This is a genomic window from Peloplasma aerotolerans, from assembly GCF_030012175.1.
GTDB classification, from domain to species: Bacteria; Bacillota_I; Bacilli_A; order Acholeplasmatales; family Acholeplasmataceae; genus Peloplasma; species Peloplasma aerotolerans.
The window spans coordinates 1-51,518 of record NZ_JASCXW010000012.1 but is presented as its reverse complement, the minus strand read 5'-3'; the positions used below and the strand labels follow the sequence as shown (position 1 = coordinate 51,518).

The window sequence follows — 51,518 nt, the reverse complement described above, 5'->3', positions numbered from 1 at the left end:
TATCGTTTTTTTTTATTTTACCACACTTCATCGTATCAAATCAATCACACAAATCAATTACCTTATATTGATCATATCACTTAACTGTAAGTACGCTAGTCACAGATGGTATAAAGACTATGATTTACTATTTGAGTTTAAGAATGTAATAAGGTCATTATTTTACCATTATATGGTTTTTTGCAATGACTAAAAAAAGGAAGCTTCTGCTTCCTTATAAAGGTTGAGTCTCAATGATTGCATAATCTCCATCATCTCTTCTATAAACTACACTTATTTTTATTATCTCAAAACAAACTTTATTCTATTATTAAGTGTTACCTTTGTTATTCTTCAAAGTACTTATAAAAATCTTATGGAATAAAAATTATTTCTATTTCTTTAGATATATGATCTTCTGCAAACTCCATAGAATCTAGTATAGCTTGTCTAAGTCTAGAGGCTTGTTCTTCATTTTCTGGAAGGTAAATCGTTAATGTGTCAATCAATGTATCTCTATAATTATCAAAAATAAAATATGAAGAAAATTGTTCGTGAGCATCGCCTTGTAATATATAACTATTAAATGTTAACGTATGTATATCATTATAATTAGGAAAGGCATTATTGCTGTTGTCAAAAACATATCTTCCGATCTTTTCAATTGTTGAAGGAAATACGACAGATGTTAATGCATTTTCATAGAAAGCAAGTGCACCAACTTCACTTAATCCTTCTGGTAGAACTAGATTTCCTGTGAATCTACATTTAACAAATGCAGCGACTCCGATGACTTCTAAATAACTAGGTAAATGAATGATAGTATCACTATTAAAGGAAAAAGCTGCATATTTTATTTCTATAAGGCTTTCTGGAAGAAAAATCTCCTTAAAATCAGTTTTAGACATTGCTCTAGGTCCAATATACTCGAAATTATCTGGCAAAACAAATATAGAGTCAGCTTCCTTTGCAATCTCAACATAAAGAAGTTCTTTTTCATCTTTTGTTACAATAGTTTTGTGTCCAGATATTTCCATTTGTTTTAGGTAATTATGGTTTTCCTTTAACACGACTTGAACTTCGTTTATTTCTAGAGCTTGTCCAAAGTATTTCAGGTTGACTGGAACAGTAAAATATTTAATATTTGTACCTATAAAAGCATCTTTACCAATAGATGTGATGGTATCTGGAAGTGCAACACTTTCAATATTGTCTAAATTTAAGAATGCCTCATCAGCTATCGAAATTACAGGTAAATCGTTATGTATACTTGATATAACGATATCCTTTGAATCTCCTGTGTATCCTGTTACTATGTAAGCAATTTCGGTATCATTGAGTTCAAAAACAGTGCCTGGAGTTGATATTAACTCCGATTTAGGCTTGCAAGCATACACTGAAAATACTAAAAGCACTAATAGGAAAATAGATATACCACTTCTTTTCATACATTTTCACCACTTTCCTTAAAAGGTAACAGCAATGTATATTGTTTCGCTGTCATATTGATCGAATATTTTACCTTCGTCATCGATAAGCATTTTCCACACAACTTCATCAGGTGTATATGCTGATGAGCAAAATAATTCTGAAGGATTTTTGGAAGGTTTATGTACCCATCTTCCATTTGAATGTTTTACAACAAAATGATAATCTTTCAATGATGGAATTTCAGAATTAATTCCTAACCTCATTGCGATTATCACCTCATTACTACTAGTGTTATCATTTGGGCTAGACAATAATCTATAACCAATACCTAAAAAATTCAAGTCTGCTGTCACATTAGAATATAATTGCTCTAGTGTCGTTATTTGTTGCTGAGTTGAAAAGTGATCAGGACTAACAAATAAATCAAGTCTAAATGCATAACCATAACAATTAACTGATTTTCTTGTATCAGACACAAACCAATCACCAAAATAAACTTCTATTGATGGTTGATAAGTACTACTGGAATAATTACTCGCATAAAATCTTGTAGAATATCTGACTAGAGGTTGCGTGGGATATAATCTCATAGTGAGATCTTTTTTTAATGTATTATATTTGTAGATTTCATTATCAATGTTAAACTCATAGTGCAAACCAGAACCTGATAAAACATCTATATTTTCAAGTTTATTGATGATGTTTCCCCCATCGAATCAATCTTTATTTACATTATATATGATTTTTTTTTTTTTACAACCTATGATAACAACTTTTAAAAAAAGGAAGCTTTCGCTTCCTTATAAAGGTTGAGTTTCAATGATCGCATAATCCCCATCATCTCTTCTATAAACTACATTTGTTTTAGATGATTCTTTATCTAAAAACACATAGAAATCATGTCCTGATAATTCCATTGCTGCGATAGCTTCTTCTGATGACATTGGTTTCAAATCAACTTTTTTACTTTTAACTAGCTGACTTGCTAGAATATCTTTTTCTAATGATTCTGCGTCAAATTCATGGCTATAAGCTTGTTTGATGCCTTCCTTTTCAAGGTTTTTCTTTAACTTATCCTTGTGTTTCCTTATTTGAGCAACGAGTTTATCATTTGCTTTATCGATTGCTGCATACATATCCATATCTGAGACTTCAGCTCTTAAGACTTGTCCTTTTGCAGGAATCGTTACTTCGATCTTGTGGTGGTCCTTATACACCTTGCATACCACCCGTACTTCTGAAATCACCTCTGGGCCGAAAAAGGATACGACCTTGCTAAATCTTTTTTCTGCATAATCTTTGATTGCCTTTGTTGGAACAAAACCATTTTTACCTAGTACTTCGAATTTCATAGTTTTTCTCCTTTTTTTTTATATTATCATAAAGCGTGACTAAATAGATATCGCCAAGCCTTAGAGAATCCAATATTTCGTATAATTGATCGCTTAAGATATCAAAGTAGAGAATAATCTGATGTTTATGATGTTTTAAATAATGGATGTAATAAATCTTTAAAAATGACATGTAAGATATCGGAGATACATCTCTATTTTTTGATATCAAATAATAGTGATTCATCATCCCATGGTCAATTGGAATCGTTTGATATCCAGATAACAGGGGATACTTTTGAAAACATCTTTCACAAATGTGATGCTTTTCAGTTTGAAAGATATTGAAAATATTTAATTGTGTTCTTATTTTTTTCTTACACACCTCACAAAGCATAACAAGCCCTCCTAATTGATATTAGAGGGGCTTGTGTCAGTTTACTTTTTATAAGCTTCTACGATTTTATCAATTAAGTTGTTCGGAACTTCTTCATATCTTAAGAATTCACGTGTGAACACACCACTACCTTGAGTCATAGCTTTTAGGTCAATCGCATATTTAACAATCTCTGCTTCTGGAACTTCAGCAATCACGACTTGATATCCTTCGGTTTGATTCATACCAAGAACGCGTCCGCGTCTTTTATTCATGTCACCCATAACATCTCCAACGAATTGATCTTTAACAGTGACTTCAACTTTAACGATAGGCTCTAAGATTGTTGGTTGACAAGTTTTTACAGCATCTTTAAATGCTAATGAAGCAGCAAGTTTAAATGAAATTTCATTTGAATCAACAGGATGGTATGAACCATCATATAACGTAGCTTTAACATTAATTACAGGGAATCCTGCTAGAGGACCTGCTTCAAATGTTTCTATTAAGCCTTTTTCAACTGCAGGGAAGTAGTTTCTAGGAACTGCTCCACCAAATACATCTTCTGAAAATTCAAATAGTTCTTTGGTTGGTTCAAATTTAATCCATACATGTCCGAATTGTCCAGCTCCACCAGATTGTTTCTTATGTTTACCTTCTGCTTGAACAGACTTTTTGATTGTTTCACGGTAGACGATTTTTTGTTCTTCAACATCAACGTCTACTTTAAACATATTTTTCATTCTTTCTAAAACGTAGTTTAAGTGTGTCATCCCTTGCCCACCTAAAAGGAGTTGAGATGTTTCTTTATTACGTTTAATTTCGAATGTTGGATCTTCTTGATTAATACGATGAAGTGCCATCGAGATTTTATCTTCATCATTTTTGTTTTTTGGATGAACTGCTATATAGATTACTGATGTTGGAATTGGAACTGGTTCATAGACAATTGGACTCTTAGGGTCTGCAAGTGTATCTCCTGTTTCAATACCATCTAATTTAGCAACAGCTGCCATATCGCCAGCATGGAATGTTGTACATTCTATTTGTGTTCTACCACGAGGTGCAAATATATTGGTTATTTTTTTATTGTCGCCTTTATTAGAAATAACAACTTCTTGTCCAAGTTTTAAAATACCTGAGTTAATTTTTAATATATTAACTGCACCCAAGAAAGGGTCAACTGTTGTCTTGAAGACATATGCTGAAAATGGTTCATCATCAGTCGTACGTCTGATGATTTCTGCACCAGTTTTTGCATCTTTACCTTTGAGTGGTGTTAATTCGTTTGGTGCTGGTAAATAATCAATTAACATATTGAGTAAAGTTCTAACACCAATTGTTTTTGTTGCACTACCTACGAGGACTGGTGTTAATTCCCCATCAATAATTCCTAGGCGAAGTGCATCTTTAACTTTTTGTTCAGGAATTTCTTCTCCTGATAAATATAAATCTAATAATTCTTCTGATGTTTCAGCAACACTTTCTAAAATCATGTTGTGAAGCTCATCAACTTTAGGTTTCTTCTCGTCCCATATTTCAGCATCGTGACTTTCAACACCATCGAAGATTCTTGCTTTCATTTCGATGACATTAACGAAACCTTCAAAGTTTTCATCATGTCCGATTGGCCAACAGAATGGAACTGCTTTTTTACCTAGTTTTTCACGGATATCATCAAGTACTTTTTCGAACTTGACATTTTCTTTATCCATTTTGTTTACAAAAATCATTGCAGGAATATGACGTTTTCTTATTTCTTGCCAAATACGTTCAGTTCCTACTTCCACACCTTTAGTTGCATCTATTAAGATGATTGCACCTTTTACAACTTCTAATGCTTGTGTAATATCTCCTACAAATTCATCACTACCAGGAACATCTATAAAGTTTAATTTATAGTTCTCCCATTCAACTGGTAAAACGCTGAGTGAAAGACTTGATTGTTTAATTTGTTCCTCAACTAGATAGTCGGAAACAGTATTTTTTCTTTCAACTTCTCCCTTTTTATCAATTGCTTTACTTGCGAAGAGCAATGCTTCAGAAATACTGGTTTTGCCTGATCCTTGGTGTCCTAAAACAGCAATGTTGCGTATCTCCTTGGTGGTATACTCTTTCATGCTTAACCTCCTGTAATCGTTTTCACATTCTATATAAATATTATAGCACATTTTTATGTGCAACAAATCGTTTTAATTAGAAAATATGAAATTTAACATAAGTCTTAAAAAATGCTATAATAAAGACGGTGAAAAGATGAAAAAATTAGCAATTCGATTGATCGAATGGTATCAAAGAGAGATTTCTCCAAATAGTAATCATAAGTGCAGATATACACCAACATGTTCTGCATATGCAAAAGAATGTTATGTGAGGTTTAACTTTTTTAAAGCTTCTTTTTTAACAATGAAAAGAATTTTGAAATGTAATCCTTTGTTTAAACCTAAATATGACCCAGTTCCAGAAAAGAAAACTAAGAAACTAAAATAAGCAGTAGAATATAAAGTAATAAAATAATTTTAGCTATGATAACTGTATGTCACTCTGGAAGTCAGGGTGATTTTTTTCGTATTGTTAAAGTTTTTAAGTATTCATTTCAAGTTAATTACATTGATGAAAATACGCATAAATCACTTCTAAATAATATGCAATTTCCTTCATGGATAGATATAATCAATCAATTGATGGTATTAGATAAATGAAAGACGAGTTGTAGGAACTAATAAAATGACCCCATATTAACATAAAATGGGGTTTACGATATTAAGATGTCCTCCAGACATTCTCGTTTTTTTAGTGACTATCAGTCTAGACTGATATGAATATCTTTATTTCATATATAGTTTTAGTGAGACTATATCAACTTTATATACTTTTTTATATACCTTTGATTTCTACTCATTGGTTTTTCGGGAATGGTCATTTCAATCATACTTGATTGTAACAGTGGATCTAAATAATTCTTTTTAAAAGATGCTCTAGATTTTATACCTACCCTATCCATAAGCTCTATAGTAGTATATGGAATACCTTCCTCTAAAACAGTAAGCAACTTCTTCGCTTGAATGGATAAACTGCCTGTTTCTATATTTGATTGCTTTAGGGTATCATTCATCGTTTCTATAATAGCATCCAACATAAACTCAATAAATACTGTGGATGCACCTTCTTTATTCGATTTCGATATTGCATCATAATATGCTTTTTGTTTTTGTTTAATGATGGATTCAACAGGCAAATAGTAAAAGAGTTCTTCTTCATTAGCAAGCAAGCACGTTTGAAAAAGTCTGCCCATTCTACCATTACCATCACTAAAAGGATGTATAAATTCAAACTCATAATGAAATACACATGACTTGATGAGTATATTCTCGTCATAATGATTCAAGTAATCATAGAGATTATTCATTAAAGCTGGTACTCTATCTGCAGATGGTGCCATAAAGATTACTTTTTCATCATTAAACACACCAACTTGTCCTTTTCGATATGAACCTGCATCAAAGACGAGGGAGGTCATAAGTATTTTATGGTACTTAAGTAGGTCTTTTTGAGCGTATGGATTAATATCCTGTAAGTTTTCATAAACATTGATTGCGTTTTGAACTTCTAATATATCTTTTTGTGGTCCGATGACAAGCTTACCATTAATCAAATCTTTGACTTGAGACTCTGATAATTGATTATTTTCAATGGCAAGAGATGAATGAATAGATTTTATTTGGTTTTTTCTTCTTAATAAGGGCTGGCTACTCAAATTATTCATACTAGAAAACTTACCAATCATTTTCATGATGGCAGCAACTCTATTAAGTATCGATGAATTTATTTCATAAGGTGGTTTATAGGACATATATCATCAACTCCTCTTATGTATATTATACCATGAAGTAGTTTATCTTGTATGTTTTCTTATATGTTTTCTTGTATGTTATGTCCATACATAAAAAAACTTCTTTATCACTTATAAACATCTCTTCGATGACCAGCATCAACGACCAATATAATTAATCGATTATCAAAAATATGTACCAGTAATCTGTAATCTCCAATCCTGTATCTCCAGATTCCTTTTTTGTCAGCAGTTAATCCTTTCCCATGGACTCTTGGGTTTTCACAGTTCTCCAAATGCTTAGATATCCATGCAAAGATCATCGTTGTTATTTGCTTATCCATTTTTTTAAAGGTCTTTAGTGCGTACTCACTTATCTCAACGCGATACATCATTTGATACCTAATAAAGTTTTTGCTTCTTCAATCGTATATGTTTTAGGGTTTTGCTCGTATGATTTAAATGCTTTTTCATACAAGAAAATATCGAACTCGTCTTCGATTTTTTCTAATATAGCTTTTCGCATAACCTCTGAAACAGATGAGCCATTCAGTTCAGCATATTTTTTTATAAGTTCTAACTCTTTTTCGTTCATTCTAATTGATATAGACATATAATCATCTCCTCTGTATTACATTGTACTACAAAAAAAGAAATAATGCAATACATTGTATTACATTTGAGTTGTGGTGTAAACTTTCATTTCTTCTTGTTAGTTAAGTTGCAATGAGGGAAATAATAACTTTTTCAAAGCGGTTTATTTCTTATTTTAAAAACAATAAAAAATGAAAAGCACTACTCCACATATATGTGGAAATAGTGCTTAGATTCTTTTAATAAGCTCTCGCAAACCAAACGGTTTGAGTGGCTTTTTTATTCGTTACTGGACATATGTCCGTAATCAATGTTTGATCAAAAGGTAGAACTCTAGCTGAAGCTGTCGTATCTTGCTTGATGATTACTTCTGCTTCATCACCAAAAATACTCATCGCAACATAACCACCTTTTTGAATATAATCTTTAAACTCATCATATGTTTTTGCTTGATATGTATTTGCTTGAACAAATGTTACTGCACGTTCATATAATGTATTGTGCATATCTTTTAAGATTTTAGGCATATCTTTAACGATTTTATCAATTGGATATGCTTGTTTTTCTCTATTGTATCTAGTTACCATGGTGACTTCATTTTTTTCTAAGTCACGTGGACCAATTTCAATACGAATTGGAACACCTTTCATTTCGTATTCGCTAAACTTCCAACCTGGAGACTTATTCGTATCATCGACTAAAACTCTAAAACCTGCATCTTTTAGTTCTTGATATAAGGTTTTGGTTGCTGTTTGAACAATTTCTTTATTGCCTTGGATCGGAATAATCACGATTTGTATTGGTGCGATGTAAGGTGGCAAAACTAGTCCTTCATCATCACCATGTACCATAATAACTGCACCGATTAAACGTGTTGATACACCCCATGATGTTTGATGTACATATTGAAGTTTATTGTTTTCATCTTGGAACTTAATATCAAAAGCTTTCGCAAAGTCTTGACCAAAATAATGTGTCGTTCCTGATTGAAGTGCTTGCCCATCATGCATGAGTGCTTCAATACTATAAGTATCAATAGCTCCGGCAAACTTTTCTCTTTCTGTTTTCTTACCTGTGATAAAAGGAATAGCTAGTAATTCTTCACCTAATTTTCGATATATTTCTAAAATATCAAGTGTTTCTTTTCTAGCCTCTGCTTCATTAGCATGTGCAGTATGGCCTTCTTGCCATAAGAACTCTTTACCTCTTAAGAAAGGTCTAGTTGTTTTTTCCCATCGAACGACACTACACCATTGATTATAAAGTTTAGGTAGATCGCGGTAAGAATTAATAATTTTATTATAGTGTGTACAAAACAATGTTTCAGATGTTGGTCTGATAATTAATCTTTCAGTAAGCTCTTCAACACCAGTTGTTGTAATCATAGCAGTTTCAGGAGCGAAGCCTTCCACATGATCTTTTTCTTTCTGGAATAAAGATTCAGGAATGACTAAAGGCATATAAACATTTTGATGTCCTGTTTCTTTTAATCTGCGATTTAGATCATCTTGGATACCTTCCCAAATGGCATAACCATATGGACGGTAGATGATAAATCCTTTGACATCACTATAATCCATTAATTCAGCTTTTAAACATAGATCTGTATACCATTGTGCAAAATCAGCATCTCTTGATGTGATTGCATCAACCATTTTTTTATTTTGACTCATAAATACTCACCTTTTTGTTGAATTTTTATAATATGAATAGCTGACAAATGAAAATATAACAAATGGAATGATGAAACTTGAAATTTTAATATCATCAATCATAATAATTCGAATAATAACAAAACCTAGAAAAATTAAACCAAATGATTTAAATGCTCTTGCTTTATCATCGTTTTGTTTTTGTTTTGATTCATTTGCATCTCTTATGATATTTTGTTTTGTTTTTTTGTTTAATGTGTATCTTGAATTGTTTTGTTTCTGATACTTCTTTTCTTGCTCTTCAAACAAATGATCATATTTATCGAACGGATCATTCTCGTACTTGTCTGTTGCCATCTTATTGCTTTACCAAAACTGTTTTGTCATCGACAAAATCAATTTTTCTTTCTCTATAGAGATTTCCTATAGCGCGTTTGAACGCCTTCTTACTCATATTGAATACTTCTAATATTTCTTCTGGAGTACTGTTAGCTGTTAACTTCATTTCTCCCTGATTTCTAATTAAGTATGACAAGATGATATTTGCATCATCAAATCGAGCAACTTCTTTTTGTGGAGCTAGTGATCCTGTATAACCTTTATCAGAATGATAAACGACTTTAACTGAGACTTCTTGTCCATAACGTAGTGTCTCTCTATATAATGAATGATGAACAAAAATCCAGTGACCATCAGGTGTCAACAAATTGACGCCTTCTTTTCCAATTCTTTGAACTCTAGCTAAAACTTTATCTTTAAGATTTAACGGTTCTTCAGGTTTTAGATTGACTTCCTCTTTTGAAGCTATTTTAGCGACAAATTTGGATTTTACTTTTATTGAGACGAATAAGATATCACCGACACGCGGCCATTCTTCTTTATTAAAAGGCAAATCGTCTGCTGACAGTAATAATTCTTTAGCTATTCCCATATCTAAGAAAACACCTAAAGATTCATGAACATCGGATATGGTTAAGAATCCTGGTTGACTGACAGTTATATATGGTTTCTTTAAGGTTGCTGCTAATCTTGCTTTTTGATCAAAGTATAAGAATGCTTCAACTGCTTGACCAGGCTTTAAATCTTCGTGAAGACTTTCGTTGTTATGCAAAAAAACTTCACCCTCATCGGAGTCAAGCATATACCCAATATCTGTTTTTCTGTTTACAACTAAATTATTGACTTCGCCAATATTTAAACTCATAGTATCACCTTCATTTATTTTAACACAAAACAGTCAAATCTACTAAAAAAAAGAGTGCGATTGCACTCTTATAAGTCTAATTCTTTTAATTCTTCTTCGTATCTCTTGATTAATAAAGCTTTGAAAAAATTAACAAGTGGTTTCAAATCTTTTTCTGATTTAAAAGCTTCTAATTTTTCGATATATGTTTCTCTTGATTCAAGCGGTACTGTTATAGGTAAGTAATCGCCTTTCATCAAGAAGTAATTGAGCACCAGTTTTGCTAAACGACCATTCGCATCAACAAAAGGATGAATCTTCGCAATACTTGCGTGTGCGTACGTCGCTTTTTCTAATATATTACCTTCAAAATGATTTAAATTGTTAAAAAATTTATTCATACGATCGTATACTTTAATATAATCTGGAGGTTGATGAGATGCTCCAAATATATTGATGTTAACATTTCTATAGACGCCACCTTGGAAGATGCCTTCTACTAGCATTTCATGAATATCTTTTAATTTTTCTTCGTTAAATTCATGTGTAGCTTTCGCTTCTTTAACAACAAATTCAAAAGCTTTTAAGTGATTGAGAATTTCTTTTTGTTCTCTTTCGCTATACTCGAGTAGAGCTTTAGCTTGGCTTAGTCTTTTTACATCTTCATAAGGAATTCGGTTATGACCTTCCATACCAACAGCATCATACGTGTACAATAAGGCGAATCTTTTTTCAACTTCTTCAAGCTGTTTAGGATCGCAATCCTTAACGACATTTCTGAGGTGTTGGCGCTCTACCTCTAATAGATCTTTCTCCATTTTATCAACGCTCCTATCTTTGAGGTTATTATATCATAGTAAAGGTTTCATAAACAATAGATATAATAAAATCACACATTATCATTTTTTTTGAAGATAGGTGTTATCTATTCATGTTCATAAACCTTTATAACGGTTTTTCCTTTTGCATGACCTTGTCTAAGATATTGCATTGCTTGTGGTGCATCTTTAAGAGGAACAACTTGTTCTATAATAGGTTTAATAAGTTTCTGGCTACAAAGTTCTGCAACATATTTTAAATCCTCTTGATTAGGCTTTGCAGCAAGTACTCTCATTTTTTTATTTGTTAAAGACAATATTGGTCCAAAGATCATCGTTTTAAAAAGTTGCGAAAGTGCACCACCAACGACAACGAATGTTCCATTTTTACTTAGCATGCGTCGATATAAAGACAGTTTGTTTTTTCCATTAATTGCTAGAATTAAATCAAACTTACCTTTTAGTTCTTTAAAATTGATGTCTTGATAATTATAAATATGAGTTGCTCCTAAAGTTTTCATTAATTCGATATTATTAGGACCACAAACAACCGATACTTCTGCCATAAAGTGCTTTGCAAGTTGAACTGCAAATGTACCAACTCCACCACCAGAACCATAAATTAATACTTTTTGATTTATTTCTATGTTCCCTTTGTTTTTTAATGCTTGAAGTGCAGTCACTCCAGACATGGGAATTGCAGATGCATCATCAAAACTTAAATGTTTTGGTTTTAAGATCAAAGCTGATTCTTTAGCGGTAGTATACTCAGCAAGACCACCAAAGCCCATTGCTGACAGGTCACCTATGACCTCATCACCAACTTTAAATTGATGACATGAACTTCCAACTTCTTCTATAACACCAGAAATATCTGATCCAAATATTTTGTTTTTTGGAATGATTCCCATGCTCATCGATCGATAATCAGCAGCATTCAAGGATACTGAGTAAACTTTAACTAATACTTCATCATCTTTAGGTATTGGTTTTTCTATGGATTGATAAATTAATGGATTAGGTTTTGTTTTTTTATAATAGATTACAGCATTCATTTTGTTGATCCTTTCAAAGCGTATTCAAACACTTCAGTTATTTTAACATCAAATGCTAATGCGATTTTAAATGCTAATTCTAAAGATGGGGAATATTTACCTGCTTCAATAGCAATAATGGTTTGTCTAGATGCACCCACTTTTTCAGCAAGTTCTTGTTGGGTCATTTCATTAGCAAAAAATCTTAATGTTCTTATATGATTTGTTACTTGATATAAATTAGCCATGCTTAATCCCTCTTTTATAATAATATAACTGAGTGACGCCTTCAAAGATTGACCCTAAATGAAATGATATGAAAATAATATTAATCATTATGACTGGACTATAGTTTAATAAGATTGCAATAAGCGCAAACATAAATCCAATACCTGCAGAAATAAATCCTATACGCATTGATTTAAGTTCAACGAGTTTATCCATTTCGTCAGTAACCATTTGCGATTTGATCATTCTTTCAATATCTTTATCATCGATATCTGGATTTGCTGCTTTTTCTTTAATAGCAACAAGTATTGAATATCCAATATGGAATAGAATTTGTAAAAGTATAGCAGCAACAATACCAATACCAATAAAAATAAGTATTAATCTTGTCCAATAGCTAAGATCGTTTGTGATATTGATTTGATTTCGATATGTAGTAATAGCAAATGTAGCATATATAGTAAATAAGGTTAGGCTTGTAAAGATGGTTAACATGGTTCTTTTTTCTTGATATGACATAGTTTTTCTCCTTTAATATTTGATAATTTAACTATATATCAAAAAATTATCAATGTCAAGTATTTTTTACATTTAGTATATTATTTTATACATTGATTCTAAACATATCTTTAGATATGATTTCAATATAAAAAAGCACTTCAATCTTAAAATAAGATCAAAATGCTTTATAATTGAATATGAGTATTAACTAATAATCCCATAAAAATAGAAGGGGGACTCTTGCGAGTCCCCATTACCTTTTTAAATTATACTTTAATTACGTTAGCCGCTTGTTGTCCGCGGTCGCCGTCTTTAACATCAAATTCTACTTGGTCGCCTTCTGCTAATGTTTTGTATCCTTCAGTTTGAATTGCACTAAAGTGTACAAAAATGTCTTTCCCGTCAGCTGATGAGATAAATCCATATCCCTTGTCAGCGTCAAACCATTTTACTACGCCTTTCATTTTGAATCTCCTTTTAATATAACTTAGCAACTTAATGCCTATTTACATTATACACAACCGATGTATGAATTACAAGGAAATAAGACAAATAAGTGAAGTTTACGCAAATTGACTTTGATATAACTCATTATAAAAGCCTTTTTTAGCAATCAACTCATCATGTGTGCCTTGTTCGATGATATTTCCCTCATGAACGACTAAAATTAGATCAGCTTTTTGGATTGTTGATAAGCGATGAGCAATCACAAAGCTTGTCTTATTTTCCATTAAAGCAAGCATTGCTTTCTGAATTTGTACCTCGGTATGTGTATCCACATTTGAGGTTGCTTCATCTAGGATCAGCATCTTAGTTCTTGATAGCATAGCTCTAGCGATAACAAGTAATTGTTTTTGACCTTTTGATATGCTTAAGCCTTCATCAGTTAAGATTGTATCGTACCCTTTAGGTAGATGTGATATAAACGTATGAATTCTAGCTTTCTTAGCTGCTTCTTCAACTTCAAGCCTGCTGACATCACCATTACCATAAGCAATGTTTTCATAAACGGTCCCGTGGAAGATCCAAGTGTCTTGCAAGACCATTGAAAATGCCTTTCTAAGACTCTTTCTTGTTAAGTGTCTAATATCAATACCATCTAAGTAAATATGGCCTTGATCGACATCATAGAAACGCATTAATAGATTCACAAGTGTGGTTTTACCACCACCTGTAGGTCCAACGATTGCGATGACATTACCTTTTGGTGCTTTTAAGCTCACGTTATTTAAGATGATTTGATTTTCTAAGTATCCAAAGGATACATCCTTAAATTCAATATCTCCTTTGATATCTTTAACTTCTAATGCATCTTCAATATCTTTAGGCTCTTCTTCATGGTCTAAGACAAGGAAGACTCTTTCAGCAGCTGCGAGTGCACTTTGAATTTCTGCAATAATATTAGACATTTGGTTAATCGGTCCAGAAAATCTTCTTGAATAAAGGGTAAAGGCTGTTAAGTTACCTAAAGTCATACTACCCATGAAATATAAGATACCTCCAAAGACACCTACTAAAGCAACCGATAAGTTAGAAACAAAGTTAACAGCGGGTCCTACCGATGTCGCGTAATACCCGGATTCGTATGAAGCAGTGGTTGCTGCTTCATTGATTTCATCAAACTTCGCTAAAACCGCTTCTTCTTGAACATACGATTGAATCGTGCGTTGACCGGTAATCATCTCTTCTGCAAAACCGTTCATTTCTCCAAGTTTTTGATTACGGATACGATATTTTCTTTTAACAATCTTAGATAAGACTTTGGTAATAATAATTGAAATAGGAATCGTTAATACAAAGACTAAAACTAAGATTGGTGACATAATGACCATCATGACAAACGAAATCGTTACTGTAATAACTGATGTTAAGATATTAAAAACATCATGAGCTAGTGAAGTATTAATCGTATCAATATCATAACTCATTTTACTGATGATATCTCCAGTTTGATTTTTATCGAAATACGAAATAGAGACTCGATTAAGTTTATCGAATAAGTCTTGTCTCATTTTTTTAACAACACTTTGTGAAATCTTAACCATTGATATGGATAAAAGGTAATTAAGAATTGCACTAATTAAATAGAACCCAACCATAAGTCCAGCAAAGAAAAATACGCGTTCAAAATCAACACCATCTTCCATCGCACCAATCGTACGACCTGTCAAGTAAGGTCCAATTAATGATAAGACATTAGCAACTATCGTTAAAATTAAGGCTAGAGCTAACTTTGTTTTATAAAAATATAAGTAACTCCATAGTCTTTTTAAAACATAGGCTTTATTTTTAGCTTTTTGTGAACCGTCATTTCTACCTCTGCCTTGTTTACCTGCATACATCATGAGTGCTCACCTCCTAATTGGTAGTAAGCAATTTCTTGATACATGACTGATGATTGCATTAACTCATCATGGGTACCGCTTGCTAGAATTTTACCTTCATCAACTAAAAGTATCAAATCTGAGTTTCTTAAACTACTAATGCGTTGTGCAATAATAATCATTGTTGTTTTCTTTAATTCTTTTTTAAGTGATAAACGCATTCTCATATCGGTTTGATAATCAAGTGCAGATGATGCATCATCTAATACCATAATATCTGGCTTACCTGCAACTGCTCTAGCAATTAAAACTCTTTGTTTTTGGCCACCAGATAAGTTCATCCCTCTTTGTGCCATTTGCAGATTCATATCATCTTCTTTATCATAAATAAATTCAGCTTGAGCAACACGTGTTGCAAGCTCAATATCATCATTGGTAATCACATTTCGATTAAACTGGATGTTTCCATATATACTATCAGCAAAAATCAAGTCATTTTGGAAAACAACACCAATTCTCTTTCTTAAATCGTTTTGTTTGATGTCTTTAATGTTTTGTCCATAGATTAAGATTTCACCTGAATCAACATCATAAAAACGCATTAGAAGATTAATGATTGTCGTTTTACCAGAACCAGTTGCTCCAATAATACCTAACGTTTGTCCTTTATAAAGTTTAAATGAAACATTAGTTAAATTACTTTCTTTTTGTGTATAAGAAAATGAAACATTTCTAAATTCAATATGGGGAACTTCTTCTCTTACTTCAACTGATTTTGTTCCATCTTTCATGTCAACTGGTAAGTTTAAGACTTCATCGATACGCTCACCTGATGCAGTAGCTCTTGATGACATCACAAAAATTCTTGTAATACTCATCATCGCGTTAAGTATAATCGTAAAATAAGTTACAAACGCCATAATCTGACCAATTTCAACCAAACCAGCACTTAACCTGTAAGCACCAACAATTAAGACAAGTATTAAACCGATATTCATAACGGTTTGCATCAAAGGGTTTATTTTAGCCATCGTAATCGTTGCTGTTAGTTCTGCATCCACTGTATCTTGATTGGCGTTATTAAACATTTCTTTTTCGTGTTCATTCATGGATAATGCACGAACAACTCTAGCTCCTGAAATGTATTCTCTTAGTTTACGAATCATTAAATCAATATACTTTTGAGTTTTTTTATATAAAGGAATCCCTTTTCTTGAATAAAAATATACAATGATAATAATTAATGGTAGCATAGCAACCATAATTAATGTCATCATCGGATCCATAAGTAAAGACATTAAAATACCACCAATCAATAAGACTGGTGCTCGAACACCTAAACGCTGCATCACAGCTGTTGCATGATATATATTATAAGTATCTGTCGTCATTCTTGATATTAATGAAGGTCTTGTTAATGCATCAACTTGATATGCTGATAACCCTTCTATTTTAGAAAATAAGTCATGGCGTAGTTGTTTTACTGCAAGTGCAGCAATCATTTCAGCTTTTCTGTTTGCTGCTACATTTAAGTATAAACCAAGAAAAGCGATGACAACCATCGCGCCACCTAACATATAAAGTGAATTTAGATTTGAAGTAGAATCAGCCTGAAGTCTTGGAATCTCTTTATCAATCATATAGGCAATCATCCAAGGTAAAAATAAATCGGCTAGCGCACCAACTGACTTAAAAGTCAGTGAAATGGTTAGCATTCGCCAATATGGTTTTACCAATCTTAAAATCATTTTCATAGTAGTTACACATCCTCTTCATTAAAAAATATATCATATTTTTGCCAAAAAATGATATATTTTACTAAAGTTTTTGATTGTTTTAGATATTTGTAATCACTTGATATCCTGACTCAAAATAAATATTAAAGTCATCAACAGTTACTTTTTCTTGTTCTTTGATATCGATGTAATGACAACCTTTGCTGTTTGTTCTATCGATAAATCTAGAATCATTTTCCAATTGACTGACTTCTACAATACATATAAGTCCAGTATCTGTACCTATGTCATTAAACATCCCATCTCCAGATTTTGTTCTAGTGATATAAAAATCAATACCATCAATGGTTAGTTTTTGGAATGCATTCATGTCTTTATAAAAGATATCATACAATTGATTACTAAGTATATCTCCTGTCTTATCCTTATTAATGATTAAACCTGGATCCCCTATAAAATATAAACCTTTAGGTAATAGGTATGATTTAGACATTGTATTGTTCCTTTCTTTCAATAATCATCATCGTTATGGTATATGAAAATACTGAAATTTCAGGTTCTACTTCTGGTTCGGGTTCAATTAACTCTTCAATAGTTAAACCTTCCCAGATAAGATGTACATATTCAGGTTTATCAATAAAAGGATTTCTATTGCCTTGAGCTTCATAAATCACTTGATTTCTATTTCTTTCAAAGTCATCGACAGGATCTTCCTTGTGCCATTCTAGCAATAAAGAAAGTTTTCCCATTTTAGTGCCTTCCATCGTGTAATGGTTCGAAGTGTCATTTAAATCATCATCAGTTAGTATTAAGAAATCGTACATGACTGCCATATATAGTAAAATTCTAGCAACATCGCCTTTATGCGCATCACCTGGATAATATCCACCATCATCGGTCGTATGATTTTCTCCTGAGCCATTCGAAAAGAATCTATCTCCACGACTACTATTAACCGCTGGAGTAATCGCTCTTAAGTTATGAAGGTCACTACCTTGGTTTCTACCGGATTGTGTGACACGCTCCATTCCAAGTCTTGAATTAGGCCAAACGTGTTCTCTATGCCATGATTGTGCATCCCACTCAGCATCAACAAGGACTCCATTATAAATATTCCATACTTTAGTAGGGTCTGTTAAACTTTGATCAGCTAGGGCTAGATGAACTCTTGCATCATCATAAGTTGTTGGTTCAAAGTTCTGATGAATGATATCTCTTAATTCATTAAGCAGTAAAACATTACCTTCTAATCCATTTGCAGTGTAATAATAATCTCCACTATCTACATAGGTATAATAATAAAAGCCATCTTCATTTTGATGTGCACTATACTCAACTAGTGGTGCTGGATCGTTGGTTGCATACCAATACCCAAAAATAGCAATCCCAATAATAACTAGAATTGATATTAATTGAGAAGATTTACTTTTTCTTTTGACTTTAGATCTTCTTTTTATTGATTTTTTAATGTTCTTTTTAATTTGCTTAGCCATCTTTCCAACTCCCTAATGTATATGATTGATTATAGCATAGAACTCATTTCATAATGGTTTCCTAAATAATCATAATAAGAATTGACTTTGAATCATATTTAAGTTAAAATCGATATTGCATTGAAGAAAAATTAAAGCCTCCATAGTTTAATGGTAAAACGCAGCAATGGTAATGCTGAAATACAAGTTCGATTCTCGTTGGAGGCACCATTTAAACATGAACTTTCATATTAGAAGTAAGGTAAATCCTTACGATATATTGAGAGTTTTTTTATTTGTAAATGATTATAATTAAATCATAAAATGTTTTATACTATGTTATATAATATTTTAAAGGATAAGAATAATAATGGATAACATATCAAAAGTTAAATGGTCAACTTTTCTAAAAGATGTTTTAATTTGTTCATTAGGTGCTTATGGAGGACCAGAAGCTCATTATGGTGTCTTTACAGATCAAATGGTCACCAAGAAAAAATATTTGAATGAAGATGAACTTGTAGAACTTATTGCTTTAACGGGTATATTACCTGGACCAAGCAGTACACAAACTATTACTTCAATAGGATACAAAGTAGGAGGTCCTCTTCTAGCTTTTTTAACTTTATTGGTATGGGCGATGCCTGCGATTGTTGTTATGACTTTATTATCATTTATGTACTTCTTTTTAAGTAGAAATCAAGTAGATACTGATATTTTAAGATATATAGGACCGATGGCCGTAGGTTTTATTGCAGTTGCTGCATACCGTATAGGTAGAAAAGTTGTTAAAAGCAAATTAACACTATTTTTATTTATCCTAGGGATGGTAATACCTTACTTTTGGACCATGGCATTTATCTATCCCCTCATTTTACTTACAGGTGGAGTCGTCTATTTATTGGTATCAAATGAAAAAAATTTATGGCACAAAGTAGAAATGCGACCACCATGGAAATATTTTATCGCTTTTGTAAGCCTTGCAGTTATAGGTGTCATATTAACTACAATATTTGATTATCGACTGTTTTTCTTATTTGAAAGATTTTATCGTTTTGGTTATTTAGTCATTGGTGGTGGACAAGTTGTTGTTCCTTATATGGTAACTGATCTGGTCGATGTCCACCAATTCATGACCCTTCAAGAGTTTTTAACAGGTTTTGGTATTGTCCAAGGTATTCCAGGACCCATGTTTAGCTTTAGTGCATATGCAGGTGGTATGTCCTCAAGGGACTTAAGTAGTTTTCAACAAGTCTTAGGTGCTATAACTAGTGGTATTGCTATCTTTTTACCTGGCACTTTACTCATCTTCTTTGTTTATCCAATATGGGCGAGTCTAAGGACGATGAAGGGGATTAAAGTCGCCTTAATAGGGATTAGTGCCGTTGCTGGTGGTTTAATCGCGATTGCAGCATTTAAGTTGATGCAAGATAGTGGATTTTATTTTGATAATATTTTAGTGTTGATGGTAACGATTATTTTATTACTCACTAAAAAAATACCCGCACCATTTATAGTGCTAGTATCTATAATATTAGGATTTCTTATTTAAACAACTATCTACTTCTTTTTATATTCTATATATCTTGGTATAATGAAACAAAACCAATCAGGTGATAAAATGGCGATAAAAAAGAATCAATTGCTTGAAGACTTAAGTGAACTCAGAGAGACCTTAAGAACAAAATTAAAATCAGAAGGTGAAAAAAAGCCTATTTGTAGTGATGAAGCGCTTGTTGAGATGTCTAAAAGAAGACCGTCTCGATTAAGTGACTTTTTAGCGATTCCTGGACTTGATCGTGACTTTCTAGATTTATATGCGCATTTATTCTTAGACCTTATTCTAGCATATAGTAACATAGACATTCGTTCAGTGAAGGTTTCTTCTCATGCTCATGGTGTTCTAGACCGCTATAAAGATCGCTTAACCGATATTTCTAAGTCAAATCCTAATTTATATATGGGTAAGATTCAAAAGATGCTTAGTTACGATTTATATGATGAAGAAAAAGGTTTCGAGTTAGAACTCTTCTTATCAAGAAAAAAGAATATTTATACATTTGATGTATCTGATGAATCTATTTTTTCTCATTTAACGACATTATATCGCTTTGTAAATAAAGATTATAAAGATTATGGTACCTATCATTTGTATCTAGCCTATCCTTATGTAGAAGGTATTTTTAGAAAAGATGCATTTCCTATTAAAGCACCTCTTGCTTATATGCCTGTAACTTTAGAAAGAAATAGAAAATCATATAGCATGAAGTTTGATTCAGATAAAGATTTAGTTTTAAATCGTGATTTAGTCCTTACATTATCTAAAATGGAAAAAGCATCACTAGATATCGTGATGCCAGATATATCAGATTTATCTTTTAAGACGATCAATGATGTTATCCTACCTTATTATAATACTTTAGGATTATCTTTATCGATTTCTAAGAAAACATCTTTTATACCTTATGTTAATGAACGTAAAGATATGTTTCTAAGAAATCGTGCATCTAAGTTTATCCTTAAGCCTTATATAACCATGGGTAGATATCAACTCTATTCTTCGATGATACAAAAAGATATGTCTAAAATCATTGAAACAAAAACTTATAATGAGTTATTAGAAGGATTGATTGATGAATCGCATTTATACGATAAAGAAAAACCACTTAATGTTACTTTATCAAATAAAAATACTGATGAGTCTAAGTTAATCTATATTAACGATATAAACTTCTCACAAGAAAAAGTTATAGAAATGGTTGAAGAAGAAAAAAAGGTTGTTATATGGGGACCTCCAGGGACAGGGAAAAGTCAAACTATTACTTCTTTGATTGCCAATCAAGTCTTAAGAGGAGAAAATGTTTTAGTCGTTAGTGAAAAGAAAGTCGCTTTAGATGTTATTTATGCAAGACTTGGAACATCATCAAAGTATGCTTTAATGATTGATGATGCATCTGCTAAACAAAAGTTTTATGATCAACTTTCAAATTTCATTGATCAAAAACCTACAGCACGTACCCATAATAATGATGTCTATAGACTTGAAGAGTCTATTAAGGAGCTAGATGATACGTTTAATCAAGCTATTAAATTGCTTTATCAAAATAAAAAACAAGGTCGACCAATCGCTTATTTCTATAATAGATATCTTAAAGATAGAGACGTGATTGAAAAACTTACACCTAAATATATTTATAATACAATGAATCAAGAAATTGATAATATTGATTTTGATGCTATTGATTTATTATCTACAGTTTTTGACAAGGATGCAAAATTAAAGACATTTCTTGATTATCATGAAGTTCTTAATAAGTATCCTTGGTTTGGTAAACTTGAAACTAAGATTACGAGAAGCAGTTTAATTGAATTTAACCGTTTTATGGTTGAATTAAAAAGTTATCATGAACAATCTGATAAAGCATGGATATTCAAACGTAGAAGATTAAAGAAAGCTTTCTATGAAAAGCATGCTATGCGTCTATCTTTTATGAGTCAAAGAAAAGCAATTGATAAGAAATTAATAAAGACATTGATTTCAGACCAAAGGTTTGCTGATTATTTAGCGACTTCTGTGAAATCTTTAAATAAAACAAAGACGAATTATTTAAAACTTCCAGCAATTGCCATATCTTTTATTATTCTACTGCTTCGTGATTCATTATTTAAATCTATTGAGCAAATAGAAAAGCATAGAACTTATATTCTAGATGCTTATATCACTGGCTTTTTAGAAGACTTTAAAGCAAGACATCAAAAGTATCTTTTCATTATCGATGATTATGAAAGGAAAATGAATGAACTAAAATCTTTAATTCGTGAAAAACAAGAAGTCACAAGAGAATCGTTTGACATGAAGTTATTTAAACATGCTTATGATTTTTCTAATACAAAACGCATTATGGATATTAAAAGATTGCTTGAAAGTGATAAAAAACCTAGCATTAAAGCGTTTTTTGATTTATTTTATATTGAACTATTCTCTCATGTGCGTGTTTGGTTATTAACACCAGAAGCAATCAGTTCAATCTTACCTTTGAAATTTAATTTGTTCGACTTAGTCATTTTTGATGAAGCATCACAAATGTATGTTGAAAAAGGTATACCTGCGATTTATCGAGCTAAAAAAGTTGTGATCGCTGGTGACCCTAAACAATTAAGACCTTCTTCTCTAGGCTTTGGTAGACTAGATGAAAATGATTTATTTGAAGAAGATGAAATTATTACGAATGTAGCTTATGATGCTAAAAGTTTACTTGACTTAGCACGTTATAAATATAAAGAAGCTTTACTTAACTACCATTATCGAAGTCAGTATCAAGAATTAATCGAATTTTCCAATCATGCATTTTATGAAGGAAAATTGATTATTTCTCCAAATGTTTCAACACCTACAAAACCTCCAATTTCTTATGTTTATGTCAAAGACGGTACGTTTATTAACAAAAGAAATGTTGCTGAAGGACATGCTGTTGTTGAACTGTTAAAGAAAGTGCTAAAAGAAAAAGATGAAAAAGAATCTGTTGGGATTATTACATTTAATAGTACACAACGAGATTTAATTATGAACTTAATTGATGAAGAGTTATTTAGGCGTGGTGTTCATCAAAAGAGATTAGAAGCTGAAGTCTTTAGAACTGATCAACATGAAGATCAAAGTCTATTTGTTAAAAATATTGAAAATGTTCAAGGTGATGAACGTGATATTATTATTTTTTCTATGGGATATGCTAAAGATGAAACAGGTGTTGTTAAACGCCGCTTTGGTTGGTTAAACCATGAAGGTGGTCAAAATCGATTGAATGTTGCGATTACTAGAGCAAAGAAAAAGATATATTTCGTCTCTTCTCTTCATCCTGAAGGATTAAAGGTAGATGACTTATCTGGTAAGGGTCCTAAGTTGTTAAAAGATTTTATGAGATATTGTTTTTACATATCGAATAAAAACAAAGAACTTGCTGAACAAGTTCTAATGGGTTTATATCAAAAAGAATCTGATGTGCAAAAACTAACCTTATCTTTAATGGCTAATGATTTAAAAGAAAGACTAACCAGATTAGGTTATCATGTTGACCAAGGTATTGGCATTGGACAGTTTAAATTGGATTTAGCAGTTTATGATGCTGAATCAAAAACATATCTATTAGGTATTATTTGTGATTTAGTCGAACATCAAGATATTGTAGCAAGAAAAGAATTGTTACATCAAGAAAAGTTTTTAGAAGCAAGAGGTTGGCAGATGATGAGGGTATTCCATATGAGTTATTATGAGAATCCTAATGCAGTGATAAAAGAGATTAAAGACCATTTAAAGATCAGAAAAACAAAATAACGGATAATTGACAAACGAACCCCATTTAGTGGACACTAATGAATGGAGTTCGTTTGTTTTTAATTTTATTGAACTAGATTGATTTAATCCTGAAATACACTATTGCTGGTAAAGTCAATTTCCTTTGATTTTTTAAATTCTTTTTGTAGTAATGAAATTGATTCATCTGGTTTAGGCAATCTAAAGATATACTCTTTTTTATCTTTTAGTGTGATATAACATGCTTTTTTGGAAACACCATGTTTCTTCTTCAAATTTAACAGGTAAACTATACTCTATAAAAGGTAATTTCTCATGATATTCTTTTAAAGTTTCATATGGATCCATCAAAGATTCAAATATCCAACTGTTACCAACATAGTAATTATCTATTTGTTCTAAAAACTCATCTTGATATTCAATATGCATAATGTGCATACTTTTTTTCTTATAATAAGTTGTTAGTTTAGGATCTAACTTTTTTGAAACCCTTCTTTGGATTTCATCAAATAATTGATATGCTTTTGCTACATTTTTTTGTTTATAGTGATAATAGCATAAATCATAAGCCAACATCAGTCCTTGCTCGTTTCGCATATAATGAGATATTGATAAGTGTTGGATTTTCTTATCAATTTGAAGATCAATCTCTTGATCAGAACGAATAATGCCATCTAGGTAATTTGTTAATAACATGATGTGAAAGATGCTATTCTTTAAAGGAATTGTTTTTAAAGTATCCCTTGTTTTCTCCCATAAGTAAGTATTGGTTTCATCAGAGTCTTCGAGTGAAAACATGGTGTATTGTGAAATCTGAGCAAGTTGAAAGACTGGATCTTCTTTCATCTTCTTATAGGCAACAAAATCGCCATAAAACATTGGATTCGATAATGTGAATGAATAGATATATAAACTGCTTAGTAAGATTGTATAGATGGTAAAGATGCTGATAAATCCTATCCAGTTATCACTTCGACTGTAGATCAGTGATAGTATAAACGTTAAGATAACAATGAATAAGAATACACAAGTTACAATTGGTGCAACAACTAAGGAGTTAGCAAATTTCTTATGTACCTTTTCTAAATCTTCATCAGATTTGATTTCACCTAAATCAGGAACAACCAAACCGCCTAGTAAAACCCACAACTTAGGCTTTATGGTAAATCTCCACCCTTTGTTTGTCTTATGAAAAACAAATACAGTAATATATAAAGCTCTTAATTTAATCCCTTGAAATAAGAAAGCAAAGAAATGACCTAACTCATGAAGGGTTAATGATAAAAAGAAAGCAACAAAGAACCATACGAAGTAAAGTAAAAAATGAATTGTTTTCAAACCATCAGTAAATTTAAACCAAATGCCATTATAAACCAAGGCTGTATAAGTATAGCCCAAAATAAAAGCAAAGATTAAAAAGTATAACCAACCTCTTTTTTTCATTTCATCACCTGGTCTTATTATAACACGAAATATGTAGACAACTATTCAATGAAATACTTTCATAACCTTAAAAAAAGTAATAAAAATCATCTTCTGATGCTTGACAACTAATCAAATATTTGCTATCATAAATAAGCACGAACAAGTGGGCGTCGTATAATGGTTATTACACGTGCTTGCCAAGCATGAAATGGGGGTCCGATTCCCCTCGCCCGCTCCATCTAAGTATGAACTGACTCCAACTAGGAGTTTTTTTTATTTTTCTAGCAGAATCTTCACCTAGTAAGTGATATAATCTAATTAACTGTGTAAAAGATAGATTAACAGTTTATAAAGATACAGGTAATAAAAATAATAAAAAATGTTAATTTGGAGGTTTTTTTATCATGATTAATAAAAACAAATTGCGGTTAACCATTAGTGTTTTAGGGGTTATTGCCATCGTTAGTTACTTAACACATGTTGTTGTTGGAAGATTCATGAATAGTGACTACCATTGGTTATCACAAGCAATCAGTGATTTAACTGCTGATCAAGCAAATGGTGTTATGTATACAAGATTCTTTAGTTATGTCTATGGATTTTTAAGTTTCATCACATTATGGTGTATTGTTTATTTATACAAAGCTAAAACACATAAATTGCTTTATATAGGGCTTATATTATTTGCTAGCATGTTAACTGTATCAGCCATTGGGTATGCGTTGTTCCCATTATCAGAATCTGGTTATATAGGTAATTTTCAAAATGTGATGCATATGATTGTTACTGGATTAGTTGTCTTATCTACAATTGCTTCACTAATATTTATGATTTTAGGATATAAAAAAATTGGCGACAGAAAAGGATTATATATAAGCATTTTAACTTTATTCACTTTAATCGTCTCAGGTGGTCTAATGGGGTTGATTAATCCAGCATACTTTGGTCTTATTGAACGTTTTAGTGTGTATAGTGTTATTTTTTATTTTGGATACATACTTTATGATTTTATAATTAGAGGTAAAGAATCTGTTTTTTAAAAAAAATAGCTACCAGAGTTTAGAAATAGGTATTGTTGATATACCGATTCTAGTAACAGGTAGCTTTTTTTATTGCCATTTAAGATGAATTTAACTCACTTTTATATTTGTAATTGTAATAACTTCTCTGTTTTTTTAACATTAGAAACAACTACAACTTCAAAAGCAATCAGTGCAAATAAAGTAACTAAGATTGCAAGATCAGAATCATTGCTAAGTATTCCATACAATAGAAAGAATAATGATTGGTATGCAAATCTAAATATTTGATTGAATTGCTTATCTTTAAACCATAAAACCCAAAAGACTAAAATCATAAGTAGTGTTGCTATAGATGCTATTTGCAGCAACCAAATACGTCCCTCATATACATAAGCTGAGTTGAAACTATAAATAAATATCATCGATGTCCATACTCTGAATAAGAACACGATAATTTTATCTTGTCTTCTCATTAGATAATATATACCCATTCCTATATATAATATTAGACCTGGTACCCCTACAAATAGGATCTGTTGATGAATAATCATATTTGTTATGATCACTCCAGCAGCAAGACCTAAATAAATAAAGATTGTATTTGCTGTTTGCTTATGGTGTTTTAAGTTTTTACCGTTTTGATAAAAGTACACAAAATAGCATAAAACAATAAAGAATCCAACTAATCCAAAGATAGATGCTGCTAATAAATAATAGTCAAAAGTAATAACAGATGTAACAATATCACTTGATATAGATTGTAAGATTTGTGGTACTGTCATAAAAAATCCAATAACAAATGCTGATACATTTATAAAAAGTGACTTAAAAAGTAACTGTTGGTCTTTATCATCATATGTGCATGCTACCATAAAGCGATTACGTTCTATCAGTATGAATAAAAGTCCTAGAGTTGCTAATACAATATATCCTATAAAACCTATCCAAGCTCTATACGTTGCATAAGTAAGAGCTACAAATAAAACAAAAGAAAGGATGATTAACGTCATCGAAACCAATGAAGCATTTTTTAGCTTCACATGATGAAGTTTTTGCTTATTGGTTTCTTTAGTTATACGCTCACCTTTTAAAATTTCATCAACTGAAGCACCTAATATTTCACTAATTTTTGGTAAGATAACAACATCAGGAAAGCCATCACCTGTTTCCCACCTTGAAACAGCTTTATTGGTAATCATAAGCATTTCAGCTAATTCTGTTTGTGTTAATTTTCGTTCTTTTCTTAATTCCTGGATAAATTGTCCTGTTTTTGTTGGATTCATGTCTTCCACCTCATGTTTATCTTACTTGAATGTTTTAAATTGCACAACCCATGCTTAAAAGACTTTGTCCACGAAACGTGGACTCAATAAGAAACAGTGTATATTGTGTATACTTATACTATATAAATATTATACCTTACTAATGAAATCATCGAGCCATCTTTTTAAATAATTTTTATACTTTCTTCGCGATCATATATAAGTGCATAAATAAAACTAATGATCGTTCCATAGATAAATACAGGGAAGATCAACCAAACAACTGGCCAATAAAATAAAGCACCAGTTACAGGATGAATAGTAAATACTTTAGGAACAAACAGAGCTATAAACACACCCAATCCAGATAATCCATCTTTTAATCCAAAGATTAATGAGGGGTTTCTTTTTAATGGGTTTAAAAAGTCAGTTGAAGAAACCCAACCTATTTGAGTAATTGCCCATTCATTGATAAACAATATAGTCAGGATAACCATTAAAATGACTGGCATATATAAAATTCTTTTTACCGATATTCGATGCATTTTATAATGCATCATAACGATGGGTACTAGCAGTAATACCAAATGTGCAAAATAGAACCTGATGACTTCAAGACTTAAAGCATGCTTAATTGGAAGATAGTTTCCATCAAACATTGGAATCATAGCATCAATAGGAAACAAAAATGGCAAAATTCCGCTAGAAATTCCACCAATAACCAAATAATCCTTTAATACTTTATTTTTTGACAAATATATCCATGGAAAAAATACTGTAGAAACAGCACTAACATTTTCTAAAGTCATTTTGTGATAAACAATATTTAAAGTATTATATGGATAGATAAATACTTTTAGAAAATGAATAACAAATGCCACTAGATAAATTGAGAATAAAAAATAATGCTTATATCGATTTGGTTTGTTCTTCAAAAATCTAATGGTTAAAAGAACCAAAAGAAACGCGATTATAATATAAGCAAAATAATAAAAATTTCCAAATTTGATGATTCGCATATATCTACCTAAACTCTTTCCAGTAAAAAATTATAAAATAAATGTTTAAATAATTCCGATAGTTTATTCTAAATTTGAAAAATATAGGAATGGATAAGTTAATATATTTGGGACAAAACAACATATTAGTCCAACGTATAGACAAAAAACACTAATTGATAAATCTATAGATTATGATTAATCAACTTTAATTCGACCGATTTTGATTTATAAAGACACTAATCATTTGATGGATATGACTCTATTAAATAAATAACAGCATCTTCTTTTGCTTGAGCAATGTTTACAATAATGTCATCAACTGATAGTTCATCGTAATTGACCGATTGTAATAACTCTACATACTTTTGTTCTAGTAAATCTTTATCCGCTCCATAAGTGTGAACATAATACCATTCGTATGAGCTATCAAATGGTTCAGAATTTCCACAGTGTGAATCTCTAAGATTATAGTTTTGCATCATTGAACCGTATGATTGAAAAGTATAATTGTTATTGTTTTCTAAAATATTCCTTTTTATGTTATCTAATAACTCAATAGCCTCTTCTAATGTAACTTCACCAATATTTGATGCAATTAATTCTTGAGCAAATATTTCATCAAAGACAACTCGATCTTCTTCTGAAAGATGCATATATTCTCTTTCATACGAGATAGAATCGTAATTATTATTCATCATACCTCTCCAATAGTTGTTATCCTCACTTAAAGAATTTTGATTCAGAAATTCTACAGCGTTAGCTTTAGAGAGAAATAATCCACTAAATAGTAACAATACTGATAAAAAACCTAGAACAAATATGATTTTTTTCATTCTGCTATCCTCCTATATGTATCTTTTATTTTATATTCAAACATGATTAAGCATTGTATTTAACAATTAACTGAAATTTATTTTATTAGTATTTCTCTTTTGTTATTTTAATCTTATCATTTAAATGTGAAGATATAATGAATGCAAATAAAGTTGATATTAATAACTGCTTGTGATATAATTGATTTGTACCCCTCCCATAGGGGGGTATCATTGTTGTTTATCGACTAACTTTTAATGAAATAATCAATAATGATTTCAAAAATCGATTTAAGATAAGGAGAAAGAAACAGCTATGAAAAATAATAAATCTAGGGGATCAAGTAAAACTGAACAATCCAATCATCAAATGAGTAATCATCAACATCATCACATGAATCATGAGAAACATGAGCATGAGACAATGAATCATGAAGACAATAATCATCATGATCACAGTAATCATCATGAAATGATGGTTCATGATTTTAAAAAACGTTTTGTTTTATCTTTGTTTTTAGTTGTTCCAATTTTATTATTGTCACCAATGATTCAAACATTTTTAGGTATTAATCTAAGATTTACTGGAGATACATACGTATTACTTGTTCTGTCATCCATTCTATTCGTTTATGGTGGTAAACCGTTTTTTATAGGTGCAATTGAAGAGGTCAAATCTAAGATTCCAGCAATGATGACACTTATCACATTAGCTATTGTTGTTGCATACATTTACAGTACAATTACAGTCTTTACCGGTCTTGGCTCTGACTTTTTTTGGGAACTGTCAACACTAATATCAGTTATGCTTCTAGGGCATTGGATTGAAATGAAATCCATACTTGGTGCATCACGTGCTCTTGAAGAACTTCTAAAACTGATGCCTGAAACAGCCCATCAAATTAAAACTAACGGTGACATAGTTGATATCGCTTTAAATCAGGTTACTGAAGGTATGAACTTATTGGTAAAACCAGGTGAAAAAATTCCGACAGATGGTTCTATTTATGAAGGAAAATCTGCAATAAACGAATCAATGTTAACAGGTGAGTCTGTACCTGTTGAAAAATCAGAAGGTGATGAAGTTATTGGTGGTTCGATTAATTCAGATGGGTCAATAAAGATGACCGTAACTAGAGTTGGAGAAGCAACATTCCTTTCGCAAGTTATTAAGTTAGTCAAAGATGCTCAATCAACAAGATCTAAAACACAACGACTAGCAGATGTCGCTGCTAAGTATTTATTTTACATCGCTGTAATTGGCGGGGTTGGAACATTTGTTGTTTGGATGTCTCTTGGTGCAGAACTTTCATTTGCGATGGAAAGAGCAGTTACAGTTATCATTATTTCTTGTCCTCATGCTCTAGGTTTGGCTACACCATTGGTTACAGCAGTTTCATCAAGTATTGGAGCTCGTCATGGCTTACTCATCAGAAATCGAGCAAACTTTGAAAATGCGAGAAAAATAGATACTGTCGTATTTGACAAAACAGGAACATTGACTTATGGTCAATTTGGCGTTAATCATGTAATTGCTTTTAAAGATGATGAAAATAAGATATTATCACTTGCATATGCACTTGAAAACCATTCAGAACATCCAATTGCTGTTGGCATTATAAATGAGAGTAAAAAAAGAGATATCAGTTTACTCGATGTGAGTAACTTTACTGCAATTCCGGGTAAAGGACTCAGTGGTACAGTTGATGGCAAGAGTATTACTATTGCAAGTCCTGGATACATACAAGAATTAGATTTATCTTACAATCTAAAAACATACGAAAAACTAGCTGATGAAGGCAATACTGTCATATTTGTTATTGAGAATAATATACTCATTGGTTTGATTGCTCTTTCTGACATTGTTAGAGAATCAGCAAAAACTGCAGTTGAAGAGTTAAAATCATTGGGCATTCAATCCATAATGCTTACAGGAGACAATAATAAAGTGGCTCAAAAGGTAGCAGCTGAAATCGGAATTGACAGTGTGATTTCCGAGGTTCTTCCTCATCAAAAAGCTGACAAAATCCAGCAGTTAGTTGATGATAAACGTACAGTGGCAATGACTGGTGATGGAATCAATGATGCACCAGCATTGGCTAAATCTCATCTAGGAATAGCAATTGGTGCAGGTACAGATGTAGCAATTGAGACTGCAGACGTTATATTGGTCAAAAGTAATCCTAATGATGTTGTAAATATTGTCAAATTATCAAAAGCTACATATAAAAAGATGACACAAAATCTTATATGGGCAACCGGTTACAACCTCTTAGCAATTCCTTTAGCTGCAGGTGTATTGGTTAGTGCAGGCATTCTCTTAAGTCCAGCAATTGGTGCAGTTTTGATGTCATTAAGTACAGTTATTGTTTCTATTAATGCAAAACTATTAAAAATGAAGTAAAAGTAATCTAACAAATATCTTTTTATTGTTTTGGTTATATGATAAGGAAATCTTTTTAGGGTTTCCTTTTTTTTATTTATTTGTATCAAAAATAAAAGACTAAGCAATTACTCTTAGTCCTAGTTTATTACATTGTTTTTGTAGAAAGAAAGGTATAGATGGTATTAATTTTCAGTTCTTTCTTGATTTTCTATGTACGTATCTACTTGAAAAGGTAATGCATGACGGTGTCTGTGCTTGATCAACATATAACCTATACCTATCAATATAAAAACAAATGACATCGCTATATTAATGGGGACATTCATAAACATTAAGGCATCTCCATATGCTCCATTAACCCTCATGGGTTCAATGATAAGACCTCTTCCTAGTCCATACCATATTAAATATAGACCCAAATAATCGCCTATTTTGAATACTCGTTTTTGTCTCATCGTAATCAAAAATATGAGAAACACTAGATTCCATAAACCTTCATATAGAAAGGTCGGATGATGAATGACATCACCTAATCTCATTTGATTTAATATAAAATTAGGTAAGATTCTGATAATCCATTCTGACTGTATCGCTGGACCATATGCCTCATGATTCATAAAGTTACCAAATCGACCTACAATTTGTCCGATTAAAAATCCCATAACCAAGATATCAACAATAGGCATAACATTTACTTTTTTTAGTTTGCTATAGATCGGTAGAAAAATAAAAGTTGCTATCAGTGCTCCATGAATAGCTAATCCACCTTTGCTAATATTAATGATATCGAAAAAACTATTATAATGTGGTATTGGATCGAACATGACATAATATAATCTTGCTCCAAGTAATGCAATGGGGACTCCCCATAGTAAACCGTCATATAAAAAATCTTTGGAATAACCCATTTTGACTAGTTCTGTTTGACTAAAAAAAGCAGCTAACAATAATCCTGTCAATATAAAAACAGCATACCAGTATATCTTTGCAAATCCAAAATCGATTGCAACACGATTATAGGGAACTTCTGTTTGAGTGAATATGGCAAGTGTCAAGACCATAATAAAAACATGAATCATTATCATATAACGATGATGTGTTGAATGTGTATGAGTATTGTGCATTTCTAAAATCTCTCCTATTTTTCTTATTTTTGTTGATTTACATCTTATTCATTTGAGTCTGCTAGGTAATATATGTGTCTTATACCATCCTTGTTTTCAACATATACAGATATATATGTATCTTTTGATAGTATTAAATCATTCACTGTCGTTACAAAACCATTATCATTGAGTGTTTTGGGGAATGTTTCATCTTTTTCTGTGTGATTTATTGCATGTCTATAGGAACGGCTAATAAAGTCTGTGCAATAAAATTTGTTTTTCATGTCAAAAAAGAATAAGAAATTGTATAATGATCTATTCTCATAATGCATATTTGCATAATCTAAGGTCAAATCTAGCTGACCCTCATCTATATTTTTTACGCGCAACACGGTGAATTGTTTTCGATAATAATTACCATAGTAAGGGTAATCTTTGTGAGATTCATTTCTAAAGTTTGGTAGCATCCAATAATTTGTATTGCTTTTTCTTACTCCAACTGAAAAATTATGCGTTCCATCAGAAGGATCTCTTATGATATCCAAAATGCTTTCATCGGGTCCTGGAAAACCAACGGCTTCTAAAAATTGATCATTACCATTATGTAATGCAGCATGACCACCAACATAAAATGTCATGATTTGATGAACACCAAAAATTGATGGGAAAGGTGACTCTTGTGTAACAAAAATATCTCCTTTCTGTCCGATAAACTTTTTATCTTCATCATGACTAAATACACTTCTTATGTCATTCGTTTCATAATCATATTCTCTTTTGATGGGATGATACATTCTTTCTTCGATTGTTCCATCTGAAAATAAGACAGTATCACTTTCTGACGTTGTCGCTCTATTGATAAATTGTTCAATTTGACGATTTACTTTGATGGTTTGGATGGAAACTGCAATTGAAATCATTATGATAAAGATCAATGTCAGTCGAAGTATAAAGCGAATAACTCTAAGTTTTTTGCACATCATTCAAATTACCTCTTGTTTATTATATAAAAACATTATGAATATATTGTGAATAAGTTTGAGGACTTGAGACTTTAGTGAAATAATAAAAGGATAAAAAAAACCATTATTGATTTTTTCATCAGATAATAGTTTTTTATGGATGGATATTTTTATTCATACTTATAAAGAAAATAGATAATGTTATTGCTTATCGCTCAATTGAACAGGTGGGCACGGATTACTTCCATACGAGCAAAAAACACAACAATCTCCTGTTTTTGGAGCAATAATCTTATTGCAGTTAGGACATTCATATAAGTATTGACATGCATCACTTGGCATGATTAAGTTTTCTTTATTGCCACAATATGGACATTTTAATATACTATTCTTTTTAATAATATCACCTCTAGAGTTTTGATAACATGAAGCAATGAATCCTAAATAATTAGCTATATATGTATTAATAAGGCTAGATATTTAATTTTAATACTTCTTCTCCATAAGCTACAACACCTGTATCAATAAAACCATATTTCAAGTAAAACTGATAAGGCATGTCACCTTTCATTTCACAAGATGTATAAAGAAAATCTTTATGATCTGTCTTGCATTTTTCAACGATAAAATCAAGTACTGCTTTACCATAACCTTTACCTTGATAATCAGCAGCAATCATAAATCTCCAAAGATAATAAGATTTATCTTTTTCTTCGATTTCATCTGGTGTTAAGCTTAGCATAACAAAGCCAATCGGTTGATCATTTAAATAGATTGCTCTTGGCCATGCATTGCCTGGATTCACATAAGCCTCTGCTATGGAATACATATTTGGTGCTACACATCCTTTTTGATATTCAGATAATGTATCACTTAATTTAATAACTTGAGTTAAGTTTTCATCTGTGATTAATTGAAGGGATAATTTACTCATTTTTGTTCTCCTCTATATGTTTTTCATGTACTGAACTTAAAAGTTCTTTGACTAGCAAGTAAATCAAATAAAACGCAAACAAACTTATCAGCCAATAAAAGATTGTTGTAAAGCCTGCTACACCACTTAATAAGACATCTAACATATCTAATGGTGTTACAATCACTACAGATAACAACAATGATACAACAGCTAATGGAACTTTGACAAAGTAAACGATAATGATAGGAATTAAAGTAATCATTGCTGTACTGATTCCAAATCTTATGTATAAATATATGAAAACTAAAATCATTGGAAATAGCAAGTGAGATTTCGTATACTTAAGTTGAGCACCTTCTGTTAATAAATAGGACAAGATAATGAAAATCAAATAGACACATACAACGAGTCCTAGGATTAACTGCCAAGTTATTGTTAAAACAAATGTATTTGTATTTAAATTATAAGAAAAAATAGTTCTTATAAATGTTCCTAGATAATCTCCAAATACAAATAGAAACAAAACCAAATGAGAAACAACTGTTTTTTCTCTTGACTCTAAGACATAAACAGCAAACAATACTAAAGCAATCGGTAACAATGCTTTAAAGAAATCTAAAACATCTGTTTCTCCTTCTAATCTCAATATAAGTGCTAAAACAGCAATAAACGCTAAAATAATGACTTGAAACTGTTTAGGAATCATTTTTCTGAAGTTTTTAATCAAGGATATCATATATGCACCTCTTCGTGTTATTTTAATATTATTTTAGCATGTTTTTATGAAACTTCAAAAAAACCATTAAAAAAGACCTTAGCATTTGCTAAAGTCTTTTTCTACTATTCTTTTCTTGTCTTTAAAATACCTAATATCGCACCTACAGCAAGATAAATACCAATAGCTGTAAAGATCCAATAACTTAATGGCATATCAAATAAATTACCATTAAATAAAACATTTAATAAATCAAATGGTACATCAATCACTCCAGCTAAGAGCAACACTAAAGCAAACAATTGACTTCCAAATAATAAGGCAATAACTGGAGGTAATATTTTCATCACAGCTTCATTAAATCCTGAACGGAAAAAGAAGAAAATAAAAGCGATGATTGCTGTTGTTAAGACTGGTGATGATTTTAACTTAACATTGAGTTGTCCATCAAGGACGCATGATAAGATGTATAACACCAAATAAACAAAGATAACAACTGCTAATATCAATTCAAGTGTGAATGTTCCTACAAAAGATAGAGAACTGAACTGAAATGAGGTGACGACATAAATAAATGAATGTCCAGCACCTAAAAATGATGTTACGAGTAAGATAAGGTGTGCTGCTAAAGACTTACCACCAAACTGTAATCCTATCGCTGCTATAGCAACTAATATGATTGGTAGGAAGCTTTGTAATTGATTCCATATGTTTCCAGCTGTTGATGAATTATAATAGACAGCTATAAGGGAAATGACAATAATGAGTATTGTTGCTAAAAATTGAGGAATCAATTTTCTAAAATTTCTGATAAATCCCATAAAGTTAAACCTTCTTTCTTAATTTTTTGACATTTTTATTGTATCATCAATTAAGTTAAAAGACCTTAAAAGCGCTTTGTAAGTTTAAATAGGTATTTCATCAAGTCCAAATTCAGGATATTGATGGTGAAATTGCACCTTCACCATCAAGAAGGATTCTATTTCATTTAGAATTTGAAATAAAGATGCACGTAACTCGAATTCTTCTCTTGTCTTAGGCAAAGGTGAGTCTTTATAAAACTGTTGTAAAATATCTAATTTTTTCAATTGTCCGATTGCTTTATTATATAGACCAATCTCAAAGCTTAAGTCACGAACATACTCAGAGATTTTTAATGCAAAGGGATGTAATGCATTAATCTTTAGTGCCTGTTGGTACATATGTCTGATGTAACTTGCTTGTTCTCTTCTCATATGAAAATAAGATAAGTAACTGTGATCATTATAAAAGAGTAAGTCTTTATCAACTAATTCAACGATATCAATGGTATCTGATATCTTACGATCTAACATCATATAATGTCTATAATACTCTTCATGATATTTAGGATCTTTTAATAATAAGGCAAGCATAAATAAGTGATCCCTAATTAACTGATCAACAGACGAGACATGATTGTTTAATTCCTTTTCACTTGATGTTGGATAAAAGACATTAAATAGGGTTGCTACAGCAACTGCAATAAATAGTAATGCAAGTTCATTACCAATCAGTGAGAATGAAAACTCACCTTCCATCAATAAATGAGTAACTAAGACTAAAGAAGGAACAATACCTTCTGAAACCTTTAAGACCCATGAAATATATGCGAAGATAAACACAAAGATACTAAAGACTATAAACGTATAACCAAACGCGATAAATAGTAAAGTAGATAATATAATACCGAAAATAGCATCAAATAGTCTTCTAAAAGAGATTTCAACGGAATCTCTTTTTGTTAAGTGAATCGATAAGATGGCTAATATCCCTGCCGTTAACCAGTATTCAAGCGAAAAAAAGCGGGCGATTAAGCTTGCTATAACTCCAACTAAACTCATTTTAATTGCAGTGTGTAAAAGCCTCATAGGTTCCTCACTTTTTTGTTAAATCTTTATATAACTCATGATACATTTTAATATCTTGTAAACCAAAAGGCTTCTCTTTATTTTCTATGCGATCTATTAAGACCTTAATTTGATCTTGAATAATCTCTTGGATTTCTTCTGAGTAACACATTTGATCCAAATGTGTTGCATATTCTCTTTCATCAAGCACGATATAACTGCCATCAGGAAACACTTTAACATCTAAATCATAATCAATATATTTGATAGCTTCTCCATCATATAAATAAGGACTTGATAAATTGCAGTAAAAATAAATACCATCTTTTTTTAACATACCGATAATGTTAAACCATAAGTCGCTATAAAAGTAACATATAGCAGGCTCTTTGGTATGCCAACTTCTACCGTCATTTTCAATCACTCTTGTTCTGTTGTTTGCTGTTACTAATAGATGTTGATCTTGATATAGTACCACGGTTTTTTTCCATATTCGGTGCAGCTTTTTGTCATGCTTGTAGCTGTGTATTTGCACAGTCATACCGGTTGATAATTTCATAAAACCACCTCAAATGATGTTTTTATTATATCATGTAAAAGCATAAAATCTATGCATAAGTGAATGAAATGATTGCTAGATTGTTTGTTGTTTGGTTTGATGTTTATTTAAATGATTATGTGATGGGCTTTATTTAAGGGTTTTGGTTCGCTTAGGATACGGCTTGTTGGATTGACAGAAACTTCGTTTTCATGTATACTCAACTTAATAAAAATAGACGAAAGGATGAGTTGAATATATGAAGTTTGTATTGCATAAATTGTTTGATTCGATGATTGCTGTTTTACCAATTTCAGTTGTAATACTCATCATAAGTTTATTGATTGGAATTGATGGTCAATATATCATTAATTTCATTGTTGGTAGTTTATTATTAATGATTGGATTAACGTTTTTTTCTATTGGTTCAGTATCAAGTATGGTTGCTATTGCAGAATCGATTGGTGAGTTTATTGTTAAGAAAAGAAAGTTGTTATTGTTTATTGTGATTGCATTTATTGTAGGGTTTATGATTAACATAGCAGAACCTGCTTTGTGGGTTCTTGCAGATCAGTTTAAAAGTGTTGTGATTGAGCCTGTTTTGATATTGAGTGTTGCTTTAGGTGTTGGGATCTTTGTTGTTTTAGCATTGATTAGAATTCTTACTCAAATTAAGTTAAGAACATTGATATTAATAAGTTATGCTGTTGTCTTTGGATTTGCGATATTATTATTTATGACCAATCCAAGTTTTATACCCGTTGCCTTTGATTCAGGTGGTGTCACTACCGGACCTATGGCGGTTCCATTTATTATGGCATTAGGCTTTGGTATTTCAAAAAGTCGTGGTGACAGGGCTTCTGAAGAAGACAGTTTTGGATTAGTTGGAATTGCTTCTATTGGGCCAATCTTAAGTGTTTTGATTTTAGGATTGTTTTATAGTCCAACAGTACCTATAAGTGATACAACGACAAGTTTTATGGGTTATTTAGTTAGAAATTTAGTTCAAATGGCAATTGCAATATTACCTTTTATATTATTTTTTATGATCTTTCAAGTTTTCGCATTTAAGTTAAAAAAAAGAAGGGTTATTAAAATATTAATTGCTTTTGGATATACTTATATAGGTTTAGTTTTATTTCTTACTGGAGCAAATGCTGGTTTAGTCGATATGGGATTACAAATGGGAGCATATTTTGCAAATTTAAATGCATCATGGATTTTGGTTCCTGTAGGCATGGTATTCGGATTTGTGATTGTTGCTGCTGAACCTTCTGTCGTTGCCTTAAATAGGCAAGTCGAAGAAGTTAGTGCAGGAGCAATTTCTAGTAAACTGATGCTTTATGCATTAGCAGTAGGTGTGAGTGTAGCAATTGGCTTAGCTTGTGTTAGAGTCTTAACTGGTGTAAGTATTTGGTGGTTCTTATTACCTGGATATGGATTGGCTTTGATATTGATGTTTTTTACACCAAAGATTTTTACAGGTATCGCATTTGATTCAGGCGGTGCTGTATCAGGGGCGATGACTTCTGCTTTCTTAATGCCTTATGCATTAGGAGCAGCAATGATTAGTGGAACAAATGTTTTAAGTAGTGCATTTGGATTAATTGCATTTGTTGCAATGGCGCCTTTGATTACGATTCAATTATTAGGATTTATTTATAGAGCTAAAGTTGATGTATATGAAGAAATTGAAGAAGATGAAATTATGGATTTAAGCGAGGTAAAATCATGAAATTATTGATAACGATTGTAGGAAGACACGTCAGTGAAAAAGTATCTAAAATCACTGGTGGTGGTGTCATAGATTATCAAGCAACAGTCCCTGGTGTAGGCACAGCAACATCAGAGATTATGGAATACTTAAGTTTAGGTGATCCAGAAAGAGATATCATCTTCAGTTTGGTAGATGATGGGGATGTTGAACAAATCTTTCAACATCTTATATTGGATTTAGATTTTCTTAAATTAGGTATGGGTGTTGCATTCACTGTAGCACTAGATGGTATATCAGAAACTGCATATAAGAGTTTATATCAAGAAATGGTAGGGGATCAAAATGGGAAAAAATAAAGAAGTTATTATTTATATCTGTAATCATGGATTTGCTTATGAAGCAATGGCTGAAGCCAGAAAAGCAGGAGCAAGAGGTGGAACGATTATTCATGGACGTAGTTCTATTTCTCAAGAAAAGGATAAGTTTTTTGGTATTACCTTACATCCAGAAAAAGATATTTTAATGATTGTATGTTTGGAGAAACAAAAAAATGCCTTAATGAAGGCAATCACGTCTAAATATGGGGTAAAGACGGAAGCTCGAGGCATTTGTTTTTCTATGAAGGTTGATGATACAATTGGGTTTAGTTTTGAACCATTGCCATTGCCTAGATAAAACCTTAAAGAAATCTAGTAAAATAAAAAAGTGATTGCTTCTAGACAAAGCAATCATTTTTAATTGTATTTGCACATGCAAATTGTTAAATTTACCACGTTTGTGATTTTTAAATATCATATTGGTTGATATGTTAACTCATTTTTTGACATATAATTCCAAATGGCTGTATCCAAATCAAGTTTGTTGATATTAAGTTTTCTTGAAACTTCATTGTATATCAATTGAGCAGGATAATATTCGATAACATCGATATTACATAACTTTAAGAAACTAAATAAATGTCTATCAACAGGCATACTATCTATACCTAGTAATTTGAGCAGATAATCTAAAGTTTTTGGACCAATTCCATTGATATTATTAATCTGGTTTATATTGAAATCTGTAGTCATCCATTCTGCCATTTCATCAACTGTTTCAATGTTCTCGTTCTTCAATAATGAAAAAATTTCTTTTATTGTTTGTATTTTCCTCTTATTATGAAAATTTAGAATATCTTCAATGTCGATTATATTAATCAAAGAAGTAAATTGAGATGTAGTTTTAAAACTTGCAAAACTATTAAGAATATATTCTATTCTTGGATAAACAACGTTTTTATAATTTAAACCTGCTTGCAGTGACATATCACATATAACTGCACCAATGTGATTATAAACAGGCTTGTTATTTTCTTTATTGAACTCTATACCCATTTTTTCTATATTGGTAATCACGATATCAACATATTGGTTAACCATTATTAGATTCACTCGCTTCCTTAATTGCATTTAATCTTTCTACACAGTTTGGACATGATCCACAAGGATTTGTGCTATTCACTTGGCATGAATACGTAATACTTAATGGTGCATTTAATTGAATACCTCTCCTTAGAACATCAACTTTTGTCATGTTTTTATATGGTAACTCAATATTAACATATCCTATATCAGAAAGCATGTTATTAAGCATTTTAAAAAAATCTGTAGAACAATCTATCTCTTTTGCATGATTACTATTAATAAATGCTGAATAAACTTTGTTCACTTGATTTGATTGTGCAAATGATACAGCAATAGTCATGAAGAGCAAGTTTCTATAAGGCAAATACATATCTTTTTCTGAAATCTGTTTCTCCCATAAATTTCTTTCCTTTATCATTACAGAGTCTGAGTCCCGATATACATCAGCAATATTAATTATATGCAAATCTTCTATATATACTTCTGTAAGAACTTTTTTTAATGTTCTTAATTCAGTTTCAACACAATGTTGCCCATAATCTAAAAACAATGGTAAAACTCTCATTCCTTTACTAATTAAATCATAAAAAAGCACAGTTGAGTCTAGACCACCCGACATTAATAACACTAAATCATATTTTTTCATTTAATTCTCCTAAATAAATAAAGAGGTACATTATAAGTTCTTTTTCGTTAGTCACTATTTTATTAATCGAGTTTTCTAGAAAAAAATTGTTCAAATGATTATTATAGCTTAATGCAATTATTTTTTTGTTCAGTGCTTTAAATATCCCAATCTCTACATTTGTTCCTGGATCGTCATCATGCAAAATTGCTATACACAGGTCGGAATCTTTAATATGCTTTAAATCGTTGTTATAAATTCTAATTTTATCTTTTAAAGGTGTATTATTTTCAATTAGACCATTCTCTATTATCGGTCTAAAGAGTTTAAAATTGTGATGCTCAAGGCTTTTTTCAACTCTGTTTGCAATTTTGTTTGCAGGATTATTTGGAAAATCTGGTGCAGCTAGATAAATTTTAAATTTGCTTCTGTCTTCCCAAAAAATTTGAACACCATTAGTAATACAATGATTAATATCTCTGTTTTTAATTCTCTCAACGTCTTTGCAAAATTCTTCATGATCCATAGTCAGGGAATAAAAAGCTGCAATTTGAGATGCATAAAGCATATTTTCATACATGGATTTCCCCAATTCAGAAACTAAAATCGCATTATAACAGTCACCTACACCCACAGAATGTAAGTTATTAACTAAAAATGCTGGTGCAGCAATTATTTTATCAAGTTGGTAGTCAAACAATCTAGATCCACCTCTATTTTCCTTTAAAAGTACTCTTTTTATCTTATTGTTTCGATATTTTTCAATCAATGACTTGAAGTCATTTGAAAAAGATTCTCCTGAAGTTGAAAAGATGGCTGTATCAATATCAATTAAATCCTGAATTTCTTCATGATGAAAATCAATATGTACACTTATTTGATGTGACTTAATGAGATCAATAAATCTTTGATTCAAGAACTCTCCTGAAGTAATGATAGCATCAGTATATTTATTACCTTTAATGGCTTTTTCTAAACATTCCTCATATAAATCAAATTGGTTTTGATCTCTATTTAACTCCTCGTAACCTTGGTTTGAAAATTCAGTCGATTCTTGAATACATATTACATTTGGTTTATGTAAAACAGTTCCAATATTAAATGTACACAATGCAGATAATTTTTTACCAAAACTTTGAATATCTTTTTCTAGGTACTTTGGAGAGATATATGCTATTGAATATTCTTGACCAATAGAGTTCAAAGCTCTAGCAACATGAAAAATACCACCTAATCTCATATTATTTATTTCCATGTCTATATGAAAATCAACGTATACCTCACCAATAACTATAAAACTCTTATTCGACATTTAGCTTAACCATTATTTGAGTTATAAGATTCTCATCAACATTGATAATTTCGCCTTTATATTGCTTTCCTTTTTCAATACATGAATGAAATAAATAATTATGTTCTGTTGGTACGTTTCCTAACATGAGCTCTGTTTCTTCCTCGACGACAACAAGTCTTTTTTCTACTAGTTCTGAAAAGATGAATACTTTTTGTCCCACCTCTGGTATTCCTTGCTCAGTTTTATACTCCGAAACATCAAAATCTTCAATTACAAAGTAAACTTCTTCTGGACACACATCTTTTTCACTTTTCGAATAATTACCAAAACTTCCAGTTCCTGTACTTCCCATAATTTTTCTCCTTTTCATACTATTATAAATTTATTATCCCACATTGTTTATTTAATGTGTATGGCGTATATGTCCTAAAAATACCATGATATATTATACTTTTCTTTTTTTTAAAAAATAAGTTTGTAATTCAAAAAACGAATTGATTTATCAATTTTAAACACTTCTATTTGATACTTTTTCCTAAAATCCATAATAATCAAAATGATTATTATGTAAAATTGTTTTTATTTGTTTCTCTTAATCGCAAGTAATTATCAATATACTCTTTTTCTCGAGAACCGTAAACAACTACTTTAGGTGCTATATGACCAGCTATTTTTTTTACGTTATCATTTAATATGATTGGATTACCTAATTCTTCGATAATTTTAATTAATCCATCATAATTATTGAGACCTTTTACTATTGAGTAAACTGATAAACTTCTCCTAACTCTTGCTGAATCACTAAACCCTAGCACTTGATGGATTCTATCAAAACTCAAACAATTGACGTAAATAACATCCTCCAACTTCATTTTTCTTACAGGATATATATATAAATCTTTTGCATCAATCTTCCCTTTCAATGTTTCTACAATACCATTCACATACTTAAATTTATTCTTAAGGAAAAGAGATTTATCTTTAATTTTAGTTGGCCAGATATCTGGAACAGGTAAATGATTTGTTCCTTCATACTCGCTTTTATCATACAATCTATAAAAAGGATTTATCAAAACAAGCGTTCTATTCCTAGTAATAGAGAATAAATAAAAATTTTCTGTCATGAAATCATTTGAAAACATTATATCTTTATAGTTCATAATACATATATATTTTTGTTCCTCACTAATATTTTCAGCATAAATAGTTTGTCCCAACATATAACCTCTTTTTATTACATCATTGTTCATGGGAGGTATAAATCTTGTTGATTCATGCTCTGAAGTCATTCCATTGTCTATTACAATAAAATCTTCACCTGTATCACTGCTGTCCCAAACAGATAGGTATCCAGCATTAAATATTGTCGCCCACTTAACTGCGGTGTTAGTTGCTAATGGGTGATTTCTTACATTGATTAGGTCTGAGGACTCCAGTATACATTTTATTGTTTGCATCCAATAATCAAATGGTGTTATATCTCCAACATTTTGCTCTTCAAAATTAATAGTTTTTTTTAATACTTTTGCAATCTCATCTTTCATGTGCCGCATTAACGACTCTCCGTCAACTGTTCTCATCATTGCTAATAAAAGAAACTTTTTAGTTATGGCTAACTCGGTTCTTGATAATATAATCTCTTCCGAATCAATTAAAATCTTTGAATCCAGTATCTTTGCAAACTCATTTTCGATTTTGAAATTAAATAAATCCTCAATTTCCTGGCTATATAGCAACTTACTAGAAAAAGCCTTCTTCAGACTTGTGTTAATCGTTAATTTATTTGTAGATATATTGAAAGTATTTATTCTTTCATTAAATCTTCTTAATATCAGCTTAGGAACATAATGATTATCTATTTTCATGGCTTTCCCCCAATAAATAAAATGAACCTCTACATGTGCAATATTTGAACGTCCTAAAATTGTATCTATTTGACAAATGCTCTAAAGTTATTTGTTATCAACTAACATGTGATTAATAACTGGCATGTCTGCTTGTGCAAAATCATACTCATACATTTCTTCAATCATTAACCATTTTGAATCTAAATGTTCATTAATTGTTAGCTCCCCTGATACAACCACACATTCATAACAATGCATCGTTAAGTAAAACGTTTGATACTCATGGTTAACTGTTAATAAAAAATCATTAACAACTATATCAGCATTTAACTCTTCTTTGATCTCTCTAATCAATGCTTGCTGATGCGTTTCACCAACTTCAATTTTCCCTCCAGGAAATTCCCATTTCTTGGCTAACTCACCTTTATCTGCTCTCTGAGCACAGAATACTTTATTATCTTTCCTAATGATTGCTGCAACTACTTCTATGTGCTTTTTCATTCTTCAACCTCAGTTAATTTAATGTATATTGGTTCTGGAACACTTTGCTCTAGTTTGAATTTAAATCGAATTGGTTTATTATTTTCATAACTCATAACATTCATTGTTCCTAAATATGTCAACTCTGTACTATATCCTTTATTTACACTTTGATCACTTGCAAACTTTCTAACTAGCAAATGTATTTTAATATTTCTTTCTTGATGATGGATTAAATCCTGACCCACAGGACTTAATTGACTTGTTGAATTTGGCGACTCCCATTGAAAAACAGATCTGCTATCAAAATGGTCTGCATAATCGATACTCTCTTTTACTGCTATTTTATTCAGATTGACAAATAGATAAAAATGGTTTTTAATTTTGATCAATCCACTCATTAGCATGCCTTGAAAAATTTTATCAAAACGAGCCAGATGCGGAATATCAACCTTATTATATGTGTGATATGGTTTCAGAAAAGGATATCCGTAATTATGATATCCAAACTCATTCATATATCTTAGTAATCCATAATCGATTGTATGATCAATGAAATCACTAAACAATTTATCAGTAAGATTTTTTTTAAATATATCATTTAAGGAAACGATATTGTTTTCCAATTTAATTGGTTTACCAAACTTATTGGTTTCTGTAACAGAAAAATATAAGTGGTTTAAATATCCGATTGCATGATCAAGATCTTTTAAATTAGGTGACTCTATATATTTTCTTAAATAATCAAGTAACTCAAGTTTTGTTAACGATTTTTGATCAAGCAATGTTCTTATAATGGCATATTCATATACTCTTTTAATCGGCAACTGATAGTCGAAAAACTTAATAAAACTATATTTTTCCGTATCATTTATTATTTTATTAAGTGAGTCATCATTTTCAATATCAGAAACAAATTTAAGATATGATCCTTTCTTATCAATCATTCTTACTGGATCAATCCCGTCTAAGCTAAATTGCGTTATCATTGGATAATCGTATAATTTGTCTTCCTGTATAAACATATTCAGTTTAACTTCCTGATATGCTTCTTTTAAATATTTGATTTCATTAAAATTAACAGATTCTAATTGACTTAAGATTCTCTGCTTCGAGATTTCATCTAGTCTAATGAATGTATCTCCTGGTATATCAAAAAAATCTCTTTTTGTCATTAAAGTTAAGTCTTCTTTGTCATATGATTTATCACCAGCTAATGCGATTGGTAACAAAAATGTTTTATTGTGATTACCTATAAAATCTAGGACTGTTAAATACTCCTTGTTTTGATAATGTCTTAGCCCTCTCCCCAATTGTTGAGTAAAAATAATAGGAGATTCTGTAGGTCTTAACATCAATATCAAATTTAGACTCGGAATATCAATACCTTCATTAAATATTCCAATAGTGAATATATAAGATAATGGATCGTTTTCGTCTTCTAGTCTTTCAATTGCTTTATCTCTTTCTATCTCATCGTTTTCACTAAATAAATATAACGAGGGATATCCCTTGTTATTAAACTCCTCAGCCATATACTTAGCGTGCTTGATATTCACACAAAATCCTAATGCTTTTCTTTTTCTACCCGATATCGTATAGTCTTCAATGCTTTCTATAATTAAGTCAACTCTGGTTTTGATGTTAAGTTTTTCCGCTAGTTTATCTATGTCAGTTAGTTTTACATCACTTAAATCCGTTTGTATATCATTGATACCAAAATAGTGAAATGGCACTACTAGGTTATGATTTAATGCTTCTCTTAATCTGATTTCGACTGCAATATTGTGGTCATACAATTTGAAAATGCTTAACGCATCAGTTCTTTCTGGAGTTGCTGTCATACCCAATAAAAATTTAGGCTTAAAGTAATTTAAAATCTTTTGATATGTACTTGCAGCAGAACGGTGTGCTTCGTCAATAATAATATAGTCAAATGCTTCTTTATCATAATGTTCTAAAACCTCTTTTTTGCTCATCATTGTATTTGAAGCAAATATATAGTCTTGATCAAATGATTTTGTGTTGCCTGTCAAAATACCCATCTGTTTTTCTGGATGAATAAGTTTGAATGTTCTTAGTGCTTCTTTTAGTATTTTTTCCCTATGAACAATAAATAACACTCTTTTAGGTTTTACTTGCAATGCATCAAATGCTGCTAAAAAAGTCTTCCCCGTACCTGTTGCTGCTATAACAAGTGCTTTTGATTCTCCTTGATATCTTAAGGTTTGTAATCTTTCAACAGCTTGTTCCTGCATCATATTTGGCGTTGGTATGGATGAACGACTCAAATTCAATTTGTTTTTTAATTCTTCTTCATCAATATTTGCAAAATCAGATAAATCTTTGAAAAACCTATGTCCCTCTGTTTGCTTTAGAAAAGCTACAATTTGATTAAACAATTGTTTATCATAATCATTACCTGTTTTTTTATGTTCTAACTTATACTCTTGTATAAAGGCATGATTTAAAGGTTCTGATTCATTCCACAATAAGTCGAATTCTTCTTTTATATCTTTAAATAGATGATCAGTTTTTGAAATTACAGATAAATTCCATTCTTGATTAGTCTTTAGAGCACTTTGGCTTAAATTGGACGAACCTATATAGATTTTTATAAAATCACCCATATCAAAGAGATAACCTTTAGTATGGAATCCATTCCGATGTTCATTTACTCCGGTTTTATATATTCTTGTTTCAATATTATTATATTTAAGCAGAGTCTCTAGTGCTTCTGGATCAGTTCCATTCATATAATTAGTTGTTATTATTTTTCCTACTTTGCTGCTTTCATTGAAATCTTTAAGTTCTTTTGACAATATACTCATTGCTGAATTATGAATAAAAGCAACCGAGAAGTAAAATCGGTTGCATGATTTGAGAGCTTCCTTCAATTCGTGATAAAAAGATCTTGAGGATTTATTTGTTAAAAATCTTATTTGATGTTCTGATATATTCATTTGTTCACCTTTATCACTTATAATAATAACATTTTTAACTTATATAGACAATATATAATGGATACTAACTGAATTAAGATATCTAGGTATTCTTTGTTGATATTTCATTCTATTCTAAATGTACACATTATTTATATTCACTTGATTCGACTGCATTAGTTTGAGTAGTTTCATCGTCAGTTCATAAAATACATCATAAATAGTGATGCATTCATCAAGATATGTAATATTACTAAATAAGGTAACATCATTGGTTTCTTGTGAATCAAAATACCAATCAATAAAGCAAAAGGAAAAAACATCAAACTTCTATAAATAACATATATGAAATCGAATCTTAAAGGCATAAAAGCATGTTGAATGCTTAAGAAAAATACTGGTAAACCAACATAAATCCATTTCCTTGTAGATATTTTTTGTAGTCTTGGCATAATGAATGAGAAATAAAATGGTAATTCAACTAAACCTTGTAATATTGGAAAAACAGTCATATTGATAATCATGAAAAACAATGGAATACTTCCTAATAAAAACTTTGTTCCAATTTGTGGATCTTGATATAACCATAATGATAGCAATATATTGGGTAGCATAGCTACTACAATTATAGGTATTAATATCTTTAAGAAATAAATAGTATTCTTTTTGTTCATTTGTTTGAAGAAATTAAAATAACTTTCATTACTTTTCTTCAATATAATAATCATCATCGTAATCAACAATATATTGACTATTGTAATATGTATAGCCCAATAATACCCTGAAAGTTCAAATGCTTGTTCCTTTTGAAATAGAATCAAATAAGTAATTCCTTGTAGTATAACCATTAATATAATCCTAATACTCAAATATAAAGCTATTTTTGATTTACTATTTTGCATAATTGACCTCATTTTTCTATTATTGTTAAAGAGTATTATTTATCGATTGAATCATTCATTTAGTATACCATTTTTTTGACCATATTAGCCTTACAATTTTGATGTTTTGACATTTTAGATGCTATATTGATAATCAATCAAATAAAATCATTAAATGGACTTAGAAAGAAAAAAAACACCTGAAGTCAGGTGTTTCTCTCAATGCTTGACTGAACTATATTTCTTTACATCTAAATGAAGATTGATAATTCTCCACTCTGGTGTTGAAACAACATTTTCAGATTTACTGATGACTAGAATTTCATCGAATCCAAAATACATCAAATCTTCACTTGTCATAACTTCACCATCACAATCCAAATAACACACATCATGAACACCTGGACCAATGTTATCCAATACATTTTTTAATCTACCTAACATTTTTTTCACCTACTTCTTTTCATTATATTTTATATCTATTACTATAAAACAAATCCGAAATAAAATCCAAAAAAATTTTTTTGGTCTTTTTTTGAGTTATTAAATTTTACTTTTTTCCATATTCTATTCATTAATTTTAATAAGAATACCTCCATCTATTTCATGAGATGGAGGTTTGTCTCTTAAATTATTGAATCATACTCATTAATAGCACACTATCTATCATTTTGATGCCTTCATTAACTTTCTCTCTTTTTGTTTTTGTCTACGCTTTTGATATGCATATTCTTTTAATAGTGTTTTATAACTTTTCAAACGTTCTTTTGTAATGATTCCATTTTGGATTGCTTCTATGACTTTACATCCAGGTTCTTTTTCATGTTTACAGTCATTGAACTTACATGATTTTCCTAATGCTTCAATATCATCAAATGTTGATGCTAGATCAACATCATCTAATTGAAGTTCTCTCATACCTGGTGTATCAATGATATAAGCATGTTCCTTAGTCTCAAAGAGTTCTCTTGATGTCGTTACGTGTCTTCCTCTGTCTTTATATCCGATATCCTTAGTTTCTGTAACCCTTGTTCCTATTAAATGATTGATAATTGTTGATTTGCCTACACCAGATGAACCAATTAAGGCATAGGTCATACCTTTTTTAATGATAGTTTCTAGTTCATTATAATAAGGTTCAATTAATTCAGATGTAATAATCACATCTGCTCCTGATGAAACTGAATAAACTAATTCTAAGTTTCTTGTTGCTGGGTTATATAAATCAAACTTCGTTAAAACAATAACAGGTATAGCTCCACTCATCCATGAAATGGATAAGTATCGCTCTAATCTTCTTAAACTAAAGTTTTCGTTTAATGACATACAAATCAAGATATAATCAATATTTGTAGCAATCACTTGAGCATCTGCAGTTTTACCTGCTGATTTCCGTTCTAGTATACTATTTCTTTTTAAAATGTGATGAATGATGGTTGTATCTTGATTTTGCTCAACCATCACATAATCACCAACTGATGGAAAATCCATGACATCAGTAGCTTGATGCATCATCTTCCCTGATACTTTCGCATGTATGATCTCATGATCTAAATCAACTAAGTATATACCTCTTTGTTGATTAATGACTCTTGCTAATTTGAGCGGATCATATGCTTTTGATTCTTTAAGTCTCTCTATGTTAAAAGAGACATTTTCTAAATGTGTTTCTACCATAATACCTCCGTTTATTTTTGGAGGGTTAGATGCATGAAATGCCCTCCTTCATTTTTTGGGTCGTGCTATTCATTGTATTTTTCATAGAACATTCCACCTTTCATTATGGTTTTATTCGAACATTTTGATTATACATAATTTAACTTAAAAAGTAAATATTAATTAGAATATTTTTATTTATAAAAAGAAAAGGACAAAAGTCCTGAAATTTCTTCAATGATTAAATCAATGTCATATTTTTCTTCTACGTATATAAATCTAATATGATGCTTGTTACATCCTAAATGATTGGCAAAATTTTCTTTTATCATCCTTTTTTTGCTTATTTCATCATATAATCTACTCTCAATAACACTTGAATAATCAAGGATATGTTGATAGTTCTTATTAATATATGCTTCACTAAAAATAATTGATATCATATTGATATGACTTAATTCTAACTCAGTAAAATCCTTTTTATAGTTATGAGGTATATAGCATCCCTCAATAATAAGATGCTGGTGGTTTTCAATATTAGTCTTAATGATTTCTCTTACGATTGGCCATAAATATTTAGTGAGTTGATTAAAAGTACTATCTGGTTTAAGTTCTGTATTTCCACTTCTAATCAGTCCCATTTTTAAATGGTCTATAGATAAGTATGGGTATTTATATTTTTCTAATAGTTTTTGTGCGATTAATGTTTTTCCTGTATGTGTAGCTCCTGATATTAGTATAATCATATACTCTACTCCCCTTTTATTTATATATAATTTCTTAATATGTTTATGATAATAACCTTTTTTATTATATCATAACCAAATATGATAATTATAGGTCAAAAAAGTTTAAATA

The 51,518-nt window shown here is 30.8% G+C and carries 50 protein-coding genes and 2 tRNA genes; 10 read left to right on the top strand and 42 right to left on the bottom strand.

The window, feature by feature from the left end; translation table 11 throughout:
* Positions 1–353 precede the first annotated feature (353 nt).
* From QJ521_RS04850 to fusA, 4 genes are all read right to left on the bottom strand, one after another.
* Entirely contained in the window at positions 354–1,427 is a 1,074-nt protein-coding gene (locus QJ521_RS04850) for a leucine-rich repeat domain-containing protein (protein WP_282839308.1), read from the bottom strand.
* 18 nt (positions 1,428–1,445) lie between these two features.
* The gene (locus QJ521_RS04845; protein ID WP_282839307.1) at positions 1,446–2,000 is read right to left on the bottom strand and encodes a hypothetical protein; all 555 of its coding nucleotides are present in this window, start codon (positions 1,998–2,000) and stop codon (positions 1,446–1,448) included.
* A gap of 210 nt (positions 2,001–2,210) precedes the next feature.
* Positions 2,211–2,762 (bottom strand): ribosome hibernation-promoting factor, HPF/YfiA family, encoded by a 552-nt coding sequence (hpf, locus tag QJ521_RS04840; RefSeq protein WP_282839306.1) that lies wholly within the window; start codon positions 2,760–2,762, stop codon positions 2,211–2,213.
* Positions 2,763–3,179: 417 nt separating this feature from the next.
* On the bottom strand, positions 3,180–5,237 hold the full coding sequence (gene fusA, locus QJ521_RS04835; RefSeq protein WP_282839305.1) for an elongation factor G: 2,058 nt from the start codon (positions 5,235–5,237) through the stop codon (positions 3,180–3,182).
* Between the two features lie 136 nt (positions 5,238–5,373).
* Between fusA and yidD the strand changes: the two genes are divergently transcribed.
* Complete coding sequence (yidD, locus tag QJ521_RS04830) at positions 5,374–5,607, top strand: membrane protein insertion efficiency factor YidD (protein WP_282839304.1); 234 nt, start codon at positions 5,374–5,376, stop codon at positions 5,605–5,607.
* Positions 5,608–5,971: 364 nt separating this feature from the next.
* Here the strand turns inward: yidD and QJ521_RS04825 are convergent, their stop codons facing one another.
* The 15 genes from QJ521_RS04825 to QJ521_RS04755 all read right to left on the bottom strand — a co-directional run bounded on the left by QJ521_RS04825 (position 5,972) and on the right by QJ521_RS04755 (position 18,512).
* A complete protein-coding gene (locus QJ521_RS04825; RefSeq protein ID WP_282839303.1) occupies positions 5,972–6,970 on the bottom strand; it encodes a Fic family protein in 999 nt (332 codons plus the stop codon).
* 107 nt (positions 6,971–7,077) lie between these two features.
* Positions 7,078–7,344 (bottom strand): type II toxin-antitoxin system RelE family toxin, encoded by a 267-nt coding sequence (locus QJ521_RS04820; RefSeq protein WP_282839302.1) that lies wholly within the window; start codon positions 7,342–7,344, stop codon positions 7,078–7,080.
* Positions 7,341–7,562: a type II toxin-antitoxin system RelB family antitoxin gene (relB, locus tag QJ521_RS04815; protein WP_282839301.1), complete on the bottom strand. Its 222-nt coding sequence runs from the start codon at positions 7,560–7,562 to the stop codon at positions 7,341–7,343. Before relB ends, QJ521_RS04820 begins: the two co-directional genes overlap by 4 nt.
* Positions 7,563–7,782: 220 nt before the next feature.
* Positions 7,783–9,216 (bottom strand): proline--tRNA ligase, encoded by a 1,434-nt coding sequence (gene proS, locus QJ521_RS04810; protein WP_282839300.1) that lies wholly within the window; start codon positions 9,214–9,216, stop codon positions 7,783–7,785.
* Positions 9,217–9,222: 6 nt separating this feature from the next.
* Positions 9,223–9,552: a hypothetical protein gene (locus QJ521_RS04805; protein ID WP_282839299.1), complete on the bottom strand. Its 330-nt coding sequence runs from the start codon at positions 9,550–9,552 to the stop codon at positions 9,223–9,225.
* Between the two features lies 1 nt (position 9,553).
* Positions 9,554–10,399 carry a CvfB family protein gene (locus tag QJ521_RS04800; RefSeq protein WP_282839298.1) on the bottom strand — a complete coding sequence of 282 codons (846 nt, stop codon included), beginning with the start codon at positions 10,397–10,399 and terminating at the stop codon, positions 9,554–9,556.
* A gap of 68 nt (positions 10,400–10,467) precedes the next feature.
* Entirely contained in the window at positions 10,468–11,196 is a 729-nt protein-coding gene (locus QJ521_RS04795; protein WP_282839297.1) for a Fic family protein, read from the bottom strand.
* A gap of 107 nt (positions 11,197–11,303) precedes the next feature.
* The gene (locus QJ521_RS04790; protein ID WP_282839296.1) at positions 11,304–12,251 is read right to left on the bottom strand and encodes an NAD(P)-dependent alcohol dehydrogenase; all 948 of its coding nucleotides are present in this window, start codon (positions 12,249–12,251) and stop codon (positions 11,304–11,306) included.
* Positions 12,248–12,478 carry a helix-turn-helix transcriptional regulator gene (locus QJ521_RS04785; RefSeq protein ID WP_282839295.1) on the bottom strand — a complete coding sequence of 77 codons (231 nt, stop codon included), beginning with the start codon at positions 12,476–12,478 and terminating at the stop codon, positions 12,248–12,250. Before QJ521_RS04785 ends, QJ521_RS04790 begins: the two co-directional genes overlap by 4 nt.
* Complete coding sequence (locus QJ521_RS04780) at positions 12,471–12,977, bottom strand: hypothetical protein (protein WP_282839294.1); 507 nt, start codon at positions 12,975–12,977, stop codon at positions 12,471–12,473. The genes QJ521_RS04785 and QJ521_RS04780 overlap by 8 nt, the downstream gene beginning before the upstream one ends.
* Positions 12,978–13,225: 248 nt before the next feature.
* On the bottom strand, positions 13,226–13,423 hold the full coding sequence (locus QJ521_RS04775; RefSeq protein WP_282839293.1) for a cold shock domain-containing protein: 198 nt from the start codon (positions 13,421–13,423) through the stop codon (positions 13,226–13,228).
* A 99-nt stretch (positions 13,424–13,522) separates the two neighbouring features.
* Positions 13,523–15,304, bottom strand: a complete 1,782-nt coding sequence (locus QJ521_RS04770) for an ABC transporter ATP-binding protein (protein WP_282839292.1) — start codon at positions 15,302–15,304, stop codon at positions 13,523–13,525.
* The gene (locus QJ521_RS04765) at positions 15,301–17,037 is read right to left on the bottom strand and encodes an ABC transporter ATP-binding protein (RefSeq protein ID WP_282839291.1); all 1,737 of its coding nucleotides are present in this window, start codon (positions 17,035–17,037) and stop codon (positions 15,301–15,303) included. The genes QJ521_RS04770 and QJ521_RS04765 overlap by 4 nt, the downstream gene beginning before the upstream one ends.
* Positions 17,038–17,119: 82 nt before the next feature.
* Positions 17,120–17,512 (bottom strand): hypothetical protein, encoded by a 393-nt coding sequence (locus tag QJ521_RS04760; RefSeq protein ID WP_282839290.1) that lies wholly within the window; start codon positions 17,510–17,512, stop codon positions 17,120–17,122.
* Positions 17,505–18,512 carry an endonuclease I family protein gene (locus tag QJ521_RS04755; RefSeq protein WP_282839289.1) on the bottom strand — a complete coding sequence of 336 codons (1,008 nt, stop codon included), beginning with the start codon at positions 18,510–18,512 and terminating at the stop codon, positions 17,505–17,507. The genes QJ521_RS04760 and QJ521_RS04755 overlap by 8 nt, the downstream gene beginning before the upstream one ends.
* A 136-nt stretch (positions 18,513–18,648) precedes the next feature.
* Between QJ521_RS04755 and QJ521_RS04750 the strand changes: the two genes are divergently transcribed.
* The 3 genes from QJ521_RS04750 (at position 18,649) to QJ521_RS04740 (ending at position 23,823) form a co-directional block, all read left to right on the top strand.
* Positions 18,649–18,722 (top strand) — tRNA-Thr (locus tag QJ521_RS04750).
* 139 nt (positions 18,723–18,861) lie between these two features.
* On the top strand, positions 18,862–20,043 hold the full coding sequence (gene chrA, locus QJ521_RS04745; protein WP_282839288.1) for a chromate efflux transporter: 1,182 nt from the start codon (positions 18,862–18,864) through the stop codon (positions 20,041–20,043).
* A 69-nt stretch (positions 20,044–20,112) separates the two neighbouring features.
* Positions 20,113–23,823: an AAA domain-containing protein gene (locus tag QJ521_RS04740; protein WP_282839287.1), complete on the top strand. Its 3,711-nt coding sequence runs from the start codon at positions 20,113–20,115 to the stop codon at positions 23,821–23,823.
* 198 nt (positions 23,824–24,021) lie between these two features.
* On the opposite strand, the gene QJ521_RS04735 is transcribed toward QJ521_RS04740, so the two are convergent.
* Positions 24,022–25,245: a site-2 protease family protein gene (locus QJ521_RS04735; protein ID WP_282839286.1), complete on the bottom strand. Its 1,224-nt coding sequence runs from the start codon at positions 25,243–25,245 to the stop codon at positions 24,022–24,024.
* A gap of 145 nt (positions 25,246–25,390) precedes the next feature.
* Between QJ521_RS04735 and QJ521_RS04730 the strand changes: the two genes are divergently transcribed.
* Positions 25,391–25,465, top strand: a tRNA-Gly gene (locus QJ521_RS04730).
* A gap of 166 nt (positions 25,466–25,631) precedes the next feature.
* Entirely contained in the window at positions 25,632–26,267 is a 636-nt protein-coding gene (locus QJ521_RS04725) for a DUF998 domain-containing protein (RefSeq protein ID WP_282839285.1), read from the top strand.
* Between the two features lie 101 nt (positions 26,268–26,368).
* On the opposite strand, the gene QJ521_RS04720 is transcribed toward QJ521_RS04725, so the two are convergent.
* The 3 genes from QJ521_RS04720 to QJ521_RS04710 form a co-directional block, all read right to left on the bottom strand.
* Positions 26,369–27,532 (bottom strand): helix-turn-helix domain-containing protein, encoded by a 1,164-nt coding sequence (locus QJ521_RS04720; protein ID WP_282839284.1) that lies wholly within the window; start codon positions 27,530–27,532, stop codon positions 26,369–26,371.
* 164 nt (positions 27,533–27,696) lie between these two features.
* A complete protein-coding gene (locus QJ521_RS04715) occupies positions 27,697–28,530 on the bottom strand; it encodes a TMEM164 family acyltransferase (protein ID WP_282839283.1) in 834 nt (277 codons plus the stop codon).
* Between the two features lie 218 nt (positions 28,531–28,748).
* Complete coding sequence (locus QJ521_RS04710) at positions 28,749–29,345, bottom strand: hypothetical protein (protein ID WP_282839282.1); 597 nt, start codon at positions 29,343–29,345, stop codon at positions 28,749–28,751.
* 295 nt (positions 29,346–29,640) lie between these two features.
* Between QJ521_RS04710 and QJ521_RS04705 the strand changes: the two genes are divergently transcribed.
* Positions 29,641–31,728: a copper-translocating P-type ATPase gene (locus tag QJ521_RS04705; RefSeq protein WP_282839281.1), complete on the top strand. Its 2,088-nt coding sequence runs from the start codon at positions 29,641–29,643 to the stop codon at positions 31,726–31,728.
* Positions 31,729–31,892: 164 nt separating this feature from the next.
* On the opposite strand, the gene lgt is transcribed toward QJ521_RS04705, so the two are convergent.
* The 8 genes from lgt to QJ521_RS04665 form a co-directional block, all read right to left on the bottom strand.
* Positions 31,893–32,834: a prolipoprotein diacylglyceryl transferase gene (gene lgt, locus QJ521_RS04700; protein ID WP_282839280.1), complete on the bottom strand. Its 942-nt coding sequence runs from the start codon at positions 32,832–32,834 to the stop codon at positions 31,893–31,895.
* Between the two features lie 44 nt (positions 32,835–32,878).
* On the bottom strand, positions 32,879–33,799 hold the full coding sequence (locus QJ521_RS04695) for a hypothetical protein (protein WP_282839279.1): 921 nt from the start codon (positions 33,797–33,799) through the stop codon (positions 32,879–32,881).
* 180 nt (positions 33,800–33,979) lie between these two features.
* Entirely contained in the window at positions 33,980–34,162 is a 183-nt protein-coding gene (locus QJ521_RS04690) for a GDCCVxC domain-containing (seleno)protein (protein WP_282839309.1), read from the bottom strand.
* Between the two features lie 88 nt (positions 34,163–34,250).
* Positions 34,251–34,712: a GNAT family N-acetyltransferase gene (locus QJ521_RS04685; protein WP_282839278.1), complete on the bottom strand. Its 462-nt coding sequence runs from the start codon at positions 34,710–34,712 to the stop codon at positions 34,251–34,253.
* Complete coding sequence (locus tag QJ521_RS04680) at positions 34,705–35,430, bottom strand: hypothetical protein (RefSeq protein ID WP_282839277.1); 726 nt, start codon at positions 35,428–35,430, stop codon at positions 34,705–34,707. Before QJ521_RS04680 ends, QJ521_RS04685 begins: the two co-directional genes overlap by 8 nt.
* A gap of 104 nt (positions 35,431–35,534) precedes the next feature.
* Positions 35,535–36,230 (bottom strand): hypothetical protein, encoded by a 696-nt coding sequence (locus tag QJ521_RS04675; RefSeq protein ID WP_282839276.1) that lies wholly within the window; start codon positions 36,228–36,230, stop codon positions 35,535–35,537.
* An 84-nt stretch (positions 36,231–36,314) separates the two neighbouring features.
* Positions 36,315–37,298, bottom strand: a complete 984-nt coding sequence (locus QJ521_RS04670; protein ID WP_282839275.1) for an aromatic acid exporter family protein — start codon at positions 37,296–37,298, stop codon at positions 36,315–36,317.
* 7 nt (positions 37,299–37,305) lie between these two features.
* Positions 37,306–37,836 carry a DUF402 domain-containing protein gene (locus QJ521_RS04665; protein ID WP_282839274.1) on the bottom strand — a complete coding sequence of 177 codons (531 nt, stop codon included), beginning with the start codon at positions 37,834–37,836 and terminating at the stop codon, positions 37,306–37,308.
* A 238-nt stretch (positions 37,837–38,074) separates the two neighbouring features.
* Between QJ521_RS04665 and QJ521_RS04660 the strand changes: the two genes are divergently transcribed.
* From QJ521_RS04660 to QJ521_RS04650, 3 genes are read left to right on the top strand one after another with little or no spacing between them, the layout of a single operon-like run.
* Entirely contained in the window at positions 38,075–39,550 is a 1,476-nt protein-coding gene (locus QJ521_RS04660; protein WP_282839273.1) for a DUF1538 domain-containing protein, read from the top strand.
* On the top strand, positions 39,547–39,888 hold the full coding sequence (locus tag QJ521_RS04655; RefSeq protein ID WP_282839272.1) for a hypothetical protein: 342 nt from the start codon (positions 39,547–39,549) through the stop codon (positions 39,886–39,888). The genes QJ521_RS04660 and QJ521_RS04655 overlap by 4 nt, the downstream gene beginning before the upstream one ends.
* Positions 39,875–40,207: a hypothetical protein gene (locus QJ521_RS04650; RefSeq protein WP_282839271.1), complete on the top strand. Its 333-nt coding sequence runs from the start codon at positions 39,875–39,877 to the stop codon at positions 40,205–40,207. The genes QJ521_RS04655 and QJ521_RS04650 overlap by 14 nt, the downstream gene beginning before the upstream one ends.
* A gap of 116 nt (positions 40,208–40,323) precedes the next feature.
* Here QJ521_RS04650 and QJ521_RS04645 read toward each other — a convergent pair whose 3' ends face one another.
* The 11 genes from QJ521_RS04645 to QJ521_RS04595 all read right to left on the bottom strand — a co-directional run bounded on the left by QJ521_RS04645 (position 40,324) and on the right by QJ521_RS04595 (position 51,406).
* Positions 40,324–40,962 carry a hypothetical protein gene (locus QJ521_RS04645; protein WP_282839270.1) on the bottom strand — a complete coding sequence of 213 codons (639 nt, stop codon included), beginning with the start codon at positions 40,960–40,962 and terminating at the stop codon, positions 40,324–40,326.
* Positions 40,943–41,581 (bottom strand): 7-cyano-7-deazaguanine synthase, encoded by a 639-nt coding sequence (locus QJ521_RS04640; RefSeq protein WP_282839269.1) that lies wholly within the window; start codon positions 41,579–41,581, stop codon positions 40,943–40,945. The genes QJ521_RS04645 and QJ521_RS04640 overlap by 20 nt, the downstream gene beginning before the upstream one ends.
* Positions 41,568–42,800 (bottom strand): nucleoside 2-deoxyribosyltransferase, encoded by a 1,233-nt coding sequence (locus QJ521_RS04635; protein WP_282839268.1) that lies wholly within the window; start codon positions 42,798–42,800, stop codon positions 41,568–41,570. The genes QJ521_RS04640 and QJ521_RS04635 overlap by 14 nt, the downstream gene beginning before the upstream one ends.
* 61 nt (positions 42,801–42,861) lie before the next feature.
* The gene (locus QJ521_RS04630) at positions 42,862–43,206 is read right to left on the bottom strand and encodes a hypothetical protein (RefSeq protein WP_282839267.1); all 345 of its coding nucleotides are present in this window, start codon (positions 43,204–43,206) and stop codon (positions 42,862–42,864) included.
* Positions 43,207–43,417: 211 nt separating this feature from the next.
* The gene (locus tag QJ521_RS04625) at positions 43,418–44,719 is read right to left on the bottom strand and encodes a DUF4238 domain-containing protein (protein WP_282839266.1); all 1,302 of its coding nucleotides are present in this window, start codon (positions 44,717–44,719) and stop codon (positions 43,418–43,420) included.
* A gap of 87 nt (positions 44,720–44,806) precedes the next feature.
* Positions 44,807–45,202, bottom strand: a complete 396-nt coding sequence (gene mutT, locus QJ521_RS04620; RefSeq protein WP_282839265.1) for an 8-oxo-dGTP diphosphatase MutT — start codon at positions 45,200–45,202, stop codon at positions 44,807–44,809.
* Positions 45,199–48,144, bottom strand: a complete 2,946-nt coding sequence (locus QJ521_RS04615) for a DUF3427 domain-containing protein (RefSeq protein WP_282839264.1) — start codon at positions 48,142–48,144, stop codon at positions 45,199–45,201. The genes mutT and QJ521_RS04615 overlap by 4 nt, the downstream gene beginning before the upstream one ends.
* A gap of 176 nt (positions 48,145–48,320) precedes the next feature.
* Positions 48,321–49,025 (bottom strand): hypothetical protein, encoded by a 705-nt coding sequence (locus QJ521_RS04610; RefSeq protein WP_282839263.1) that lies wholly within the window; start codon positions 49,023–49,025, stop codon positions 48,321–48,323.
* Between the two features lie 198 nt (positions 49,026–49,223).
* Positions 49,224–49,448 (bottom strand): hypothetical protein, encoded by a 225-nt coding sequence (locus QJ521_RS04605; RefSeq protein WP_282839262.1) that lies wholly within the window; start codon positions 49,446–49,448, stop codon positions 49,224–49,226.
* 222 nt (positions 49,449–49,670) lie between these two features.
* Positions 49,671–50,681 (bottom strand): ribosome small subunit-dependent GTPase A, encoded by a 1,011-nt coding sequence (rsgA, locus tag QJ521_RS04600; RefSeq protein WP_282839261.1) that lies wholly within the window; start codon positions 50,679–50,681, stop codon positions 49,671–49,673.
* A 173-nt stretch (positions 50,682–50,854) separates the two neighbouring features.
* Positions 50,855–51,406, bottom strand: a complete 552-nt coding sequence (locus QJ521_RS04595) for an adenylate kinase (protein ID WP_282839260.1) — start codon at positions 51,404–51,406, stop codon at positions 50,855–50,857.
* Between the last annotated feature and the right edge of the window lie 112 nt (positions 51,407–51,518).

Coding starts and splice junctions, on each gene's coding strand:
- QJ521_RS04850 (WP_282839308.1), bottom strand. CDS start 1,427: ATGAAAAGAAGTGGTATATCTATTTTCCTATTAGTGCTTTTAGTATTT.
- QJ521_RS04845 (WP_282839307.1), bottom strand. CDS start 2,000: ATGAGATTATATCCCACGCAACCTCTAGTCAGATATTCTACAAGATTT.
- hpf (WP_282839306.1), bottom strand. CDS start 2,762: ATGAAATTCGAAGTACTAGGTAAAAATGGTTTTGTTCCAACAAAGGCA.
- fusA (WP_282839305.1), bottom strand. CDS start 5,237: ATGAAAGAGTATACCACCAAGGAGATACGCAACATTGCTGTTTTAGGA.
- yidD (WP_282839304.1), top strand. CDS start 5,374: ATGAAAAAATTAGCAATTCGATTGATCGAATGGTATCAAAGAGAGATT.
- QJ521_RS04825 (WP_282839303.1), bottom strand. CDS start 6,970: ATGTCCTATAAACCACCTTATGAAATAAATTCATCGATACTTAATAGA.
- QJ521_RS04820 (WP_282839302.1), bottom strand. CDS start 7,344: ATGATGTATCGCGTTGAGATAAGTGAGTACGCACTAAAGACCTTTAAA.
- relB (WP_282839301.1), bottom strand. CDS start 7,562: ATGTCTATATCAATTAGAATGAACGAAAAAGAGTTAGAACTTATAAAA.
- proS (WP_282839300.1), bottom strand. CDS start 9,216: ATGAGTCAAAATAAAAAAATGGTTGATGCAATCACATCAAGAGATGCT.
- QJ521_RS04805 (WP_282839299.1), bottom strand. CDS start 9,552: ATGGCAACAGACAAGTACGAGAATGATCCGTTCGATAAATATGATCAT.
- QJ521_RS04800 (WP_282839298.1), bottom strand. CDS start 10,399: ATGAGTTTAAATATTGGCGAAGTCAATAATTTAGTTGTAAACAGAAAA.
- QJ521_RS04795 (WP_282839297.1), bottom strand. CDS start 11,196: ATGGAGAAAGATCTATTAGAGGTAGAGCGCCAACACCTCAGAAATGTC.
- QJ521_RS04790 (WP_282839296.1), bottom strand. CDS start 12,251: ATGAATGCTGTAATCTATTATAAAAAAACAAAACCTAATCCATTAATT.
- QJ521_RS04785 (WP_282839295.1), bottom strand. CDS start 12,478: ATGGCTAATTTATATCAAGTAACAAATCATATAAGAACATTAAGATTT.
- QJ521_RS04780 (WP_282839294.1), bottom strand. CDS start 12,977: ATGTCATATCAAGAAAAAAGAACCATGTTAACCATCTTTACAAGCCTA.
- QJ521_RS04775 (WP_282839293.1), bottom strand. CDS start 13,423: ATGAAAGGCGTAGTAAAATGGTTTGACGCTGACAAGGGATATGGATTT.
- QJ521_RS04770 (WP_282839292.1), bottom strand. CDS start 15,304: ATGATGTATGCAGGTAAACAAGGCAGAGGTAGAAATGACGGTTCACAA.
- QJ521_RS04765 (WP_282839291.1), bottom strand. CDS start 17,037: ATGAAAATGATTTTAAGATTGGTAAAACCATATTGGCGAATGCTAACC.
- QJ521_RS04760 (WP_282839290.1), bottom strand. CDS start 17,512: ATGTCTAAATCATACCTATTACCTAAAGGTTTATATTTTATAGGGGAT.
- QJ521_RS04755 (WP_282839289.1), bottom strand. CDS start 18,512: ATGGCTAAGCAAATTAAAAAGAACATTAAAAAATCAATAAAAAGAAGA.
- chrA (WP_282839288.1), top strand. CDS start 18,862: ATGGATAACATATCAAAAGTTAAATGGTCAACTTTTCTAAAAGATGTT.
- QJ521_RS04740 (WP_282839287.1), top strand. CDS start 20,113: ATGGCGATAAAAAAGAATCAATTGCTTGAAGACTTAAGTGAACTCAGA.
- QJ521_RS04735 (WP_282839286.1), bottom strand. CDS start 25,245: ATGAAAAAAAGAGGTTGGTTATACTTTTTAATCTTTGCTTTTATTTTG.
- QJ521_RS04725 (WP_282839285.1), top strand. CDS start 25,632: ATGATTAATAAAAACAAATTGCGGTTAACCATTAGTGTTTTAGGGGTT.
- QJ521_RS04720 (WP_282839284.1), bottom strand. CDS start 27,532: ATGAATCCAACAAAAACAGGACAATTTATCCAGGAATTAAGAAAAGAA.
- QJ521_RS04715 (WP_282839283.1), bottom strand. CDS start 28,530: ATGCGAATCATCAAATTTGGAAATTTTTATTATTTTGCTTATATTATA.
- QJ521_RS04710 (WP_282839282.1), bottom strand. CDS start 29,345: ATGAAAAAAATCATATTTGTTCTAGGTTTTTTATCAGTATTGTTACTA.
- QJ521_RS04705 (WP_282839281.1), top strand. CDS start 29,641: ATGAAAAATAATAAATCTAGGGGATCAAGTAAAACTGAACAATCCAAT.
- lgt (WP_282839280.1), bottom strand. CDS start 32,834: ATGCACAATACTCATACACATTCAACACATCATCGTTATATGATAATG.
- QJ521_RS04695 (WP_282839279.1), bottom strand. CDS start 33,799: ATGATGTGCAAAAAACTTAGAGTTATTCGCTTTATACTTCGACTGACA.
- QJ521_RS04685 (WP_282839278.1), bottom strand. CDS start 34,712: ATGAGTAAATTATCCCTTCAATTAATCACAGATGAAAACTTAACTCAA.
- QJ521_RS04680 (WP_282839277.1), bottom strand. CDS start 35,430: ATGATATCCTTGATTAAAAACTTCAGAAAAATGATTCCTAAACAGTTT.
- QJ521_RS04675 (WP_282839276.1), bottom strand. CDS start 36,230: ATGGGATTTATCAGAAATTTTAGAAAATTGATTCCTCAATTTTTAGCA.
- QJ521_RS04670 (WP_282839275.1), bottom strand. CDS start 37,298: ATGAGGCTTTTACACACTGCAATTAAAATGAGTTTAGTTGGAGTTATA.
- QJ521_RS04665 (WP_282839274.1), bottom strand. CDS start 37,836: ATGAAATTATCAACCGGTATGACTGTGCAAATACACAGCTACAAGCAT.
- QJ521_RS04660 (WP_282839273.1), top strand. CDS start 38,075: ATGAAGTTTGTATTGCATAAATTGTTTGATTCGATGATTGCTGTTTTA.
- QJ521_RS04655 (WP_282839272.1), top strand. CDS start 39,547: ATGAAATTATTGATAACGATTGTAGGAAGACACGTCAGTGAAAAAGTA.
- QJ521_RS04650 (WP_282839271.1), top strand. CDS start 39,875: ATGGGAAAAAATAAAGAAGTTATTATTTATATCTGTAATCATGGATTT.
- QJ521_RS04640 (WP_282839269.1), bottom strand. CDS start 41,581: ATGAAAAAATATGATTTAGTGTTATTAATGTCGGGTGGTCTAGACTCA.
- QJ521_RS04635 (WP_282839268.1), bottom strand. CDS start 42,800: ATGAGATTAGGTGGTATTTTTCATGTTGCTAGAGCTTTGAACTCTATT.
- QJ521_RS04630 (WP_282839267.1), bottom strand. CDS start 43,206: ATGGGAAGTACAGGAACTGGAAGTTTTGGTAATTATTCGAAAAGTGAA.
- QJ521_RS04625 (WP_282839266.1), bottom strand. CDS start 44,719: ATGAAAATAGATAATCATTATGTTCCTAAGCTGATATTAAGAAGATTT.
- mutT (WP_282839265.1), bottom strand. CDS start 45,202: ATGAAAAAGCACATAGAAGTAGTTGCAGCAATCATTAGGAAAGATAAT.
- QJ521_RS04615 (WP_282839264.1), bottom strand. CDS start 48,144: ATGAATATATCAGAACATCAAATAAGATTTTTAACAAATAAATCCTCA.
- QJ521_RS04610 (WP_282839263.1), bottom strand. CDS start 49,025: ATGCAAAATAGTAAATCAAAAATAGCTTTATATTTGAGTATTAGGATT.
- QJ521_RS04605 (WP_282839262.1), bottom strand. CDS start 49,448: ATGTTAGGTAGATTAAAAAATGTATTGGATAACATTGGTCCAGGTGTT.
- rsgA (WP_282839261.1), bottom strand. CDS start 50,681: ATGGTAGAAACACATTTAGAAAATGTCTCTTTTAACATAGAGAGACTT.
- QJ521_RS04595 (WP_282839260.1), bottom strand. CDS start 51,406: ATGATTATACTAATATCAGGAGCTACACATACAGGAAAAACATTAATC.